51 protein-coding genes and 1 tRNA gene (1 of these 52 running past the window's edge) are annotated in these 57,671 nt (G+C 53.4%); 28 read left to right on the top strand and 24 right to left on the bottom strand.

Features of this window, described 5'->3' with window-relative positions:
- Nucleotides 1–274: 274 nt before the first annotated feature.
- Nucleotides 275–988, top strand: coding sequence for a transporter substrate-binding domain-containing protein (locus GO013_RS08740; protein ID WP_163810215.1), 714 nt, complete (start codon nucleotides 275–277; stop codon nucleotides 986–988).
- Nucleotides 989–1,045: 57 nt separating this feature from the next.
- Here the strand turns inward: GO013_RS08740 and polA are convergent, their stop codons facing one another.
- Genes polA through cbiR form a run of 4 tightly spaced genes read right to left on the bottom strand, consistent with a single transcriptional unit; the run spans nucleotide 1,046 to nucleotide 6,061 of the window.
- Nucleotides 1,046–3,709, bottom strand: a complete 2,664-nt coding sequence (polA, locus tag GO013_RS08745; RefSeq protein WP_163810217.1) for a DNA polymerase I — start codon at nucleotides 3,707–3,709, stop codon at nucleotides 1,046–1,048.
- 20 nt (nucleotides 3,710–3,729) lie between these two features.
- Complete coding sequence (locus tag GO013_RS08750; protein WP_163810219.1) at nucleotides 3,730–4,725, bottom strand: DHH family phosphoesterase; 996 nt, start codon at nucleotides 4,723–4,725, stop codon at nucleotides 3,730–3,732.
- Nucleotides 4,726–4,730: 5 nt separating this feature from the next.
- Nucleotides 4,731–5,240: a bifunctional adenosylcobinamide kinase/adenosylcobinamide-phosphate guanylyltransferase gene (locus GO013_RS08755; protein ID WP_163810221.1), complete on the bottom strand. Its 510-nt coding sequence runs from the start codon at nucleotides 5,238–5,240 to the stop codon at nucleotides 4,731–4,733.
- Entirely contained in the window at nucleotides 5,237–6,061 is an 825-nt protein-coding gene (gene cbiR / locus GO013_RS08760; RefSeq protein WP_203529476.1) for a cobamide remodeling phosphodiesterase CbiR, read from the bottom strand. The genes GO013_RS08755 and cbiR overlap by 4 nt, the downstream gene beginning before the upstream one ends.
- Nucleotides 6,062–6,134: 73 nt before the next feature.
- On the opposite strand from cbiR, the gene GO013_RS17000 reads away from it, so the two are divergent.
- The gene (locus GO013_RS17000) at nucleotides 6,135–6,278 is read left to right on the top strand and encodes a hypothetical protein (protein ID WP_203529477.1); all 144 of its coding nucleotides are present in this window, start codon (nucleotides 6,135–6,137) and stop codon (nucleotides 6,276–6,278) included.
- Here GO013_RS17000 and GO013_RS08765 read toward each other — a convergent pair.
- On the bottom strand, nucleotides 6,275–9,376 hold the full coding sequence (locus GO013_RS08765) for a UvrD-helicase domain-containing protein (protein WP_163810223.1): 3,102 nt from the start codon (nucleotides 9,374–9,376) through the stop codon (nucleotides 6,275–6,277). The two genes, GO013_RS17000 and GO013_RS08765, sit on opposite strands and share 4 nt — an antisense overlap.
- Before the next feature lie 160 nt (nucleotides 9,377–9,536).
- Between GO013_RS08765 and GO013_RS08770 the strand changes: the two genes are divergently transcribed.
- The 3 genes from GO013_RS08770 (at nucleotide 9,537) to GO013_RS08780 (ending at nucleotide 14,260) form a co-directional block, all read left to right on the top strand.
- Entirely contained in the window at nucleotides 9,537–9,950 is a 414-nt protein-coding gene (locus GO013_RS08770; RefSeq protein ID WP_343219555.1) for a MarR family transcriptional regulator, read from the top strand.
- Nucleotides 9,951–10,016: 66 nt separating this feature from the next.
- On the top strand, nucleotides 10,017–11,087 hold the full coding sequence (locus GO013_RS08775) for an efflux RND transporter periplasmic adaptor subunit (protein WP_239057805.1): 1,071 nt from the start codon (nucleotides 10,017–10,019) through the stop codon (nucleotides 11,085–11,087).
- 8 nt (nucleotides 11,088–11,095) lie between these two features.
- A complete protein-coding gene (locus tag GO013_RS08780; RefSeq protein WP_163810227.1) occupies nucleotides 11,096–14,260 on the top strand; it encodes an efflux RND transporter permease subunit in 3,165 nt (1,054 codons plus the stop codon).
- A gap of 854 nt (nucleotides 14,261–15,114) precedes the next feature.
- Here GO013_RS08780 and GO013_RS08785 read toward each other — a convergent pair.
- The 6 genes from GO013_RS08785 to GO013_RS08810 form a co-directional block, all read right to left on the bottom strand.
- Nucleotides 15,115–15,411, bottom strand: coding sequence for a late competence development ComFB family protein (locus GO013_RS08785; RefSeq protein WP_163810229.1), 297 nt, complete (start codon nucleotides 15,409–15,411; stop codon nucleotides 15,115–15,117).
- A gap of 251 nt (nucleotides 15,412–15,662) precedes the next feature.
- Nucleotides 15,663–16,838: a pyridoxal phosphate-dependent aminotransferase gene (locus GO013_RS08790; protein ID WP_163810230.1), complete on the bottom strand. Its 1,176-nt coding sequence runs from the start codon at nucleotides 16,836–16,838 to the stop codon at nucleotides 15,663–15,665.
- A gap of 88 nt (nucleotides 16,839–16,926) precedes the next feature.
- Nucleotides 16,927–17,355, bottom strand: a complete 429-nt coding sequence (locus GO013_RS08795; protein WP_163810232.1) for a peptidylprolyl isomerase — start codon at nucleotides 17,353–17,355, stop codon at nucleotides 16,927–16,929.
- A gap of 66 nt (nucleotides 17,356–17,421) precedes the next feature.
- On the bottom strand, nucleotides 17,422–18,411 hold the full coding sequence (gene trpS, locus GO013_RS08800; RefSeq protein ID WP_163810233.1) for a tryptophan--tRNA ligase: 990 nt from the start codon (nucleotides 18,409–18,411) through the stop codon (nucleotides 17,422–17,424).
- Between the two features lie 25 nt (nucleotides 18,412–18,436).
- Complete coding sequence (locus tag GO013_RS08805; RefSeq protein WP_163810235.1) at nucleotides 18,437–19,078, bottom strand: site-2 protease family protein; 642 nt, start codon at nucleotides 19,076–19,078, stop codon at nucleotides 18,437–18,439.
- Nucleotides 19,079–19,227: 149 nt separating this feature from the next.
- Complete coding sequence (locus GO013_RS08810) at nucleotides 19,228–19,599, bottom strand: response regulator (protein ID WP_163810237.1); 372 nt, start codon at nucleotides 19,597–19,599, stop codon at nucleotides 19,228–19,230.
- Nucleotides 19,600–19,837: 238 nt separating this feature from the next.
- Here GO013_RS08810 and GO013_RS08815 point away from each other — a divergent pair, with 238 nt between their 5' ends.
- The 4 genes from GO013_RS08815 to lepB are packed head-to-tail and all read left to right on the top strand — an operon-like array spanning nucleotide 19,838 to nucleotide 22,880.
- A complete protein-coding gene (locus GO013_RS08815; protein ID WP_163810239.1) occupies nucleotides 19,838–20,035 on the top strand; it encodes a MoaD/ThiS family protein in 198 nt (65 codons plus the stop codon).
- Nucleotides 20,036–20,048: 13 nt separating this feature from the next.
- Nucleotides 20,049–20,972, top strand: coding sequence for a TIGR00269 family protein (locus GO013_RS08820; protein ID WP_163810241.1), 924 nt, complete (start codon nucleotides 20,049–20,051; stop codon nucleotides 20,970–20,972).
- A 2-nt stretch (nucleotides 20,973–20,974) separates the two neighbouring features.
- Nucleotides 20,975–21,994, top strand: coding sequence for a glycosyltransferase family 2 protein (locus tag GO013_RS08825; protein WP_163810244.1), 1,020 nt, complete (start codon nucleotides 20,975–20,977; stop codon nucleotides 21,992–21,994).
- A gap of 37 nt (nucleotides 21,995–22,031) precedes the next feature.
- On the top strand, nucleotides 22,032–22,880 hold the full coding sequence (gene lepB / locus GO013_RS08830; RefSeq protein WP_163810246.1) for a signal peptidase I: 849 nt from the start codon (nucleotides 22,032–22,034) through the stop codon (nucleotides 22,878–22,880).
- Between the two features lies 1 nt (nucleotide 22,881).
- Here lepB and GO013_RS08835 read toward each other — a convergent pair whose 3' ends face one another.
- From GO013_RS08835 to GO013_RS08850, 4 genes are all read right to left on the bottom strand, one after another.
- Nucleotides 22,882–23,910, bottom strand: coding sequence for a hypothetical protein (locus GO013_RS08835; protein WP_163810248.1), 1,029 nt, complete (start codon nucleotides 23,908–23,910; stop codon nucleotides 22,882–22,884).
- Nucleotides 23,911–23,997: 87 nt separating this feature from the next.
- The gene (gene mltG, locus GO013_RS08840; RefSeq protein WP_163810250.1) at nucleotides 23,998–25,062 is read right to left on the bottom strand and encodes an endolytic transglycosylase MltG; all 1,065 of its coding nucleotides are present in this window, start codon (nucleotides 25,060–25,062) and stop codon (nucleotides 23,998–24,000) included.
- A complete protein-coding gene (ruvX, locus tag GO013_RS08845; protein ID WP_163810252.1) occupies nucleotides 25,038–25,451 on the bottom strand; it encodes a Holliday junction resolvase RuvX in 414 nt (137 codons plus the stop codon). The genes mltG and ruvX overlap by 25 nt, the downstream gene beginning before the upstream one ends.
- 274 nt (nucleotides 25,452–25,725) lie before the next feature.
- The gene (locus GO013_RS08850) at nucleotides 25,726–29,253 is read right to left on the bottom strand and encodes an FAD-binding oxidoreductase (protein ID WP_163810254.1); all 3,528 of its coding nucleotides are present in this window, start codon (nucleotides 29,251–29,253) and stop codon (nucleotides 25,726–25,728) included.
- Between the two features lie 201 nt (nucleotides 29,254–29,454).
- Between GO013_RS08850 and GO013_RS08855 the strand changes: the two genes are divergently transcribed.
- Nucleotides 29,455–30,594, top strand: a complete 1,140-nt coding sequence (locus tag GO013_RS08855) for an aminotransferase class V-fold PLP-dependent enzyme (RefSeq protein WP_163810255.1) — start codon at nucleotides 29,455–29,457, stop codon at nucleotides 30,592–30,594.
- Between the two features lie 530 nt (nucleotides 30,595–31,124).
- Here GO013_RS08855 and GO013_RS08860 read toward each other — a convergent pair.
- From GO013_RS08860 to GO013_RS08875, 4 genes are all read right to left on the bottom strand, one after another.
- Entirely contained in the window at nucleotides 31,125–31,283 is a 159-nt protein-coding gene (locus tag GO013_RS08860) for a YqaE/Pmp3 family membrane protein (RefSeq protein ID WP_163810257.1), read from the bottom strand.
- A gap of 75 nt (nucleotides 31,284–31,358) precedes the next feature.
- A complete protein-coding gene (locus tag GO013_RS08865) occupies nucleotides 31,359–32,099 on the bottom strand; it encodes a DUF3298 and DUF4163 domain-containing protein (RefSeq protein WP_163810259.1) in 741 nt (246 codons plus the stop codon).
- A 10-nt stretch (nucleotides 32,100–32,109) separates the two neighbouring features.
- Nucleotides 32,110–34,434 (bottom strand): carbamoyltransferase HypF, encoded by a 2,325-nt coding sequence (hypF, locus tag GO013_RS08870; protein WP_163810261.1) that lies wholly within the window; start codon nucleotides 34,432–34,434, stop codon nucleotides 32,110–32,112.
- A 40-nt stretch (nucleotides 34,435–34,474) separates the two neighbouring features.
- Nucleotides 34,475–35,485, bottom strand: a complete 1,011-nt coding sequence (locus GO013_RS08875) for a DUF362 domain-containing protein (protein ID WP_239057806.1) — start codon at nucleotides 35,483–35,485, stop codon at nucleotides 34,475–34,477.
- On the opposite strand from GO013_RS08875, the gene GO013_RS08880 reads away from it, so the two are divergent.
- The 4 genes from GO013_RS08880 to GO013_RS08895 all read left to right on the top strand — a co-directional run bounded on the left by GO013_RS08880 (nucleotide 35,480) and on the right by GO013_RS08895 (nucleotide 38,119).
- On the top strand, nucleotides 35,480–36,964 hold the full coding sequence (locus GO013_RS08880) for an ATP-binding cassette domain-containing protein (RefSeq protein ID WP_163810263.1): 1,485 nt from the start codon (nucleotides 35,480–35,482) through the stop codon (nucleotides 36,962–36,964). The genes GO013_RS08875 and GO013_RS08880 overlap by 6 nt on opposite strands.
- A 246-nt stretch (nucleotides 36,965–37,210) precedes the next feature.
- The gene (locus GO013_RS08885; protein WP_163810265.1) at nucleotides 37,211–37,477 is read left to right on the top strand and encodes an RNA-binding protein; all 267 of its coding nucleotides are present in this window, start codon (nucleotides 37,211–37,213) and stop codon (nucleotides 37,475–37,477) included.
- A 114-nt stretch (nucleotides 37,478–37,591) separates the two neighbouring features.
- Entirely contained in the window at nucleotides 37,592–37,798 is a 207-nt protein-coding gene (locus GO013_RS08890; RefSeq protein ID WP_163810267.1) for a hypothetical protein, read from the top strand.
- 90 nt (nucleotides 37,799–37,888) lie between these two features.
- Nucleotides 37,889–38,119: a cold shock domain-containing protein gene (locus GO013_RS08895; protein WP_343219556.1), complete on the top strand. Its 231-nt coding sequence runs from the start codon at nucleotides 37,889–37,891 to the stop codon at nucleotides 38,117–38,119.
- Between the two features lies 1 nt (nucleotide 38,120).
- On the opposite strand, the gene GO013_RS08900 is transcribed toward GO013_RS08895, so the two are convergent.
- Entirely contained in the window at nucleotides 38,121–40,079 is a 1,959-nt protein-coding gene (locus GO013_RS08900; RefSeq protein WP_163810269.1) for a molybdopterin biosynthesis protein, read from the bottom strand.
- A 181-nt stretch (nucleotides 40,080–40,260) separates the two neighbouring features.
- On the bottom strand, nucleotides 40,261–41,463 hold the full coding sequence (locus GO013_RS08905) for an aminopeptidase (protein WP_163810271.1): 1,203 nt from the start codon (nucleotides 41,461–41,463) through the stop codon (nucleotides 40,261–40,263).
- Between the two features lie 281 nt (nucleotides 41,464–41,744).
- Between GO013_RS08905 and GO013_RS08910 the strand changes: the two genes are divergently transcribed.
- The 14 genes from GO013_RS08910 (at nucleotide 41,745) to GO013_RS08975 (ending at nucleotide 54,803) form a co-directional block, all read left to right on the top strand.
- Entirely contained in the window at nucleotides 41,745–41,933 is a 189-nt protein-coding gene (locus GO013_RS08910; protein ID WP_128330002.1) for a ferredoxin, read from the top strand.
- Nucleotides 41,934–42,175: 242 nt separating this feature from the next.
- Nucleotides 42,176–42,997: a YkgJ family cysteine cluster protein gene (locus tag GO013_RS08915; protein ID WP_163810273.1), complete on the top strand. Its 822-nt coding sequence runs from the start codon at nucleotides 42,176–42,178 to the stop codon at nucleotides 42,995–42,997.
- On the top strand, nucleotides 42,997–43,362 hold the full coding sequence (locus tag GO013_RS08920; RefSeq protein WP_163810275.1) for a hypothetical protein: 366 nt from the start codon (nucleotides 42,997–42,999) through the stop codon (nucleotides 43,360–43,362). Before GO013_RS08915 ends, GO013_RS08920 begins: the two co-directional genes overlap by 1 nt.
- Before the next feature lie 15 nt (nucleotides 43,363–43,377).
- Entirely contained in the window at nucleotides 43,378–44,001 is a 624-nt protein-coding gene (locus GO013_RS08925) for a tetratricopeptide repeat protein (RefSeq protein ID WP_163810277.1), read from the top strand.
- 89 nt (nucleotides 44,002–44,090) lie between these two features.
- The gene (locus GO013_RS08930; protein ID WP_163810280.1) at nucleotides 44,091–44,780 is read left to right on the top strand and encodes a DVU0298 family protein; all 690 of its coding nucleotides are present in this window, start codon (nucleotides 44,091–44,093) and stop codon (nucleotides 44,778–44,780) included.
- 309 nt (nucleotides 44,781–45,089) lie between these two features.
- A tRNA-Val gene (locus GO013_RS08935) sits at nucleotides 45,090–45,164 on the top strand.
- Nucleotides 45,165–45,247: 83 nt separating this feature from the next.
- Nucleotides 45,248–47,185 carry a threonine--tRNA ligase gene (thrS, locus tag GO013_RS08940; RefSeq protein ID WP_163810281.1) on the top strand — a complete coding sequence of 646 codons (1,938 nt, stop codon included), beginning with the start codon at nucleotides 45,248–45,250 and terminating at the stop codon, nucleotides 47,183–47,185.
- Complete coding sequence (gene infC / locus GO013_RS08945) at nucleotides 47,169–47,714, top strand: translation initiation factor IF-3 (protein WP_163810448.1); 546 nt, start codon at nucleotides 47,169–47,171, stop codon at nucleotides 47,712–47,714. Before thrS ends, infC begins: the two co-directional genes overlap by 17 nt.
- Before the next feature lie 41 nt (nucleotides 47,715–47,755).
- The gene (gene rpmI / locus GO013_RS08950; protein WP_163810283.1) at nucleotides 47,756–47,953 is read left to right on the top strand and encodes a 50S ribosomal protein L35; all 198 of its coding nucleotides are present in this window, start codon (nucleotides 47,756–47,758) and stop codon (nucleotides 47,951–47,953) included.
- Between the two features lie 182 nt (nucleotides 47,954–48,135).
- A complete protein-coding gene (gene rplT / locus GO013_RS08955; RefSeq protein WP_163810285.1) occupies nucleotides 48,136–48,489 on the top strand; it encodes a 50S ribosomal protein L20 in 354 nt (117 codons plus the stop codon).
- 3 nt (nucleotides 48,490–48,492) lie between these two features.
- Complete coding sequence (gene pheS, locus GO013_RS08960; protein ID WP_163810287.1) at nucleotides 48,493–49,545, top strand: phenylalanine--tRNA ligase subunit alpha; 1,053 nt, start codon at nucleotides 48,493–48,495, stop codon at nucleotides 49,543–49,545.
- Nucleotides 49,546–49,758: 213 nt separating this feature from the next.
- Nucleotides 49,759–52,158, top strand: coding sequence for a phenylalanine--tRNA ligase subunit beta (pheT, locus tag GO013_RS08965; RefSeq protein WP_163810289.1), 2,400 nt, complete (start codon nucleotides 49,759–49,761; stop codon nucleotides 52,156–52,158).
- Between the two features lie 168 nt (nucleotides 52,159–52,326).
- Nucleotides 52,327–52,635 carry a MerR family transcriptional regulator gene (locus GO013_RS08970; protein WP_163810291.1) on the top strand — a complete coding sequence of 103 codons (309 nt, stop codon included), beginning with the start codon at nucleotides 52,327–52,329 and terminating at the stop codon, nucleotides 52,633–52,635.
- A 26-nt stretch (nucleotides 52,636–52,661) separates the two neighbouring features.
- A complete protein-coding gene (locus GO013_RS08975; RefSeq protein ID WP_163810293.1) occupies nucleotides 52,662–54,803 on the top strand; it encodes an AsmA family protein in 2,142 nt (713 codons plus the stop codon).
- 44 nt (nucleotides 54,804–54,847) lie between these two features.
- On the opposite strand, the gene GO013_RS08980 is transcribed toward GO013_RS08975, so the two are convergent.
- The 3 genes in view from GO013_RS08980 to fliG are tightly spaced (at most 3 nt apart) and all read right to left on the bottom strand, a layout consistent with a single transcriptional unit that may run on beyond the window.
- Complete coding sequence (locus GO013_RS08980) at nucleotides 54,848–56,158, bottom strand: FliI/YscN family ATPase (protein WP_163810295.1); 1,311 nt, start codon at nucleotides 56,156–56,158, stop codon at nucleotides 54,848–54,850.
- A gap of 3 nt (nucleotides 56,159–56,161) precedes the next feature.
- A complete protein-coding gene (locus GO013_RS08985; protein WP_163810297.1) occupies nucleotides 56,162–56,917 on the bottom strand; it encodes a FliH/SctL family protein in 756 nt (251 codons plus the stop codon).
- Nucleotides 56,904–57,671 carry the 3' portion of a flagellar motor switch protein FliG gene (gene fliG, locus GO013_RS08990; protein WP_163810299.1) on the bottom strand. Its footprint extends 231 nt past the window's final position, so the window shows 768 of its 999 coding nt (coding positions 232–999); its start codon lies off the right edge, out of view; it ends in the stop codon at nucleotides 56,904–56,906. The genes GO013_RS08985 and fliG overlap by 14 nt, the downstream gene beginning before the upstream one ends.

Raw genomic sequence — 57,671 nt, forward strand, 5'->3', positions numbered from 1 at the left:
ATGATATTTTAATCCTAGCCATGTCGGCCTCCTTTGAGCTTCACTTTTACTGGTACTGTTACCAGATTAAGCCTTGGAGTGCCGACATGGTATTTTTGTGGCGTTATTATTCAGTCGAGCGTGTTGACTGTTGTTTTCACTTTGCTAAATTAAGAGTATGGCACATGAGATATCCATTCATAAATTGTACAAATCACGTTTTTGCTGGCTCCTGGCCGTGCTCGTTTTCGGGGGCGTGCTGTGGGGGAGGACGGCCCTGGCGAATTCGCCGAAGTTGCATATTGATTATCCTGAATATTGGCCGTTTTTCACGCACAAGACCGGTGGTGGGGTCGAAGGCATTTTTGGTGATATCATTACCGAGGCTCTGTCGCGGATGGGGATTGGCACAATCTGGCATGAATATCCGTGGGGGCGTTGCCAGATGAATGTGAAATGCGGTCAGGCAACGGCCATGGTTTCAGTGCCGACAGAGGAACGAATGACGTACACTGTCACCCACAAGCATCCATTTTATGTAAAAGAGCTGACGGTTTTTACCTATGCAGATCATCCGAAGATGGCTGAGATCGAGGCCATTACCTCACTGGACGATATTTTAAAAAATGATTTGTCGGTCGTGACATATGTCGGCAATGGCTGGAGTGATGTTTACTTCGAGTCGCAAGGGATAACGACCCACCAAACGCCCCAGTTGAAAAATGTCTGGCGGATGCTGGCCAATAAACGTGCTGACATTGCTGTGGAATGGCCAGGGGCGGCATGGGCGCACATCATTGACGGCAAGGTGAGTGGTTCAATCGTGCAGACTAAAGTCGTACTGACGTCAATGCCATTTCATCTCCTGCTTCGTAAAGGATGTGTGTATTGCGACCGGCTGGATGAATTTGACGCGGTGATCCAACAGATGAAGCAGGAAGGGGTGATTGATAAAATCGTCCGAAGGTATGCGCAATTGGCACCGGAGACGTGCATTCTTGATGAATGAAAGGCCGCCCGACAGAGTGTCAGGCGGTCTTTTTTATCTCATGGGTTGCGAGTGCGTCTAATGCGCTTCGGCCCAGTTTTTTCCAATTCCCATATCGACCTTGAGCGGGACATCCAGTTGTGCGATGTCCTGCATGATTTGTGTGAGACGCTGCCCCGCGGCTTCAATGGTTTCCTTCGGGGCCTCGATGATAAGTTCATCATGCACCTGAAGAATGAGCTTGGCTCCGAGTTCTTGTAGTTCCTTGTCCGTCTGGGCCGCGAGCATGGCCATTTTGATGATGTCGGCGGCTGATCCCTGAATGACCGTGTTCACGGCCTGGCGTTTGGCCTGGGACGCGAGTTGGTTGTTTCGGGAATGCAGTTCCGGCAACAGACGGCGCCGTCCGGCAAGCGTGGTGACGAAGCCGTGTTTTTGGGCGTCTTCAACGATGGTGTCGTAGTACGTCTTGAGTGTGGCCATTTTTTCGAAATACTTTTCCGTGAATTCCTTGGCCTCGGTCTGTTTGATCTTGAGTTCTCGGGCCAGTTTCTGAACACCCATACCGTAGATCAGACCGAAGTTGATGGTTTTTGCGCCACGCCGTTCTTCTGATGTGACATCCTCAACGGTTTTGTCGTTGAGCAGGGCTGCGGTCCGTGAGTGAATGTCCTCATCATGACGGAACGCGACGATCAAAGCCGGATCTTTGGAAAAATGTGCCAGAACTCTCAGCTCGATTTGTGAGTAATCAGCAGCAGCCAACAGATTGCCCGGGGCCGCGTTGAAACAGGCGCGCATCCGAGGTCCATGCACCCCGCGAATGGGGATGTTTTGCAGGTTGGGCTGCGAACTGGAGAGTCGGCCTGTGGCGGTGGACAATTGATTGAAATGGGTGTGCAACCGGGAGGTTGAATCCACCAGTTTCGGCAATGGTTCCAGATAGGTGGAACGCAGTTTTTCCAGCATGCGATATTCGAGCACCGCTTCCACGATGGGGTGTTGATCCCGAATCTTTTCCAGGACCTGGTTGGCGGTGGATCGGAGTCCGGTGCTGGTTTTCGAACCAGCTTTGATCCCGAGGGTGTCGAACAGCACCACGGCCAGTTGTTGGCTGGAGCGGATGTTGAATTCCTCTCCGGCGTGGCCGATAATGGTTCGGGTCAGCTCGGCCAGTTGCGCACTGACATCATCGAGAAATCCTTTGAATGCGTCAAGGTCAACCGAGATCCCGTTTTTTTCCATGGCAACCAGAACCGGGATGAGCGGTATTTCCAGCGTGTGCATGAGTGGACCGAGTTCAGCGGTTTCCACCTGTCCTTGAACGCCTTGCATGTAGGCCAGTGCGGCCAATCCCTGGGATTGCGAATGCAGTCCCTTGGCTGATTGGACAAATTCCGGTCGTCTATCCTGATACATGGATTGTTTGAGTCGGGTCCAGGTGTAGTTTCGGGATTCCGGGTCGAGAAGATAGGCCGCCAGACTGAGGTCAAACCATTGGCTTGCCAGAATGTATTCCCATGCCGAATCCGCCCGCAGTAAATCCTGCACTGAGGGGGTGGCGATCACTGAAGCGTCCGCAAGTGCGCGAACCAGATCGGCGACATCGCCGGTATAGCGATATTCTGTTCCTTCCATGCCGATGAAGAAGCCGTTTTTTGTGAAAACGAGGCCCACGTCTTCGCCTGCCAGATTTGGTAGTTCAGCGATGGATGGTGCTTCATTCACGGCCAGAGGTTCTTCGACCTGCGGTGTGGCTGGAGTTTCGCCGAACAAGGATAACATGCCGTCGCCCTGTGCCTGTGCAGGTTGCGCGGATTGCGCAGTGACTTGCGGTGTGCTTGCTTCTTTTTGGGTTGCCATCTTTTTGGGCAAGTCCCGTTGCAAACCGCGCAGTTCGTACTCTTCGAGAAAGGCGTTGAGTGCGTCCACGTCCATGTCCTGCACCAGAAAATCGTCAATGGGATTGTCACAACAATCCGTTTTCATGCGGGTCAAGTCGCGGAACATGAAGACTTTTTCGAGTTCCGGTTCAACCTTGGCGCGGAGTTTTTCCGGGAGTTTGTCGATATTGTCACGCATTTCTTCCAGCGTGGGACCGGTCGCTGCAAAAATTTTGCGCGCTGTAACTGGTCCGACTTTGTGGATGCCGGGGATATTGTCCGCCGAGTCGCCGATGACAGCCTGGAAATCCGGCCATGTCGTGGGTTCCATGCCTTCTTTTTCCCGAAAACTCTCGAGTGTGTAGAAGGTTTGCTTGCGTCCGTGCTGGCTGACCATGGCCACGTTGGTATCAAGGCACTGTTTGATGTCCTTGTCTGAGGCCAGAATGATGACGGGACGATCCTTTTTATAGCGATTCGCCAGAGCGCAGATGCAGTCGTCAGCCTCGACGCCGTGGGAGACAAGAAGCTTGAGACCCAGCAATTGAACACCTTGCTGGACCGGCTCGATCTGATCGGCCAATGCTTCGGGCATGGGCGGTCTGTTTGCCTTGTATTGGTCATACAAGTCATTGCGGAACGTCTTGCCTCGACCGTCCATCATGAATGCGACGTGTTTCGGCTTTTCGTCCTTGAGCAGGTTCATGAGCACCCTGAGCACCGTGTTGATCGCGTTGGTGGGAAAACCATCCGAGCGAGACAGGTCGGCGCGGGCATAAAAGGCCCGATAGAGCAGGGCGGTTCCGTCGATAAGGTAAATGGGGTCCGTATCGAAATTGAGGTGTTCTTTGAGCGACATATATATGGTGTGAGTAAGAGTTATACTTTACGAATCGTGGCCTTGCGACCTTGTCCGATTCGTTTGAGCATGAATATTTCCGGGTCCACGCCGTCCAGTTCCTCGATGGGGACTTCGGCGCGGGCGGCCTGTTTGTGACCTCCGGCAGATCCGAGACCATTCATGAGTTTTTGGGCCATGGTCCCCATATCGCGGCGTTGGCCGTCTCCGCGAAGGATGCAGACGAGTTTGTCTTCCGATGTTCCGGACACGACCACCCAGGGAACATCGTGAACCCGGGTGAAGAAGTCGGCGACAATGACCAGAATATCTGGGTTTTCCACATTACCGCAATAGGAGAACAAGCCTTTTCCCACCCGGCGCAGGTTGTAGAACGCGCGGGAAATGTAGCGCATCCAGTCCAGATGGAATTCACTGCGGCTGATGCGGTTCATCAATTTGGAATCAGCGAATTTTGACAAGAATTTGAAGGCCGCCATGTCTGCGTCGATGAACTTGCGTTCAAAGGTTTTGGTGTCGCAGCGGATACCGTACATCAGGGCCGTGGCCAGGAGTTTGGCCGGGCGGATTTTCATATTGTACAGGTATTCGGTCATCATGGTGCAGACAGAGCCGTATTTGGGCCGGATATCCACATATTCGGCCTCGACCAGATTGTCTTCGGCAATGGGGTGATGATCGATCACCACAGAAAAATCGAATTGCTTGAATTCGGGATTGTGGTGGGGCTGCGAGTCTACCAGCGCGAATTTGTCGAACTGGACCGCCAGTGTCGGCGTCAATTTTTGCGTGGGTATGCGGCAATAACGGATCATCGACAGGTTGTCCGGTCGTTTGATCTCGTTGATTTGTGCAATGGCGGTTCGATTGACTCGACGCGCCATGATGCGCCTCAACGCCAGGGCCGATCCCAGTGCGTCCGGGTCGGCATTGATGACGATAAGCCAGTTATCGTCTTTGGTGAAGAGTTCGAGCAAGTGCTCGACCTGTTCATCCAATTGTCGAAAGAGTGCCAAAAAAGCTATCCCCGTTTCAGGGTTAACGGAAGCCCGGCAGCGACCAGAAATGCCTGGTCGGCCTGTTCGGCGATGCTTTTGTTGAGCGCGCCGAGGCTCCGAACAAATGCTCGGACTTCACCGGAAGCCGGTAAAACTCCGAGTCCGGTTTCACAGGAAACCAGTATCAGATTCGTGGAGTCCCAATCCGTGAGAACATCCATGAGTTCCTGTGTTTTTTCGTCTGCACATCCAGCTTCTCGACAGGCGAAAATCCAGTAGTCGAGACTGTCCACAAGCACAGACGGAAAGTGCAATTTAGCCTGTCTCAGCGCTTGAGGCAAGTCCTCGGAAACTTCAATAACTTCAAGGGTTGCGGAACGTTCTCTCCGGTGCTTGGCGATCTGTTCACGAAACGCGAAGTCCTTGGCTTTGCCTGTGGCGATGAAAACGCCCGGTTGTTCAGCCTTGGACAGCACGTCGAGTGCAAAGTCGGATTTCCCGGATTTGTTGCCGCCAAGTATCAGCGTTATCATGATTCGTTACTCCAGCAGGATGTCCACTGACCCAAAAGGTCAAGGGAATGAAACAGGCCCTGCTCATTGAACAGTTCCAGTGTGACTGTCGGTCCGGTAAAATTGTTGAGCAGAGTGCGTAACAGGTCGCGTCCACTCTTGTCCATGTTCGAGAGGGGCTGGTGCCGCTGGCGGGTTTCCATGCCGTAGACATGGAGCATCTGTACATGTCGCCACAGGTCGGGCAAATCGAGAATCTTCTCTTGTTCGTAGGCCAGCAGATGACCGATATCGAGACACGCGGAATAGCCGGCTTCCCGGATTTCATCCCAGATGGGTATCAGGCTATATCCCTGGATGTTTTCGATGAGAAAATTCGCAGGATCGACCCCTTTGTCCCGTAACCGTGCGGCTAGCGGGATGAGCATATCCAGTTCGGTGGGGGGATGCAGAACATAGGCATGCGGAGACAGGAAGGCTGCTTTGTCAATCAGTCTGTCCAAGGTGTGCCAGATGGTGTCCAGCCCGGTTGACCAATCGAGATCCAGGGGCAAGTGAACATGCCACGACACCGGCAGTTCAGCCAGGGATGGGGGCAGATCAACGTCCGTATAGGCGAGACAGGCTTCGGCTTCGAAAAAAAGCAGGTCGATTTCCGGGAATCGTCCGGCGAGATACACCGCGTTTTCAGCAGCCCCCGCAGGGATGACAAACGACGGTGCGGCAACGGAATACGGAAATTTCACAGCCCATTTTCGTTCAGCCTCGCTGACGGAATCAGGCCATTGGCGTGCAGGTTTTTCCCCGTTGTCACGGCGATTTTTTTTGAAACTGTCGGGCATTGTTGCTCTCTTGATATCGGGCACAGACCTTGCAAAAATACGGACAAACGCACGAATTGCCGAGGTCAGAGCCATGATACGACTCAAAAACTTCTGCCAGCATATTTTCAACCCGCTGCATCTTTTTTGCCGTCTGCGTCAGGCGGGGCTATCCGTCTTTACCGCACGGCATCTGTGCCGGGTGTATGAACGCGGTTTGTATCGATTCTTTTTTTAATCGAGTAAACCGAGTTGTTTCTCTTTGGTCACCCGTTTGGCGGCCAGAGTGGACTTCGTCAACAGATTGTGTGGCAATTCTCGAAGGTAGCGGGATGCGGGCAAATTCAGCTTCTTGCCGTACAGTTGTCGTTTGTCGGAACGGCTGATGTACAGATGCCGTTTGGCACGGGTCATGCCCACGAACATCAGGCGGCGTTCTTCGTGGAATCGTTGCCCCCGGCCCGGAGTGAGTGTCACCTTGGCCGTCAGCAGATTCATTCCGGCAAAGGGAAGGATACCTTCTTCGCACGCAGGCATGAAGACGGCATCGAATTCCAATCCCTTGGATGCATGAAGGGTCATGATTTGCACTTTTTCCGCTGATTTTCTGACCAGTTCCAGCTCTGTCTGGAGGCTGACCCAGTTGACCAATCCTTGCCACCCACCACGTTGATTGAATTCCTTTTTCAGTTCCTTGAACTGTCTGCTTTCCCAGAAGAATTGATCGAATGGCGGTGTTTCGTTCAAAAAGGCGGCCAGTGCGACCGGGCCTTTGGCCAGAATATGATCCGGGACATCGAGCACATCTTCCGAATCAGATAGTGTCATGCCCAGAAATTGTTGGGCGGCCTTGAGAATGCTGGCGACTCGTGGTTCCTGCCAGAATCCTTCCAGTTCCGGGGTGGAGACGGGAATACCCGCGCGTTTCAGGATCTTTTCAAGAATGGGAATAAGGGCCTTGAACCGGACAAGGACTGCGATATCTCCCGGAGCGAGTGTGCCGCATTCTCCATGATCCGCGATGGAATGACTGGTCGCGCCGATGAGTGCCTTGATGCGGTCACTGATCCACGAGGCTTCCCGTATTCCATCCGGTCCTTCAAAAAGGTGAATCGTTGCGGCAATATCTTGATTGGCGTGCAACTTGGGTGCATCCGGGAACAGGGATGCCGCAGTGTCAAGAATGGCCTGTCCGGATCGGTAGTTTTCCAACAGGGTGATGGACTCCATCTTGGGCCACAATTCAGTGAGTCGTTTTTCCACATCCTGTGTGGCTCCCCGGAATCCGTAGATGGATTGATTGGGGTCGCCGATGCAGAAGACGCCTTCACCGGATGGACCGGCAACGCCTTTGATGACAGCGAGTTGCAGCGGAGTGAGGTCCTGGACTTCGTCCACCAAAACATGGGTATACGGCATTTTGAACGTCGGTGCGCCGGATTGTTCCAGCATGAATTCGAGCAGATCGGTATAATCGACCAAATCCCAATGATTTTTCTGGTTGCCGTAATTAATATGTGCTTCGGCCAGATCCTCGGGTAGTTCTTCCAGTCGTTCGCGGGCCAAGGTGTACTTGTTCCAGTAGTGGTCGAGATTTTTACCGGCGAATTCCGGGTTGACTTCGGCGAACAGTTTTTTGGCCGCAGCTTCCGGAACCACGATTGGTGTGTCGGAATAGGCATGTCGCCAATAGTCGAAGCACAAGGAGTGCAGGGTGCCGGCCTGGGGCGTGTCCGTGCTGTCTCCTCGCAGATGTTTCATGCGGTCCCGCAGCTCTTGTGCGGCCCGGCGCGTGAAGGTCAGGGCGAGTATGCGTTTCGGGGGAACCCCGTCGGCAATGAGTCGATCAATGCGGCCCATCAGCGTCTGCGTCTTGCCGGTGCCGGGACCGGCCATGACCAGGACGGCTTCCGGACCTGCGTCAATGGCGACCTGTTGTTCTTTGTTATATTTCATCTGAGGGACGGAGGTCTTTTTGCGGAGTACAACCTTGGTCGGTTTGGCCCGTTCGCCCACATCCTGATGTGTGTCCTGCACGGCCATGGACACCAGGGTCCCGCCGTTTTTGATTTCATCGCGTTCTTTTTCGGAAAAGACGGTAATGGTGCCGTATTCGCCGTCAAATCCAGCTTTGCGGATGACAAGTCCTTCCCGCATACGGGATAGTCCTTCGCCCAGATGCGGAGCAAATTTGTTGAGGTCTTCTGCCGGAGCGCGTTGGAGGATATCCAGCTCGTTGCCAAAGGCCTTGAGCAGTTTCATGTAGAGCAGGTTGACTTTTTTTGACTTCGGTCCGACTCCCACGACTTCGGAGAGGATTTCCTTGAGCGGAATCATGGATACGAAATTCGCTGCACCAGCGGGTTTGACCGGCTCTTCACGGTCAGCCAGAGAAAGGATGCGGTTATACACGCCTACGGTAACGGGCTTGCCGCAGACCGGGCAGATGCCATCGCGGGCAATGGTCTCGTGCGGGTCCATGGACACGCCGCATTTACGGTGCCCGTCCATGTGATATTTCCCTTCTTCCGGGAAAAATTCCACCGTACCGAGAAATTTGTGGCCCAGACCTTCGCTTCGCAGTGCGCGATAAATGCCTTCATAGGAGATTTCACCACGGAACAGATTGGCTTCGCGTCCCAATTTTTCGCCGGAATGGGCATCCGAGTTGGAAATGAGTTTGATGCGGTCGAGTTCCGACCAGGTCCAGTTCATTTCCGGGTCAGAAGACAACCCGGTTTCCATGGCGAAGATTTCATCGGCATAGTCGCCGAAACATTCGCGGATGGAATCAAACCCGGACCGAGACCCGAAGAGTGAGAACCATGGGGTCCAGATATGCGCCGGGACCAGAAAGGCCATGGGATGGGTTTCCAATACCATGTCAATGAGGTCGCGGCTATCAAGGCCAAGAATGGGACGGCCATCGGATGCGAGGTTGCCGACTTCGCCCAGCTTTTCGTTGAACCGTTTCACGGATTCAATGTCCGGCATGTACACGAGATTGTGGACCTTGCGGACTTTGCCGCCGCGTTTGTAAATGGAACTGATCTCGGTCTGGAGCATGAAGCGGACACGGCCGGGAATTTCTCCTCCAAAAGTCGGAATTTCCGATTCAAGCCCATCGGATTCCTTGAGGGTGAAGAGTCCCTTTCCATTGTCCTGGAGCTGATCTTCGATTTCGGCCAGCCATTCGGGGTGCGTGAAATCTCCGGTACCCAGGACGGTCAGTCCTTTGAGGCGCCCCCAAGCTGCCAGGCTCCGGATGGTCAAGTTCTTGCTCGTAGCGCGAGAAAAACGGGAGTGGATGTGCAAGTCTGCGGTGAATCTTTCCATGGACGGAACAGTATAACCATACGATCTTTATTGCAACAGAAGTCAGTGGGAAAAATGGGTTGACCCTGTATTTTGTTGCAGTTACAACTTTCAAATGCCTTTACACGAATTAAACCCGCAGGGGTCTCTTGGTTTTTTGACATGGAAGGTTTCGAGAATCGTGACAAATGATTTGTCTGCCAGATTCGCCGAAGCCGGGCTTGATATCACTGTCGAACAATGGCGTGCTTTGATTCCTGCATACAAACGGGACGGCTTGACTCAAGGCGAATTGTGCGAAGTCATGTCTCAGGAAAAAACTGGTGTCAGCCGGTTGGTGTCTGCGCTGGAAAAACGTGGTTTGTTGCGTCGGGAATCGAGCAAGGCTGATCGTCGGGTTAAGTTCCTGTACATCACCGAAGCCGGTCGGACTTTGATCGAATCTTCATTTGAGCCGGTGGTGCATGTCCTTGCGCAGACCGTGAAAGATGTGGATCCCGCCGAGCTTGCCATTTGCCAGAAGGTCTTGTGGCAGATCATTACATCTCCAGAACGAGAGGAGAAGCTGTTGCAAAATGTTGAATGTAGTTCTTGACGACTGCGTGTTGTCGAGGTTTCCCATAGGTGTTTGTAAAAATATAGTATGATGAATGGGGTATTCATGAAAAAGATATTTTTATTTCTTATTTGTTGTGGACTTGCCGTGTTGCTTGCCACGCCGGTTCTGGCCCAGAAATCAGGAGAAAGGCCTCCTTCTCCTGTCGTAATCGACAAGGTGACAACAGGAGATATGGCGCCGCAAACCGAATATATCGGGACCGTCTTTTTTACGGAAATTTCCAATGTGGCCGCCGAAGTTGACGGCAAGCTGGTTGGGTTGAAGGTTCGGGAAGGGCAGCGGATCAAGAAGAATGATCCGCTTGTGGTTTTGTCTTCCGAGATTCTGAGCCGTACCATTGCCAATGGAAATGCATTGATGGAGCAGGCAAAGGCCGAGTATGAGCTGGCCAAACGGGAAAATGTTCGGACAACCAAGTTGTACGAAAGCGCGACCGTTGCCGAGGGTGAATACGATACCAAGCGGCTGACTGCCGTGTCCGCCGAAAAGAAGATGATCGCGGCAAAAGCGATTTTGAATCGACTGTATACCGAGCGGGATAAAAAGACGATTCGTGCGCCATATGATGGAATTGTCCTTGAACGAAAAGCGTTTCGGGGAGAATGGGTCTCCAAAGGTTCGGTCGTGGCCGTGGTGGCGCGTGACGATGAATTCGATGTGGTCGTCAATGCCCCGCGTGAAGCATTCGGTGTTGTCAGCCCAGGTCTTAAGGTCATTGTCCACACTGCGGGTAAGGAACTGACGGGCACGGTGTTCGCCACCATTCCAAAAGGAGATATCACCACCCGGACGTTCCCGGTCAAGATTCGGGTCAAAAATGATGGCTCGCTGGCCGAGGGCATGGAAGCTCGTGTGACACTGCCTAAAGGCGTTGGCGGCAAGACGTTGATCGTGCCACGCGATGCAATTATTTCCGCTCGTGGGCAGTTGGTCGTCTGGTGCGTCATTGACAGCAAGGCTGTGCCCATGCCTGTTTACGTGGTCGGGTACCGCGGTTTGAGTGCTGGCGTGAAATCCAAGACACTCAAGGAAGGCATGGATGTCGTGGTCAAGGGCAATGAGCGGCTTCAACCGCAGCAGCCTGTCGCCGCTCAACCCATGAAGCAGCAATAGGGGGCGTTATGGATATTGTCGGAACCGCCATACGAAAACCCGTTGCTGTCCTGGTTGGTGTCATTCTGGTGACCATGTTCGGCGTGGTCGCATTGTTAAGCCTGCCGTATCAATTGTCGCCGGACGTCACCGAACCCGTCATCACCGTGACGACCTCCTGGACCGGAGCTACGCCCTATGAAATGGAGCGTGATGTCATTGAAGAGCAGGAAAAGGTGCTCAAAGGCATTCCTGGTCTGACCAAGATGGAGAGTTCCAACTATAACTCCTTGTCTGAATTGACGCTCAAATTCGAGATCGGGACCGAAATCGATCGTGCGCTTTTGCGTGTGTCCAACAAACTCGATGAAGTTCCGGATTATCCTGATGACGTTGATCGACCGATTATTTCTGCCACGGGTGCGTCCACCTCGCCCGTGATCTGGATGTTGCTCAAGGGATTGCCCGGCAACGATGCGGACGTCACGACATACATGACATTTTTTGAGAATGAGATTCGGCAGTATATCGAACGTGTGCCCGGTGTGGCTGATCTGTTCATGGGCGGTGGTCGTGAAGACGAAATGCATATCGTCGTGGACCCGACCAAGTTGGCTTCGTATAACTTGACGGTCACGGAACTCATGACTGTGTTGCAGAAGGAAAATGTGTCTGTGGCCGCCGGAACACTCGGGGTCGGACGGCGCGATTTCCGTATCCGCACACCAGCCGAATTCAAATCCATTGATGATATCAAATCCGTTGTCATTACTTCTTCCGGGCAGTTTCGTGTGACGCTCGGAGACGTTGCCACGGTGTCCCGAGGCAATGAAAAGCCGGTCACGGTCATGTTGCAACGGCATGCTTCCGGTATTGCCGTTGGCGTCAAGCCCGAACCCGGAACGAATATTCTGGACATGACCAATGCGGTGGAAGCAGTTGTTCAGGACTTGAACGCGAACGTGTTGGCCGAAAAAGATATTGTTCTCGATTGGGTCTATGACCAGCGGCCATACATTGAAGGTGCCATTGATCTGGTGCAGCGGAATATTCTCATCGGATCTGCGATGGCCATTCTGGTCTTGTTCATTTACCTGCAATCGTTCAGTTCCACGATTATCGTGGCTGTGTCCATTCCCGTGTCCATCATTGGTGCATTCATCATGTTTGCTGCGGCGGGACGTAGTCTGAATATTGTCTCCATGGCCGGAATCTCTTTTGCCGTCGGGATGCTCGTGGACAACGCCATTGTTGTTCTTGAAAATATCGACCGACACCGACATATGGGCAAAACAGCTTTCAGGGCGGCCTATGATGGTGCCAGTGAAGTCTGGGGCGCGGTTTTGGCCTCGACATTGACCACGGTTGCTGTCTTCCTTCCCGTTGTTTTCATGGAGCAGGAAGCCGGACAGTTGTTCAAGGATATCGCCATTGCCGTGACCTGCGCCATCGTGCTGTCACTCTTTGTCTCTGTGTTGGTCATTCCCATGTTGGCCAATCGGTTTTATGCCATTGCCGAAAAGAAGAAGGCCAAAAACAGTGGCGGGCCGCGAAAGCCTGCTGGCCTATCCATTGCCAAGCGTGTGCTTGCTCCGTTGACCAAGTTTGGAAGTCTGGGGGCGGGTTTCATCACCATGCTGTTGCGCTTGTCCCTCAAAAATTGGGTCAGTCGGCTTGTAACAGTCGTTGGTTTGACCATGGTCTCAGTGCTGATCGTGTGGACCATGTTCCCGAAGATGGAATATCTGCCGCAGGGCAACCGGAACTTTATCTTGTCCATTTTGATTCCACCGCCAGGTCTTTCCTATGAGGAACGAGCCGAGATTGGTTCCTACATCTTTGAAGAGGTGGAGCCGCATTTCGACAAACGTATCGGGGATGTCCCGGGTATCGAAAGTCTGTTCTTCGTGTCGCATCCCACGATCCACCTTTTTGGAGCCATTTCTAACGAGGAGCAGAATGCCGCCCAATTGATCCCGTATTTCATGCGGTTGATCAACTCGATTCCCGGCATGTTCGGGGTTGCCCTGCAAGCTTCGATCTTCGAGCAGGGGCTTGGTGAAGGACGGGTTATCAATGTCGATTTCTCCGGTGACGATCTGGAACAGCTTGTGGCCGCTGCCGGGACTATGTTTGGCATGACTTCCAAAGCCATTCAAGGTGCCCAGATTCGACCGATTCCTTCGTTGGAATTGCTCTATCCCGAGGTTCGTTTTCATCCGTATCGGGATCGGGTGCGTGCCGCTGGCCTGACCGCCTCTGATCTGGGCATGGCTGTGGACGTGATTCTCGATGGACGAAAAATTGGTGATTACAAGGAAGAGGGCAAAAAAAAGATTGATCTGATTCTCAAAGCGGCCAGTAAAGATGTCAGGACACCCGAAGAACTCTATTCCCAATTGGTGGCGACACCAAAGGGCTGGGCGGTCCCGCTTTCATCACTCGCATCCATGGAAAATACCTATGGTGTAAACCAGATTCGACATCTCGAACGACGGCGGACCATCACCCTCCAGGTGACGCCGCCGCCGGATATGCCGTTGCAGTCGGCCATGGAACTTATTCAGGAAAAGCTTCTTCCTGCCGTTGAAAAGACCGGTGTCATGCACGGCGTGCAGGCCAAGTTATCCGGTGCGGCCGATAAGCTCACCGTGACCCGTGATGCCTTGCAGTGGAACTTCATTCTCGCAATCATCATCACGTATCTGCTCATGGCTGCCTTGTTCGAGAACTTTATTTATCCGTTTATCATCCTGTTTACGGTGCCGCTTGCCGGGGCCGGCGGATTCCTCGGATTGTGGTTGGAGAACATTCTCATCGGTCCACAGGCCCTTGATATTCTGACCATGCTCGGATTTGTCATTCTCATTGGTGTTGTTGTCAACAACGCCATTCTCATCGTGCACCAGTCGCTTAACAATATTCGTGAGCACGGTATGGAGCACAAAGAAGCTGTCATCGAAGCCACGCGAACTCGATTGCGGCCAATCTACATGTCCGCGACAACCTCGATTTTTGGTATGCTTCCGCTTGCCGTGGCCCCCGGGCCTGGTTCGGAGCTTTATCGAGGACTTGGGTCCGTCGTACTCGGCGGATTGGCTTTGTCCACGGTCTTTACCGTGTTCGTCATTCCCGCATTGCTCATGTTTGTGATCGGAATGGAAGAAGTCGGCAGCAGAAAAGGAATGGAATAATCAGGTGCCTTCGGCAGGACCCTTCGGGGATTTTGCCGGAGGTCCATTTCATGGAGACCAGGACGCCGTCCTGGACCTGCCAAAGGCCGAGGGCCTTTGGAATCCCATGTCGCCTGTCGGCGAGGGGTGCACGAATGCGTGAGGCTGGGCCATGGAATGGCCGCGACAAAAAAGCGCGGGAGACTTTCTTTGATCGGAAAGTTCTCCCGCGCTTTTTTGCCGCGGCCGGTTGCCGACGTTGCCTGTTTTGGAAGTCGAACGCACAGGAAATGATGGCAGCGTGTTGAGAGATGAATTCATGAAGAGTTCTTTTTAATGGTCCCGTCCTTTTTCGCAAAGTATATATGAAAAGTTTGGAGGCAATGTAGAAAGTACTTATCGGTGGTCTTTTTCGGCAGGACCCTTCGGGGAATGCTGCCAAAGGCCTATTTCATGGAGATCAGGACGCCGTCCTGGACCTGCCAAAGGCCGAGGGCCTTTGGAATCCCATGTCGCCTGTCGGCGAGGGGTGCACGAATGCGTGAGGTTGGGCCATGGAATGGCCGCGACAAAAAAGCGCGGGAGACTTTCTTTGATCGGAAAGTTCTCCCGCGCTTTTTTGTCGCGGCCGGTTGCCGACGCTGCCTGTTTTGGAAGTCGAGCGCACAGGAAATGATGGCAGCGTGTTGGGGAATTCATTCAAGAAGAGCCTCTTTATTGACTATCCCTTGCGCGAAGCGCACCCAAAAAGTTTAGGAAAAGAGAGGGATTGGGGGTCTGGGGGAAAGGGGGAGAAAGAACCCTTTTCAAAGGGTTTTTCTCCCCCTTTCCCCCAGCCGCCGGAGGCATCTTCCCTTCCTGTCCCTCCCTTTCCCCTAGCGACTTGCTCGGGTGGGGTTTTCGAGGACTCTTTCGACGGCGATACGGATTTTCGAATTGATTTCGAAATCGGATAATCGGTTGGAGAGAACAATGGAACCTGACTGAGCGTATCCGGCGGGAATGAGATTGAGCGTGAGCGCGTAGATATCCTGGATATCGAGATCTTCGAAAATGAAATCCTGATAATAGTCATTGAGCAGTTGCGGAATGAGTTCAGCGACGCGTTTTTCGTTCCGATTGACGATTTTCGAAACATCGACATTGTGTATGTATACTGGTTCTTGCTGCATGATCGATCCTATGGACAAAAGTGAAATACCTGTTTGGGATGAGCATACCCATGTTTTTGGGGTGGTGCAATCGTGAGCTGAGAGAGCGGCCAGTCGTTGATTTGTGCAGCGAAAAGAGGTGGGGGGGGGCGATGGAGCGGAGAGGAAAGTGGAAAGAGGGTGAGTCGGGAGTAGCTGCGGGGTAAATAAAAGATCGGGACATGGTGGCATGTCCCGATCGAGGATTGAGCGTGTGGTGATGCGGAGATGAACTATTCGAACTCTTTCAGATAGCGTTCGAGCCGATTCATGGCTTCCTTGATGTTGTCCATCGAGGTCGCATAGGAGAACCGGATGTACCCTTCCGCTCCTTCGCCGAAATCGATTCCGGGTGTGACGCCGATTTTCGCTTTTTCGAGAATGTCGTAGGCGAGTTTGAGGGAACTGCCGCCGAATTTTGCGGCCAGATGGCGCATGTTGACCAGGACGTAGAACGCGCCGGTGGGGATGTTCTTGATGGTGAATCCCATGGCGGTGAGTCGGTCGAGAATGTACAGACGGCGTTTGTCGTAGGTCGCTTTCATGCGTTCGACATCGTCACCGGCTTCCTTGAGCGCGGCTAGACCTCCCCATTGCGCCATGCTGTTGGCGGAGATGAAGAAGTTTTGACAGGCGGTTTGCAGCGTGCGCATGAACTGGGGCGGGGCGATGAGATATCCCAGTCGCCAGCCGGTCATGGCATAGAGCTTTGAAAATCCGTTCAGGACAAACGCTCGGTCGGAGAATTCGAGAATTGAATGCCCGGTTTCTCCGTAGACCAGCCCTTGGTAAATTTCGTCGGACACGATCCAGAGTCCGTATTCTTCGGCCAACGCCGCAATGGCCTGCATCCGCTCCTTTGAAAGGAGGGTGCCTGTGGGATTCGCGGGTGAATTGATGAGGATCGCTTTGATGTTGTCGTTGGCCTCAAGCGCCTTGCGAATGGCGGACACGCGGTATTGGAAACCGTCGTCTTCGGAGACCGTGATCTTGATTTGTTCGGCACCGGCAAAGGTGATGAAATTGTCGTAACACGCGTAGCATGGATCGCTGGTGATGATCTGGTCTCCGGGTTCGAGCAGGGTGGAGAACAGGGTCAGCATCGCCGGGCTGGTGCCCTGCGTCACGATGATGTTCGCGGGATCGATGGTGACATTGTAGTGTTTCGCGTGATCTTCGCAGATGGCCTCTCGGAGTTCGAGGAGACCGAGTGAGTGGGTGTAGTGCGTCTGGCTGTTTTCGAGAGCCTTGCAGGAAGCGCGTTTGACACAGTCGGGTGTGTCAAAATCGGGTTCGCCCACTTCCATGTGAATGATGGATTCGCCATTGCGCTCCATGGCCTGGGCAGCCTCAAGGATTTCCATGACCAGAAAAGGGGTCAGGTCGCAACAGCGTTTTGAAATGCTCATGTGATTTTTCCGCCTGTTAAAAGGAAACCCCCGCCCCTGCCGTATTCAGCAAGAAGCGGGGGCAATTATTTAATGAATGTGTCGTTCTTTACGCAACGTCCACAAGCTCAATGTCGAATATGAGTGTTTGTCCCGCCAAGGGGTGGTTGCCGTCCAATGTGACGAGTTCCTCGTCAAACGAGGTGACGCGAACATACGCTGGCTGATCGTCTTCGGTGCGAATTTCCAGCATGATGCCTTCTTCCAACTCGACGTTGGGGGGCATTTGGTCCTTGCGGACCTGGAAGACCAGCTCCTCATTGGGATTGCCGTAGCCTTCTTCCGGGGGAATCTCCACGGTCATGGTGTCACCGACGTTTTTGCCAATGACGGCTTTTTCGAAACCGGCGATGACCATGCCCTCGCCGAGTTTGAACTCAAGAGGCTCGCGGCCTTCACTGGAATCAAATTGGCTTCCATCAGCTTTGAGTGTGCCGGTGTAGTGGACTTTGATAGTGCTGCCTTTTTGGGCTGCCATAGTGTCTCCTGCGTGTTGTGTGGTCCCGAAAGAGTACGGGATTTTTTTTCTATATAATGTTTTTGTCTAGAAGTCGAAATTCATGACTTGACGAACTTCTGCCATGGTTTGCTGTGCGTAGGCGCGGGCTTTTTCGTTGCCGGCGTACAAAATTTCCTGAACCATCGCGTCAGTACAGGCTGCGCGGCGTTCGTGCAAGGGCGTCAGAAATTCTTCCATGGATTTCATGAGCAGTTTCTTGCAGTCCACACATCCCCATGAGGCGTTTCGGCAGCCTTCCTGAATCTCGGGCAGCTTGGCCGGGTCGGTCATGAGTTCGTGGTACGGGTACAGGTTGCAGATATTCGGATCGCCCGGATCGGACTTGCGAAGCCGGTTCTCATCGGTCTTCATGCCGCGCAGTTTTGGCATGATTTCGTCAATCGGCTCTGAGAGCATGATCGAGTTGCCGTAACTTTTGGACATCTTGCGACCATCGAGACCGGGCAATTTGCATTCCTTGGTGAGCATGTCCGCCGGTTCCGGGAAAAGGTCAGTCTTGTTCAAATGATTGAAACGACGGGCGATTTCGCGGGTCAGCTCCAGGTGTGGCAACTGATCCTTGCCCACGGGCACGGCGCACGGCTTGTACATGAGAATGTCTGCGGTCATGAGCACGGGGTAGCCGAGAAAACCGAAGGTGTTCAATTCCTTTTGGGCCAATTCGGTTTTCTGTTCTTTGTATGTGGGACACCGTTCCAGCCAGCCAAGCGGGGTGGTCATGCCCAGAAGCAGGTTGAGTTCCGCGTGTTCCTTGACCATGGACTGCTGGAAAATACTACATTTTTCCGGGTCCAGGCCTGCGGCGACCCAGTCTTTGACCAGGCCGGGAACAAAACCTTTGGTTCTGGTGGGATCGGCGTATTCGCTGGTCAGGGCGTGCCAGTCAGCGACAAAGTAATAACAGTCATATTCTTCCTGGAGTTTGACCCAGTTGGCGATAACGCCGAAATAGTGACCAAGATGAAGGGGACCGGTGGGTCTCATGCCGGAAACGATGCGTTTTCTTTCGCTCATGATGAATTTGCTAGTGTCTAAAGGGTTACATGGGGATGCCGAGCAGGCTGGCCATGAAATGAACCACGGGCAGGATCAGCTCGCCAACCAGTGAAAAACCGGTGAAGCGCCCCAACAGGATGATGCCAATGAGGATGACGAAGCCATAGCGGCTCAGCGACATGAACGTATAGGCTGCTTTCGGAGGGAGAAAGTACGCGACAACGTTGCTGCCGTCCAGCGGCGGAATGGGCAGCAGGTTGAAAACGCCGAGAATGAGATTGACGAAGACGCCGTAGTACGCCACGGCATAGAATGCGCTCCGTCCATCAAGGTTGAAGGCAACCATGATATGAAATGCTAGGGCAAAGAGCGCGGCCAGCAGAAAATTGACGCCGGGTCCGGCCATGGCCGTGAGCATCATGCCTTGCCGGGGTTTGGCGAAATATCCGGCATTGACGGGAACGGGACGCGCCCACCCGAATTGGACAAAGAAAAAGGCCAGTGTTCCAATGGGGTCCAGATGCTTGAGCGGATTGAGTGTCAAACGCCCTTGGGATTTGGCCGTGGGATCACCGAGCAAATACGCCACGAATCCATGGGCTACCTCATGGCAAACCAATGCGATAAGCAGGCCCGGAGCCATGATGAGATAGAGCTGGATGTCTTGTGCGGTAATATCAAACATGCGATGCGGCTACCATGTATGGGGGCATAACGGCAAGAGGAATGTCTCGTCACGGGACCAGAATTCAGGGGTGTTGTCCAGAGAAAGCACCCACCGTCAAATTTCGGGAGGGTGCTTTCATTGGAGAAAGGCTGGTCATACGATTCGCGTTACATGCCGGACTTGTTCAGGGCCATGCGGACCTTGTCCTTGAGTTCTGAGAGGTCAACAGATTTGACGACATAATAATCGGCTGCAATGGATTTGAGGTCATGCTGGAAAGAATCGTATGCCGTTGAAAGAATGACTGGAATTTGCAGATCCTTGGTTCTGATTTCCTGCAAAAGATCAAGCCCGGAACGGCTGACACCGAGTTTGATATCCAGAATGACGATGGTCGGGTTTTCTCGTGTCATGACATCGAGGATATCCTCTTCACCATCTGAGGTGGCGACCGTATATCCTTCTGCTTCGAGTTCCTCCCGATAGAGCATACGGATATGTTTTTCATCATCGACAACGAGAATCTTCGGTTGGCTCATGAAATCCTCCTTGGGATCATTCCCTTATGGGTAATATACGCGAATCTTCGCTTTTGGGTCAACAAAGGTTTCGTGTTTTCATCCAGATTCTAACATATCGTCGCGTTTTGTCGATGGTGGTGAATATTTCCGTCTTTTTCCCACAGAGACACGAGGGTTGAACAGGATCTGCTTCCCCTGTAGTGTCCGGACACGCCGCTGGCCATCAAAGCGACTGGCGGAAAAAAAGGAGAAGTTGATGATTACAGTGAATCTTGAACCGGACGGAGAGCAGATCGAGATGCACAATACGCGCTCGGTCATTGCTGTGCTGAATACATTGAAGCTCCGTTCAACCATGGTCATCGTCGTGCGCGACGGTGAATTGCTCACAGCGGATCGGATGTTGAAAAATGGCGATACGCTGATGGTTCGTAAAGTAACGTCCGCAGGATAAGGGAGGATACACCATGAAATGTATTCGTTGTAAAAAGACCGCCTGTGTCGCGTTGCCCAGTCACCATTCCGGATTTTGCAAGGACTGTTTCCCGCTTTTTTTCACCAAACAGGTGGAAACAGCCATTCGTCGGGAAAAGATGTTTACCCATGACGAACGAATTCTTGTGGCCTTGTCCGGCGGCAAGGATTCGTTGGCCCTGATGCTCGAATTGAAATTGCAAGGCTATGATGTCACGGGGTTGCATATCGATCTTGGCATTCCAAAATCTTCGGAAAAGGCCCGGAAGAAAGTCGAGGATTTTTGCTCGTTGCATGATTTGAATCTGCGCGTGTTTGAAATGGAAAAATGGGGATTGCCCATTCCGGATATCAAGCAATACGTCAAACGGCCCGTGTGCTCGGTGTGCGGCAAGATGAAACGGCATCATTTCAATCGTATTGCTGTTGAAGAGGGCTTTGATGTCCTGGCCACCGGCCACAATCTGGATGATGAAGTGGCTCGTCTTTTTGCCAATACCTTGCGGTGGGATACCGCGTATCTGTCCGATCAGGGACCGGTGTTGCCCGCCAGCGATGGTTTTGTGCGCAAGGTCAAGCCGTTGTTCCGATTGAGTGAATTCGAGACCGCCAATTACGCTTTTCTCAAGGGGATCGAAATTCATTCCGATCCGTGTCCGTATGCGTCGGGTGCGAGTTTTACCAATCATAAGGAAATGTGGGGAGAACTGGAATATCGAAGCCCAGGCCAGAAATTCCAGTTCTATCAATCCTTTCTCAAGAAAGGAAAGCCCGCTTTTGCCAATCTGGAAAAAGAGGTCGGCGTGGAATTGCATCCCTGTGAGGAATGTGGGTCGCCCACCAGTGCCGGAGTGTGTTCGGTCTGTCGCATTCGTGCGGCGGTTCAGGCGAGCAAGGTGGAAGCAGGCGTCGCATAATCATGTCCATCCCAGCGATATCCGTCACCATGCCCTGCTACAATTGCGGGGAGACCGTGAGCACGGCTCTTGAGAGCCTGCTGCGGCAGACCATGACGGATTTCGAAGTGGTGACCGTGGATGACGGCAGTACTGATTCAACAGCGGGAATCCTGGCGGACTATGCGCGTCGGGATTCCCGTATTCGGATTGTGACCATTCCCCATGGTGGGGTGATTGCTGCGGCCAATGCGGGTATTGAGGCGGCTCGTGGTCGATATATCGCTCGGATGGATGCGGATGATGAATCCTTGCCGGATCGATTGGCTGCCCAGTCTCGATTTCTCGATGCGAACCCGGATGTCGGGCTGGTCGGGTGTCGAATCCAGTTTGGCGGGTGTCGGGAAACGTGTGCCGGGTACGCGCACTATGTGGATTGGACCAATACCGTGCTTTCGCATGACGCGATCAGTGTGCATCGATTCGTCGAATTTCCGGTACCCAACCCATCCATCATGTACCGGCGGGAGTGTATTGCTCGACACGGCATGTACCGCGAGGGTGATTTCCCGGAAGATTATGAGTTGTTTCTTCGGTGGCTGGAAGCGGGCGTTCGCATGGCGAAGGTGGATGCGGAGTTGCTGGTTTGGAATGATCCTCCGACTCGATTGTCCCGGACCCATCCTCGATATGATGTGGATGCGTTTTATCGGATCAAGACAACGTATTTGGCCCGGTGGCTGGCTCGAAACAATCCTTTGCATCCGGTGGTGCATATCTTGGGGTCCGGGCGTGTGACGCGCAAACGGGCCGATCTGTTGCTCAATCATGGTATGGAATTCGCGGCGTATTATGATATTGATCCCCGCAAGATTGGGCATGTGGTGAACGGGGTGCCGGTGATCGATCGGCATGATGTCCCGGAAGCGGGCACCGCTTTTTGTCTGTCCTATGTAGGCAGTCGCGGGGCGCGTGAGGATATCGCCGATTTTCTGCAAGGGCGGGGGTATGTCTTGGGACGGGATTTCATACCTGTGGCTTAATGTTTTCTTCTCTTGATGAATCTGGCATGGTTCCTCCATGACTGATACGAATATTCTCCAAAGTGTGTCTGATTTTAAGCCGAGAAGGCCGTGGCTGGCTGGACTATCGTCATTTATCGTGACGGGTCTTGGTCAGGTCTATAATGGACAGTGGAAAAAAGGGATTGGTTTTCTGCTGGCCGAGTTGGTTTTTTCTTTGGGCATGATGTGGTTCATGGCCGATTTCGTGTCCATGCTGCTCTGTCTTGCTATTGTCCTCGGGTATAAATTTTTTGTGGCTGGTGAAGCCTATGTTTCTGCACAATCCATGCAGGAATATACACCGGGTAAGGGCAATCGGTGGTGGGTCTATGGTCTGTTCATGGTGGTGAACATTGTCTTGGGAATTTTATTGCAACTGTGCCTTTCCCAACCGTACAAGACATATACCGCTGCATCCGGTTCAATGATTCCGGCCTTGTATGAAGGGGATTATTTCATGGCAGAGAATCTGGAGGAGGGCGATGCGCTACGACGGGGGGATGTCGTCATCTTTTCGTATCCAAAAGATGAAAATATCACGTTTATCAAGCGCGTCATCGGGCTTCCGGGGGAGACGCTGGACATTCGGCGGCAACAGGTTTTTATCGACGGGCAACGGCTGGAAGAATCGTATGCGCGTCATACCAAGGACAGTCGGTTGCCGCAGCGGGATGTGTTGCAGCCTGTCACGCTTGGAGCGGATGAGTATTTCGTCATGGGTGACAACCGTGAAGAAAGTTATGACTCTCGGTGGTGGGGAGCGGTCAAACGGGACAAGATTCTCGCCCGGGCCAGATATGTCTATCTCCCGAGTGATAAGGCACCTGAGTCATGGATTGACCGGCTCGGTTTGGACGTTCGTTAGCCTACCAGAATTCCGGGGCGGCGAGCAGTCCGTCGGATTGATTGATGATGAGCGGATGGACTTCGTCGATGCCCAAGGCGTCCATATATCCTAAAACAAGAATCAGATTGGTCAATCGGGTGTCGGCAAAGTCGCTGTCGAACGCCGCGTCCTGTTTGTTGGTCCAATGGGTGAGGGCTGTGGCAACATCGTCTCTGGTAAAGACGGTGTCGCGTTTGCCGATGAGTTCGGGAATGCCGTAATAGTGGACACCGCCAATACCCGCTACCAACATGTTTGAATGTCGCAATCGAGATATGATAAGCGGTGGAACGGATGTGGTCGCGTGGGTCTTGATGTGTGCGAGGGCCAATTGGACCTCTTTGGCATTGACCGGATTGGGCGTTGAGACCATGGAAATATCTTTACCCTGAATGGTGCCGATGACGACATTCTTGAAAGATACTGAGGCCATGGGGTCCAGATAGAAAAGCAGTTCGCCTCTCAGGTGGCGGGTCGTCATTTGCATACTGCCACCGCCGATATCCCAGACCAGCAGTCCTTGTGCAGATGATCCTAGAACCTGTTGGACCGCGTGATAGCTCAACATGGCCGCCTGTTGTTCGGAGACGATGCGACAGGGAATGCCGGTTTCTTGTTTGATACGGACAAAGTAGGCCCGCCCATTGTTGGCCGATCGAAAAATGGCACCGCCAGCCGCCGAATAGTCCTGGACATCCAGATCCGCAGCCACGCGTTTGATTGTTTTCAGTGCCGCGATTCCTTCATCCATGATCTCTTGACTGAGGTTGCCGTCGTAGGACCGGGCCATGTCTTCTGCAAAATCCACTTTTTGTGTGACGGTTTCGATAATTTCCACAATGTCGCCCGTGGAGGAATCCACGTCGGCAATGGTACATTTGATGACGGCGGAACCGATGTCGAATGCGGCGCGGCGTTGTACAGACGTGCGATCAGTATGGCCGGGGGTGACCCAGATCAGACCACAAAGGACGCTTGTCAACACGGCAAAACGCAGTGAAAATCGCATATATCTCCCATTCGACATTTTTTCAATTCATGACAACATAGCGGAAAATGGATGTATTCGCAATTTTCGACACGGATCATCCGATTCCTATTCCTGTGTTGATCGATAGGTTTTCTTGTCCCGTTGGAGTTGATATTTCCTGACCGCTGCATTGTGTTCCGACAGGGTCTTGCTGAAGTGGTGCGACCCGTTCCCTTTGGCCACGAAGTAGAGATAGTCATGGTCTTCAGGTTGCGTCGCGGCCAAAAGTGCGTCGAGTCCCGGGGAACAGATCGGTCCCGGAGGAAGTCCGCGGATGACGTAGGTGTTGTACGGATTGGTCCTGTCCCGAATGTGGCTTCGCCGGATATTGCCGTCAAAGTCGGGTCCCAGGCCGTAGATGATGGTCGGGTCCGCCTGGATGAGCATCCGCTTTTTGAGACGGTTATGGAAAACTCCGGAAATTCGCCGCCGTTCCGAGATGTTGCCTGTTTCCTTTTCGATCAGTGATGCAAGGGTGACGATGGTGTTCATCTCCGCGAATTTTGGCAGCCCGTCAGGCCAGACCTTGGCCGCATTCCTGAAGAATTCCTTGAGCATGATTTCAACCATGTATCGAGACTGATCGCCCTTTGGCGGCGTGAGCAGATAGGTCTCGGGGAAAAGATACCCCTCGGCATTGGGAGCCTGAATGCCGTATTTGCGCAGCAGGTCGGGATCGGCCACGGCCTTGGCGAAGTTGTCCACCGTGCCGAGTTTGGCCGCTTCGATCTTTTCGGCAGTCTGCCACCATGTCAGGCCTTCCCGGATGGATGCCTTTTTCATGATTCCGGCAGAGGTGCTGAGTTCATGGAGAATCCGTTCCGGGGTCCAGCCCGTGGACAGCTTGAATTTTCCCGCCCGAAGCGAGGCGGTCTTTCCGTTTCTGCGGGCCAATTCGAGAAAACGGCGGGTATCGGTAATCAGCCCTTTTTCTTTGAGATTGGCGGAAATTGTCGTGAAAATCTGGCCGGGTTCGACGCGAAACAGGATGTCGCGTCCCGGGGATTCCGGTGGGACGGTCAGGAATTGGTTTTCCTGCCACGCCGAGTGTCCAAAGTACCTCCCAGCACCAAGCACTGCCAGGATGAGGACGCACAGGAGCGTTGTTATGATTGTCCGCTTTCGAACCATGAGCGTAGTATGATGACGGCTGCCTGGCTATCCAGGGCCATCTTTCGTTTTTTGCCGCGCAGGCCTGCGGCGTTGAGTTCTTCTTCTGCTTCCGCCGAGCTCAGCCGTTCATCCATCAGATGAATGGGCTGTTCAATCCGTCGTCCAAGGCTTGCGGCAAAATTTCTGGCCTGGCGCGTTGTCAGGGTGTCCTCGCCGTTTAATGCCAGCGGTAGGCCGACCACAACAACGTCAATTGCTTCATTTTGTATGATTTCGAGCAGTTCGTCAAAAAGGGCATTGCGCGACGTGCGGACAATGGTTTTCAAAGGCGAGACCAGTGTGCCGGTTCTGTCGGACACAGACAGTCCCACCCGTTTCAGACCGAAATCGATGCCGAGCGCGCGCATGTCAGTCTGCCTGTTTTGTTTGTGAAAGGATGGTATGAATGTCAGTGCCTCGTGTGTCCGTTTGCATGGTTTCTCCGTTGAAAAGTCCGCCTCAACAAAGCATTTGAGCGGATTCTGGTCAATTGAAAATTTCGGGAATTTTTGGCTGTCCCCGTGCGAAAGGTGCGAGAACGAGACGGTATTATGCCAAGGACAGCGATGAAAAAGGCCCCGAAACAGCGTGGTTTCGGAGCCTTTTGAAGTCGTATTGTTGCTATCGCGACGTCGGCGGCGTTTAGTTTTGCGCGCCTTTGCGTTCAACTTTTTCGAGCAATTCGTCGAGTTCCTTTTTCCATCGTTTGCCTCCCACGGCTTCGGCCAGATACTCCACGGCGTGGAGAACTCGGTTAGGCCGTTTCATCTGGAGCATGGAGCGTTTTATGCCGATCTTGCATGAGGGGCAGCCGACCACGATGGGTTTGTTACGGTCATGGCCAAGGTCGTTGGTGAGCTGATCCTGTTTGCGTTCCCGCAGCCGGTTGTAGATGCCGGGGGAGGTCAGGGCACCAAGACCCGATTCACCACAGCAGCCCGGAGAGAGTGTCACATCCGCGCCGGTCAAGTCGCCCAGAGCCTTCCGGTACATGTCCGGGGCCTTGATCTTGGGTGTATCGACCCATTCGGCGTGACAGGCTGCGTGGTAGACGATGGATTCGGACTGACGGATGGACGGCAGCCGTTCCATGAGAAACTGGACCACATCCATCTGTTTGAGCGGTTCTTCCATCTCGCCGGTGAAATCGTATCCTTCCAGAGATTCGCGACAGGTGCCACATGCCGTGAGCAGGGTCGTGGCCTTGAGACCCGCCTTGCCGGTCTTGACGAACAAGTCGAGGAATTCCTGGATGTTTCGATGTCGGTTGGTCTTGTATGCCTCTTCGCATCCCGAAGCGAGCAGCGGATAGCCGCAACACATGTGATGATCGGGCAGGACCACGTTTACCCCGGATTTGAGGAGCAAATAGACCGACGCCATGCCGATGGAATGGGAAAAGAGCGATCCGCCGCATCCCGGGAAATACAGGACGGTGTTGTCACTCTCGGCTCTGGGATTTTTGAGAACCGAGCCTTTGTCCAGTTCCAATGTTTCGGACAGGTTTTTGAAATCGATATGCGGACTGCGGCTCGTGATGATCGGTGATTCGATCCGGGAGAGCCAGCGTCCGGGGATCATTCCAAGGGTCTTGTCCTGCACGGACTGGCCGATGGACAGGAATTTGGCCACGACCGGCAGGTTGGCCGCCGGGTTTTTGGCCACGTTCCGCAGGACGATCTGTTTGAACTGATGGCCGGATTTGCCCTTTGAATCAAGGAAGGACCGCATAGACAAAGCCGCGCCAGCCGAGTCGATCTTGACGGGACAGGCTGCCTGGCATTTGCCGCAGGCCGTGCAGTGATCCATGAGATTGCGTAGTTCGGCCATGAGTGTGGGAGCTGGTTCGCCGGTCTGGACCTGCGAATAGTAAATGCCCTCGATGAGCGCGCCGAGGCTGATATTCTTGTTGCGCGGGTGGAACAGCAGTCCCTTGGCCGGGAGATACATGGGACAGACCTGTTTGCATTTGCCGCAGCGGGTACAGGTCTGGATGTTTTTCAACAATCCCATCAAGGCTTCCTTGTCCTTGAGTGCCGTGGCGTCTAGGTCCTTGATCAGCCGGTTGAATGAGAAGGTGAACGGCACACTCGGCAGTTCCCGCGCAGTGAGTTTGCCGGGATTGAGAATGGCGTTCGGGTCCACATCTTTTTTGTAGTCGGCCAGTGCCGTGATCTTTTCCTGACTCAGGAAAGCGATCTTGGTGATGCCGATACCGTGTTCGCCAGAGACCTGACCGCCCATCTCCAAAACCTTGCTCATGACCGTGTTTGCGGCTTCGTGGGCCGAGGCGAGCATTTCCGGGTCATTGGAGTTGACCGGCAGGTTGACGTGACAGTTGCCATCACCCGCGTGCATGTGGTTGGCGATGACGATGCGCCGGAGCTGCATGTCTTGCCACATGGCCTTGATTTCACGATCCAGCCGGGGGTAGGAGTCCCGCAATTTGAGGAACAGATACCGGCATTGGGCTTCCTGCTCGGTGTCGGAGAAATCATTGGACGTCACCGTGCCGCTCAGGATGTCGTCGATGCGCCCAAAGGCTTCCCGGATATCCGGGTCGTCGTCATTCACGCCATTCATGGCCCGCACTTTTTCCAGTGTCGTGCGATAGATTTTTGCCAGATAGATGAGGTTGAGGTCTTCCAGAAATTCGGAAAAGTCGGGAATGACATCCGTTGGAATAACGATGTCCTCATTGATTTTGAATCCGGACGTGCGTTTGGAAATGGCCGACAATTTGTGCCGGTCTTCCCAGAACAGTTCGGCTTCCTTGTCGTCACGGGCCGCAAAAATATCCACGCCGTCAAAGGGCTGGACAATGGCCAACACGTTTTGACAGGCAGTATCCAGTGCTTCCTTGTCATCGGAATCGAGCTGAAGGATGAGCACGGAAATGGGGTTGCCTTCATACTGGGTGGATTTGGTTTGGTAGTCGATGGCCTGGACATACTTGGGACCAAATTCTTCCAGCGCGGATATTTTGACCAGATCGCCTTCTTCTCGAATGGAGTTGCGCAGGGCGACCACATCCTTGATGACGAGCATGGCGTTGCGCATGGAGCGACCGAAAAACTCCAGACAGAGCACCCGCGAATGTTTCAGCACCGGGTAACAGACAAACTGGGCCACGGTGATGATACCGTCCGTGCCTTCCTTCTGCACGCCGGGCAGGCCGCCCAAGTACTTGTTGGAGACATCTTTGCCCAGTCCCTTGCCGCGAATTTCGCTGCTGTCGAGCGTCACGGTATCGATCTGGTGTCCGCTGTCGTCGAAAATTTCGAATGTCGCGGTTTCACCTTCATAAATCTTGTGCCGGGGATGGTCCTTGCGGCGAACTTCGATCAGCGAGCCGTCGGGTCTGACGATGCGATAGCTGAGGATGTTGTCGATGGTGGTGCCGTATTCAAAGGCAAACGGGCCACCCGCGTTTTCAGCAACGTTGCCGCCCAGGGATGAACCGGCCTTGGACGCCGGGTCCACGGTGAACAGCAAGTCCTTGTCCGCAGCGGCCTTGATGGCGTTCAGGGTGATGACGCCGGATTCGACCTTCATGGTCTGGTTGTCCGTGTCGATGTCCAGAATCTTCTTGAATCGGGACAGGGACAGAATCACGCAGCGGGCTTCGGCGGGAATGGCTCCGCCGGTCAGGCCAGTGCCGCCACCACGCGGGATGATGCCAAACTGCATTTCATTGGCGAGTCTGACGATACCCTGAATCTGTTCCTCGGTTTCCGGGAACAGAACGAGCATGGGCAGTTCCATCCGAAGGTCGGTGGCATCGGTCGCTGATTCCACGCGGGAATGGGCGTTGCTCCCGATCGTCTCTTCGGGCATGAACTGTTTCAGGCGTTTGATGATTTGATTGCGGAACGCGATTTCCCGGTCATACCGTTCCCAGAAAAGTTCGATTCCTTTTGCCAGAATCGTACTGAATTCTTTATCCAGAGACGGTTTGGACATATTCAATCGGCGGATGACCGATTTTTTGACCAATGCCGCGTCAATGAACGGGTTGTAGCGTACCAAAAATAATTCAGCGGCCAGGTTGGCGGCGAGTTTCTTAACATCCTCGGGCCAGTGCGCGTATTGCTCCATTTCTATGACGCCAAGGGCGCGCGAGATGAGCTGGTCGTCTGAAATCGAAATATGTGGTCCAAGCTGAGCCATGTCTTATTACTCCATAGAAATTGGTGAAGAGAGAGTAAATAAGCGGTTTTTTCTTGAATGGCAAGCTGCGAAACTGCGGGAGAATGCGAAAAAACCGCCATGTGCCGTGGTGCGGTTTCTGGACATTGTCCCGGCTCCGGTATACTGAACGACGACATTTTTTCATCTTTTTTTTCTACAGCTACCGTGTGAGGATACGCCATGAGCCTGTCAAAATTCGCATCACTCAAATTGTTCATTACCGGCCCGACCTATATTCGGGATGAAGTCAAAGCCGCAGCCGCATTGCCGGAATTCGGGCATCGCGATGCCGAAAACGAATTGCGCTTTGGCCCCATCCGTCGCCATCTGCGTACATTGGCCGGCTGTGGTGATGACTACGAGCCAATTCTCGTGCTTGGTTCAGGATCCTCGGCCATGGAAACGTCCATACGTTCTCTGGTTGCTGACGATGAAATCCTGCTCAACGTTTCCGTGGGGGCCTTTGGCGATCATTATCACGCCATCGCTCTCGCCAACGGCAAGCAATCCACCAATCTCAAGTTCGAATATGGACGGCCCATTGATCTGGTCGTTTTGGAGCACAAGCTCAAGGAGCTTCGGCCCGACGTGGTCTCTTTCACCCACAACGAGACATCCACCGGGGTGACCAACGACATGAAGGCCGTCTGTGCGCTGATTCGACAGTACGATGCCATGCCATTGGTTGACGGTGTGTCCATTTTCGGTGGGGCTGACATCGATCTCTCTCATTCCGGGGCCGCCATGTATGTGACAGCCACCCAGAAATCTCTCGCCCTGCCTGCCGGGTTCGGCATCGGATTCGTTTCTCGCGAAGCCGAAGACAAGGCCGCGACACTGACCAACAAGGGCCATGCCCACGACATCACGCGGCAGCTTGTCTGTGCCCGCAAGAATCAGACGTTGACCACTCCCAACGGGGCGCTTGCCAATCAGATGGCCGTTCAGCTTGACTCCATCGTCAACACCGAAGGCATTGAAAACCGGTTTGCCCGGCACATCACAATGCGTGGCATGGTCGAAGAGTGGGTTGCTACGCTCGATGGATTCGAGATGTTTGCACCAAAAGGATTTCGATCCGTTACCATGTCGTCCGTGGTCTGTCCCGAAGGCGTCACCCAGGCACAGCTCAAGGGAACGGTCAAGGAGGCCTTGCGCAGCAAAGGTTATCTCATGGATCCCGGATACAGCAAGCTCAATGCCCAACTCGAAAAACAGGGAATGCGACAGATTATTCGTATCGGGCACATGGGTGATATCACCCCGGACATGCTCGCCGAGTATCTCGTCGATCTCGAAGTGGAATTGAAAAAACTCTGATTCTGTTTGCGTTGTTTTCAGCCATCCAAAAACGTCCCGATCGCTTTTGCGTTCGGGGCGTTTTCTTGTTGTTTGTGACGGTTATTTGTCGAGGGGGAGATGTCTCCGACGGGCCTACCGGCGGTCTCCTTCGGAGAGACCAGGACGCTGTCCTGGACCTGCCAAAGGCCGAGGGCCTTTGGAATCCCATGTCGCCTGTCGGCGAGGGGTGCTCGAATGCGTGCGGTCGGGCCATGGAATGTCCGCGACAAAAAAGCGGGATAGCTTTCTTTTATTGGGAAGCTATCCCGCTTTTTTGTCGCGGACGGTTGCCGACGCTGCCTGTCTGGGTGGGCGAGCGCACTGGGAATGATGGCAGCGTGGTCTTTGTGTTTTGTTTGTAAGAGCCTCTTTGTTGACCACCCCTTGCGCGAAGCGCACCCAAAAAGTTTAGGAAAAGAGGAGGATAGGGGGTCTGGGGGAAAGGGAGAGAAAGAACCCTTTTCAAAGGGTTTGTCTCTCCCTTTCCCCCAGTCGCCGAAGGCATTCCCTTATTTTCTGGAAAGCAACCAGATAACGTGAACCAGTCCCGGGAAGTAGCCGAGGATGGTCAGCAGGAGGTTGACCCAGAATTGGAGTCCGAGGCCAACTTTGAGGAAGGCACCGATGGGTGGAATAAGGACCGAGATGATAATACGGATGATTTCCATGAGAACTCCCGTGAGAAAAAAGGTGATGCGATTCTCTCTGTATTAGCTGTTTTTGTGCCTTGGAGCAATCTTTTGTCACACAGTCGGGCTGTCTTCGGACAGAGAAGAGTCGAGTTCAAGCTGTTGGAGAAGCGAGGGAGCGAGGTCTTCGGTGAGCAGGGAATAGGGGATGGTGACGATCTGTTCGCCGTCGGCAAAGGACGCGACTTGATAGGGCGGGAAGAAAAAGACCAGTCCCTCGGGAGTCAGGATGAAGTGCTTGTAGTTTTCGGGCTTGGGAGCGGTTCCGGCAAGAATGGTCGGCTGATTTTCCGGGCCGAGTGAGCTGATGAGCGTGGCCTGACAGAGCTTCGCGATATTGGGCAGCGCGGATTCGGGATCGGTGAAAAGATCGTTCAATGTGAGCTGATGGCCGTCCACCAGATCGAAAATCCAGGTTTTTGGCCAATGGTTGGCGTGGGCACCGCCGGTGTACACACTGATATCGAGCTTGACCGAGGTGAATCGACGTGAGGCGGCGGGCCAGACACTGGAGTCCATGGCGAGTTCATATTTGTGGGGAAAGATGGACAGATCGTGCCCCGGATCGATCTTTTTGAAATCGAAAAGACGGTTTGCCACCCAGTCGCGAATGACGGCGTTGGCGTTGGGAGCGCAGAGCACGGGATAGGTGGCATCAACGACAAAACCGGCAGTTTCTTCGGCAATGTGAATTTTAGAGAGAACCTGCGGAGCGCATGGGGATTCGGCACAAAGTTGTGCCGGCCAGAAGAGCAGAAGGGCGACCGTGATTGAGACGAGCCGGATGGCGTTCATGGTATCTCCTTTATGCTTTGAGGCACAGTCTCCTTTGGCCCCAGACAGCCTGGCCCAGAGAGATGCACCCGTCGTTTGGCGGAAGCTGGCGGTGGACCAATGGAATCAATCCGGCGGCATCAAGGGCCTGTGGCAGTTCCGTGGCGAGAGTCAGGTTTTGCATGACCCCACCGGACAGCGCGACATGGTGGATATTTAATACCGAGGCAAAGGAGAACGCCATTTTGGTCAACCCGTTGATGAGTCCCCGATGGAACCGACGGGCGATGGTCGGAACGGGGGTGCCCTTTTCCAGATCCTCCACCACACACCGTACCAGAGAAAGCGTGTTCAGGGAAATGGGGGCATCAGATTGGAGGGGACAGGGATAGATACCTGTTTCGGTCATGTCCTGAACCTTTTCGAGGAGAATGGCAGCCTGTCCTTCATAATTGATGGTTTCGATCAGTCCGCAGAGCGCGGCCACTCCGTCAAAAAGGCGGCCACAACTGGAGGTCTTTGGCGTGTTGATGCCTTTTTTGAGAATTTGGGGGAGGAATCGGCTTTGGGCGGCAAAATTGGTGAGCCACGGCCATTGATATTTTCCTGGCTCCTTGATGCCAAGCTCCCAGAGAGCGGCCTGGGCGATGCGCCACGGTTCCCTGACCGCAGCTTCCCCGCCGGGTAACGCGATGTGAGAGAAGTGGGCCAGTCGTTGGTGATCCATTTCTTCTGGGACGACCATGAGACATTCACCGCCCCAGATTGTGCCGTCTTCACCATACCCCGTACCGTCCAGAGCCAGACCAATGGCCGGACCGGTGTGCTTGTTTTCGGCCAGATTGGCATAGATGTGGGCATAGTGGTGTTGGAGCGTCATGACCGGGATGTCCAGGGCCTTGCCAATGTCTTCGGCTAGTGTGGACGTCATGTAATCCGGGTGCAGGTCGCGAACAATGAGTTCCGGTTTGACTTGAAGGATATCCTGGAGGTGTGCCAGAATTTCGGTGTGAAATTCCAGTGTCTCCAGATTGGACATGTTCCCGATGTGCTGACTGGTGAAAGCCTGATCGTCTTTGGTCAGGGTCAGGGTGCATTTCAATTCGGGACCCACGCCGAGAACGGTTGGTCCTTTTTTCGGAATGAATACCGGGGCGGGAACAAAGCCTCGGGCACGGCGCATGAAAATCGGGTCCTGCGTGACGGGATTGACGCGGACCACGGAATCGTCTGTTCGGATGAGGATATCCCGGTTGTGAAAGAGAAAAACGTCTGCAATGTCGCCGAGTCGTTCGAGTGCTTCTTCGTTGTCCAGACAGATCGGCTCGGAACTCATGTTGCCCGAGGTCATGACCAGTGCAGGAATTTCGTGCAGGGTCACGGCGGCAAAATCGTGAAGCAGGATGTGGTGCAGCGGCGTGTAGGGAAGCATGATTCCCACGAAATTTGTGTCCGGGGCAACCTGTTTTGCCAAGGGGAAGGGATGGTGTTTGGCTGCAAGGACAATGGGCCTGTGACGGCCTGTCAGCCATTCCTGGTCCGCAGGCAGCATGTCGGCCAGATGTCGGGCGTGGTCCAATGTCGGCACCATGACAGCCAATGGCTTGTCTGGGCGATGCTTGCGTTCTCGCAGCGTGGTCACTGCGGTGTCGGACATGGCGTTGCAGACCAGATGAAATCCGCCGAGCCCTTTGACCGCAGCGATTTTCCCGTCGCTTAATGCCGTGGCAAGCTGCTTGAGCGCGTCGTCGTTTTTGGCGAGCGTGGTGCCTGAGCCATCCGTGAGCCAGACTGAAGGGCCGCAGTCCGCACAGGCGTTGGGTTGGGCGTGAAACCGGCGGTCCAGCGGATTTTCATATTCCTGCTGACAGTCTGGGCAGAGCGGGAAACAGGCCATGGATGTCTGTGGGCGGTCATAGGGAATGGACCGGGTGATGGTGTAGCGTGGGCCGCAATTGGTGCAGTTGGTGAAAGGGTATCGATAGCGGCGGTTGGTCGGGTCGAGAATGTCGTCGAGACAGTCCTGACAGGTGGCGACATCCGGGCTGATGAGCACGGAATGCCCGACTCCGCCCGTGGATTTGAGGATGATGAAGTCCTCTTCACCGAGGACTACAGGGATGGTTTCCTGCTTGAAAGTGACGATTTTTGCCAATGGTGGCAGCGTATTTTGGAGCGCATGGGAAAAGGCGGTCATCTGTTCGGGGAATCCCTGCACTTCGATGAGCACACCGGCAGAGGAATTGTTGACCGTGCCGGACACAGCCGTGTCTCGTGCTATTCGGTAGACGAACGGGCGAAATCCAACGCCCTGGACCTGTCCGGTAATGGTGAATTTCTGCCGTATGGGAGTCATGGGAAGTGCATACAATCCCTCGGCGTCGAGTGCAAGGGAATCACTGTTTTTTGAGATACTTCAATAAACTTCGGATTCTCCCGCTGATGATTCTGGAGGGTGCAAAGGAGAGTTCCCGGTCCGGGGCCATGGTGAATCCGGTGGGGTCAAAGTCCGAAGGATGGGCCAGCGGAAAATGGAGGGCTTCCAGATGTGCGCCAGGTTTGTTGCGGGAGATGGCTTCGGTCCAGAGCGGGACTTGATCCGGGGTGAGGCCGAGGAGCGAGTAGATGGCGGTGTCCACGGCAATGTCGTCAGGACAGGCAGCAAGGAGGTTGAGCGGGAACAGCTCGCCGTCAATGGGACCATTTTTGTGCATGGCGTGAATTCCATCCACAAGATGGTGGCATTGAGGCAGTGCGGTAGAGACGTCCATGAGCATGGCTTGGAACAAGGCCCGGTCGTGTCCCAATCGATTGTGGGCCAGTGCCTTGCGAAACCCGACCACACAGCCGAAGAGATTCTTGACTGCACAGGACATGACCATTTGGCCATGAACCTTGAGTTTCGGGATGTTGAGGATGCGATCGGCTTCCAGCGCGTTTTGGGATATGCCAATGTGTCCGCCCTGTGTCAGGGGCAGCGGGACCGCCTTTTTCAGTCCGACGACAGAGAGTCCGAGCGGGGCGAGAGCCTGTGCCAGCCCTGAGTTGCGAGCGACGTAGGACGCGGGACCGATGGCCGGGGAATCGGCCACGGTGATATGAGCACCGTGGTCCAGAAGCCAGCCGCAGACGGTCTTGACCACGGCGGGATTGGACGTGCTGTGTCGGGCATTGCGGCCATTGACAAGATTTGGTTTGACCAGAACGCGCTGGCCCGGAGTGACGTGCAGTGCGGACGCTGCAAAGACGTGGTCCACGGCGGTTTCGAGCGTGGCGTGGGCGTATTCCGGGACATGAAGCATGGCAACAGGAAAATTCATGGTGCGAAGTATAGGTGGGGGATCGGGTGTTGACAAGAGAAAGCGGTTGCATCCGAAGCCGGGAAAGGCGAGAATGTTTGAATGCATACATTGATTTCATTGACGGATGTCACCGTCACTCGGGGAGGTCGGACGTTGCTTGGTCCGCTGTCGTGGACGCTCAAGCGGGGAGACCATGTGGCCGTGACCGGGGCCAATGGGGCTGGAAAAACCACTTTTCTCACAGTGGTTCGAGGCGATATTTTGCCTGATTCCGGCGGGAAACGGGTTTATGATTTTGGACAGGGCGCGCAGACGTCTGTTCTGGGCATTCGCCAGCGAATAGCCATGGTCTCGGCGGATATGCAGGATTTTTATGATCTGCATACACCGCATGTGACTGGGCGGAATGTGATTTTGGCCGGATTTTTTGACACTCCTATATTATATGATGAGCCGACATCGGAACAGGAAGACGCTGCGGCCCGGATCGTCGAGGTCTTGGCTCTTCATGAACTGGCGGACAGTCAGGTCGGGACCATGTCCACCGGGCAGTTACGAAAAATTCTTGTGGCACGGGGGCTGGTTTCGCACCCGGATGTCCTCTTGCTGGACGAGTGCCTGGACGGACTGGATGCTCCGTCGAGAAATGAGGTGCTGCGGTTGCTGAATCGTGCGGGAGAGTGGACCACGTTGATTTGTGTGGCGCATCGGGCCGGGGATGTGCCCGAGTGTATCAATCACGCCATGACACTGGATCACGGGCATCTCGTCGCGCAGGGGCGTAGAGAGGATGTGTTGTCGGCATTACAATCTCAGGCCCCGGCTCTTGTTGCTTGTGACATGCCTGCGCCGGTGATTGATTTAAATATGGAGTATCTTTTGCGCATGGAGCATGTGTCTGTGGTTCGGGATGGGATTCGGCAACTTCATTCCATCGATTGGGAGATCCTGCCCGGTGAACAGTGGATGGTGGTCGGCGCAAACGGTGCCGGGAAATCCACGTTGCTCAAGGTGATATTGAGTGAAGTTCCGCCCTATGCCGACGATGAAGAGGGCGTGGGTCACATTCATCGTTTGGGTGGGCTGACTATGGATGAGGCTCGTCCGCTGATTGGGGTGGTCTCACCGGACTTTCAGGCACGATATGCCCGGGAGCTTGGTTGGGAGGTGACGGCTGAAGAAACGGTCATGTCCGGTTATCGTGGAAGCGTCGGCATGTTGGATGAACCCACGAGCCGGGAAAAGCTCGGTGCGGCGCAGTGGCTTGAGATGGTCGGGCTGGCCGGACTGGGGGACCAGCGACTTCGTCATATGTCCTATGGGCAACAGCGAAGGGTCTTTTTGGCTCGGGCCATGGCGCCGGGACCACGGCTGTTGCTGCTGGATGAACCGTTGTCCGGACTGGACAGCGTGTCTCGTGCGTTCATGCGGGAAAGAATCCAGGAAGTGGCGGCATCGGGAACCCCACTTGTTTTGGTGACGCATCATGCCGATGATCGGGTCCCGTGTATCAATAGGATTTTGGAATTGGATAAAGGTCGCGTCAAATTTTGTGGATTGGCTCATAAATATGTAATGGGATAATTGAAGAAGTCAGTTTTTTGGGGTGAAATGCAATAAAAAATAAAAAAAGCTTGACAACTTCTGTTTTTTTACATGAAAGTCTTCGTGAATGTACCAGCGGAGCCCATGGGGGCGCGGTCTAAATGTTGGCCCGTGCTGGTTGGAAATAGAACAGGTATATCGAGAAGCAGTGTGCGCATCGTGTACACTGCTTCTTTTTATGTATCGATGCACGTGCATCATATCACTTTTTTTCAGGAGTTTATTATGTCCAAGAATATCTACGTCGGCAACTTGCCCTGGTCCTCCACCGAAGACGAAGTCCGTGCAGCTTTCGAAGCTTACGGCCAGGTCTCTTCCGTCAAATTGATCGAAGATCGTGAAACCGGCCGTCCTCGTGGCTTCGGTTTTGTCGAGATGGATGACGATTCCAGCGCTCTCGAAGCTATCGAAGCTCTGGACGGCAAGGACTTCGGCGGCCGTAACGTCAAGGTCAACGAAGCCAAGCCCCGCGTGGAGCGTCCTCGCTGGTAGTTTTTAGCTACTCAGCGTAAGATGGCTATGAAAGCCCGTCTCTCTTTCGGGAGGGACGGGTTCTTTTTTCCGATTCTTTCAGGAATCGGGTGTATTTTTAACTCGGAGGTTGCCTTGGCAAAACCCAATTACAAGTTCGCAAAGCGTCAGAAAGAATTGGCGAAGAAAAAGAAGAAAGAAGAGAAGCGACAACGCAAATTGGCCAAGGCACAAGGACTCGGTCAATCGACTGAATATGACGAGACCGATGAAGCGGTGGACAGCGATTCTGACAATGCCGTGACCGGTGAAGTCGAAGCTGACAAGGATACCGCGTCCTAGCTGAATGAAGACCTCTGGGGAAAAGAGTCATTCGGATTGCCAATAGCCCGATCTATGGGTATCTTTCAGTCTCAACTCATGGAGGCTGTCGTGCGATGTGAAGGCAAGGTGACATGGTTTAACGAGCAGAAAGGGTTTGGATTCATTGTTGATGAAAACGGACAGGATTTTTTTGTTCATTATACCGAAATCATGCGTGAAGGGTTTCAAACCCTGGAGCCTGGTGAACGGGTGACCTTTGGTTGTATCGACGAGGAAAACGGTCCCAAGGCGGTTGAAGTCCGTCTGAAAAACGACATTTCCCCGTCGATGTTTTTATAATTTATCCCAATCCCATGCCCGGTTTCATTTCGAGACCGGTCAAATCCGTTTCATAACCGCCGAGGTCCTTGATCTTGGCCTTGACGTCGTCTCTGCGAATCGTGGCGATGAGTGTCTGTATGCGTTCATCTTCAATATATTCTGTTGGAATGACGAGGTCGTAGCGTTCATGTGCCAGCGGGGCAAAGTCGAGGTCCAGTGCCTTGGCTGCGGCAAAGATGCCCAGCCCGCAGGACGCTGCGCCGGTCAGGACGTTGACTGCGACCGCCATGTGCGTGAATTCTTCATTATCATAGCCTTGGACGTCTCGGGGAGCGATTCCCGCCTTTTTCAGATGATGATCCAACAATATTCGGGTTCCAGCCCCGCGTTGACGGTTGATGAAGGTGACGTCTTCACGCATCAGGTCAGTCACGCCCGTGATATCGAGCGGGTTGCCTTTGGCGACGATGAGTCCCTGATGCCGGATGGCGAGATTTATCAGCGTCACATCCAGATCGGGCAGGTATCGATCAATGAACGGAAAGTTGAAGTCGTTTGTTTCAGGATCAAACAGATGTGAGCCGGCAAACAGTGCCGAACCGGCCTTGAGCGCGGTCAGACCGCCCATGGACCCTGCGTGACTCGAAACCAGACGCATGGGCACGGTGGTCAGCCCCATGAGCTCATTGGCCAGTAGATCAAGTGTATTGTCATGACTGCCCACATGGACCAGCACCCGATCGAGGTCTGCCTGTGGAACCAGCAGCTCCGCGTTCAGGGATTCTCCCTGTTCAATGCCTTCCTTTTCTTCTGGTATATAGGCCACGGCCTGAGCCTTGGTCATGGTGGTTATCATGCCTGCGCCGCGAGCGAGTGGGGCGGCGACAACGGTTTCGCCGATACGACCGGCTGCCAGGCGGATGGCTTCACGCATTCCGGGTTTGGATGGTGTTTTTCGGGCCAGGGTGATGTCGGCCATATGCCGTTCCGGCACGGCCTTGCCCATGAGCCAATGAAGGATCGGGGCCAGAATCTTTTCATGACAGACAATGGCGGAGACCGGATATCCCGGTGCGCCCACCAGCAGTCGTCCCGGATACCCACTTCGTTCGTCGGTCATGGCGAGGAGCGTGGGCTTGCCCGGCATGACTGAAATGCCGTGGACAAGCACCGAACCGATGGATTCGAAAACCCGTTTTGAATAGTCCTTGCTGCCCGCACTGGACCCTGCGCCCACGATCACCACATGACAGCCGCTTTTCAGTCTGTCCAGGACTGCGGAGCGGAGGGTGTCCTCATTGTCCGGGACCGGTGCGGACCATGTGGCGTCCAATCCCCATGCGTCGGCATAGGCCTTGAAAACCTGCGAGTTCGACTCGATGACCTGTCCGGCCTGCGGTTCGGGTTTGTCGAGAAAATTCAAGACCTCATCGCCAGTCGGCAGGAAGACCGCCTTGACCTTTTCCCTGACCTCGATTTCATAGATGCCTGCGGAAAGAAGTGCGCCGATATCAGACGGCGTCAGCTCCCGGTTTTGCGGAATCAGTAATTCCGTGGCGACAATGTCTTCACCGATGCGGCGGACGTGCTGCCAGGGAAAGGCCGGGGTGTCGATCAGGACAGTTTCTTCGTCTTTTTGGACCACGTTTTCGATCATGATAACCGCGTTGGTCCCGGCAGGCATGGGGTTGCCGGTGTTGACGAATTGGAATTGGTCCGGGTGCTGCAAGGCCACGGGAGCGTCTTCCCGGGCTGCGAAGGTGGCGTCCGCCTGGATGGCGATGCCGTCCATGGCGGCAGCATGAAAAGTCGGGGACGAGCATTTGGCAAAGATGGGGGCCGTTGTGACCCGCCCAGCCGCTTTATGGGTGGCGAGCCTTTCTGTGCCCATGAGTTGTGTTCGATTGAGAGATTCTTTGGCCAGAGCGACAGCCTGTTCCGGCGCGATGGTCTCCAGATAAATATTCCGTTTCGTCATTCTGATAACTCCTTAGCTTTCGCATGAGATGGGGGTTTCCATCCCGAAAAACCGTGAGAAACCGCGTTGAACCCGTGCGTTTCGGTGACATGTCCGAAACGCACATGGAACAACCGGCGGGGTGGAAATTGTCATAGAGGGCCGTTTTGTCGAGTCCGGCCCTGCGTGAAAGAGCGCGGTGCTAATCGTGCTGGAACTCGCCATTTCGATAGATGACCAGTTCTTCGCCGCCTTTCAAGGTGGCCGTGACGGTTTTTTCTTCGGTATTGACCAAATCCCAGTGCAGGGCGGAGTCGTTGAACCCGAGTTCGGATTTTTTGGCCGCGTCGAGCGTGGATTGATCGCCGGCATAGGTGTCCGCGTATGATGCGCCGACAGCCACATGGCAGTTGCCGTGTTCTCCGCCAAAGTTCTCATCAAAGAGAGTATTGGCCATGAACGCGTTGATTTTTGAGAATCGACGGTCAGTCAGGGAGAATTCGCCAAGTCGGTTGGCTCCTTCATCGAGCGTGAGCTGTTTGGCAACGAAGTCACCGCCGGTTTTGGCCTCGGTTTTGACTGCCACACCGTTTTCAAAGGTAAGTTTGACGCCTTCGACAAAGTTGCCAGATCGGAAAGATGGCTGGTCTGCGTAGTAGACGCCTTCAGTTCCGCGCCAGTCAGGGGAAAGGAAAATTTCAAATGACGGGATGTTGTGTCCTGAAACGCCGAGCCATTGGCGATCCTTTCCAGGCACGACCGTGAGATCGGTGTTGGTTGTTTTGACATTGAGATGTTCGATATCCAGGTTGTTGAGCCATCCTTTGACTTTTTCGGCCTGTTCGAAAATCTCGGCCCATTTGGCCGGTGGGTTTTCCGTGTCCAGAAAACAGGCTTTGAGTACCTGCCTCTTGAATTCGTTCATGGATAAATCTGCGGCTTCGGCAAGGGCCTTGGTCGGATAAATGCACAAGGTCCAGCCGAATTCGCCGGTCTGTTCCCGTTTTTCCATGATATCGCGCATGAATTTTCGCGCCACGGCCGCCTGGCCGATCCGTTTTGGGTCCACGGCCTGAAGGTGGGTCAGGGACGCGGGGGCGATCAGTGAAATCAATCCGTTCAAGTTGCCGATGAATTCGGTGTCGCCAGCCGGGATGGCCGTGAGTTGATTTTCGGTGCCCTTTCCATAAAAAGACACTTCCATGGAAGATGTCATATTTTGGCGCGGGATCGGGTTGATTCCTTTTTCAAGAAGCAGTTCGAACATGACTTCGGCAAGAGGCAGGGCGTCCGCATCGAATCGGAGCAGTACGAAATCACCGGGCTTGTACGGTTTTGTGCGGGCGGTGGACAATCCCCACCACATGGTTTCAGCATATTTTCTCAGCTCTTTTTCTGTAAACATGTATATCCTCGTTCGTTTTTTGAGGGGTGTTTTTGGGAGGGCAGGATAAACAAGTATGGAGCGTATCACAACCTTCTTGAGCCTTGTGCCGAATTGTGCGTTATTTGAAAAGCGGTTTCATGTCTTGACACAGGACCTCCTTGGTTATATCAGCAATTCGTGTCTGGCTTTTTTGGCCGGATTAATTACGAATGAGTGTGCTGATGATTCTTAATATGATTGGCTACACACAAGAACTGGCCCGCACCATGGGCGTCCCAAATTATTTTCTGGAGGAAAAAATGGGCTACACTATCACTATCGACACAGACAAGTGCACCGGCGACGGCGAATGCGTAGACGTTTGCCCCGTTGAAGTTTACGAACTTCAGGACGGCAAAGCCGTTGCAGTCAACGAAGACGAATGTCTTGGCTGTGAGTCCTGCGTTGAGGTTTGCGAATCCGACGCTATCACTGTCGAAGAGAACTAGTCTTTATTGTATCGAATATGGTTTAGGGAGCAGCCATTATGGTGCTGCTCCCTTCCATTTCCTGCTTGTGGCGTGTGCCGCCTTTCATCGCCTCCGGGCGTCTTTTTTTATCTATACAGTGCGTTTGTCGTTTTTCTTGCTGTGAAACGGTTGACGCCTGTCTTTCACGACTTAATTTAACGTGACACCATATCATTCCAACGACGCACCTATGGGTGCGAATTTGACGAGGAGCATCTAGAATGGCGCTTGATTTTACAGAGTATTTTGAAAAGTACGAAGCCATCGTGGCTGAGGTCGATGCCGTTTTCAAGACGTTTGAAAATGAAATGGGCGATCTGGTCAAGTGCGGCAAGGGATGTAGCGACTGTTGTTACGCCCTGTTTGACGTGACATTGGTCGAAGCCATGTATATCAACGCCAAATTCAATGAGAAATTTTCTGGCCTTGAACGATCGCAGATCATGACCCGGGCCGACAAGGCAGATCGGCAGATCCACAAACTCAAGCGGAAGATATACAAGGCGAGCCAGGCAGGACAGGCAACCAACGAAATTTTGCTGGAAGTAGCCAAGGCCCGCGTGCGGTGTCCTTTGCTGAATGATGAAGGGCTGTGTTCGATCTATGAGAACAGGCCCATTACATGTCGTTTATACGGTGTGCCTACCTCCATCGGCGGCCAGGCACATACGTGCAGCATGTCCGGATTCAAGGGTGGCGAGAAATATCCCACCGTGAACATGGATATCATCTTGGACAGACTTCTTTCCATCGGCAAGGAATTGCAGGAAGGCATTGGAAGCCGTTTCGATGAATTGAGTGAAATGCTGCTGCCTTTGTCCATGGCGTTGGTTACCGACTACGATGAGCAGTATCTCGGAGTGGGTGAGGCCGTGAATTTGACCGTTCCCAAAAAACAGGTCGATATTCTGGAACAGACGCCGCCCAAGAAAGTTGTCGAACCCGACGCCCCCAAGCCTGAAGCCTGTGCGACTTGCACGCAATCCGGGGCGGCCTGCGAGTCGTGTGGTGAGATGATCGTGCTTGGTGGAGAGGAAAAGTGATGTCCACGCCAAATCGCTATGAGGACATGTCCGATCAAGACATCGAAGATCGTAAACAGTACATGTACGAAAAGATGTCCAAGCGGCGTCGCAAATTCGTTGATCGCATGGGATATGAAAAATGGGACCCGTTCGCAGCTCCATTCGATCCCATTGATATCCGTCAGGACAAGACCGGCTATACTTCGGCTGAACTTTCCCAGTTGTTCATTCGGGAATCGGGCAAGCACGACAATCAGGAATATATCGACCAGGTGAATGAGTTTAACGTCATGATGGTTATGAATTTTGAAAAAGTTCGTCCTATTTATGATTTTTGTCTCTGGTATGCAGAACATTGCAAAAAACACGGTATGGAACCGTAAGAAGGATACAACGCCATGGAACATTTCGACAATCTTGATGATTATATTGCCGATCTCAAAGCCCAGCTGGAAGCTAATCCTTCCTGCGGCAACACTCATTACAATCTTGGCGTGGCGTATTTGTCGCGTCGGGATTTCATGGAAGCGGAACGCGAATTTCTTGACGCGGTCGCTCACTCCCCTCGTCTGGCCGAAGGTTATGTGCAGCTGGGCGGTATCGCCTTGCAACGCAATGACCTGGAGTCCTGCCTGAACTATAACATTCAGGCCACCCAGCAGCGGCCGTTTTTCGCTGTGCCCTGGGGCAACATCGGATTCATCCTCATGCAGCAGGGTGACTACGACAAGGCGCATAAGGCCCTGAAAAAGGCCCTCAAGTACGATCACAATTTTGCACAGGCCCAAGCCACCATGTCTTCGCTTCATATCGCCATGGGCGATTACGAAGAGGCTGACAAGTTGTTGCGGAAGATTCTGGAAAAGGAACTTCATTTCGGTCCAGCCTGGAACAACAAGGCCATCGTTGACGCCCATTTCGGTAACTGGGAAGACGCAGCCAAGTGTATTGTCAAAGCCGAAGAGTCCGGTTTTGAAGTCCCCGAGGATTTCAAGAAAGAAGTGGAAGAAAATAATAAATAGGAATTATTCCTATTGCTTTCACTGGAAAGGTGATTATATTCAGGGGGTCGTCGATTGGACGATCCCCTTTTTTTCTTTCAGGAGGGCATATGGCAAAGTTTCGCAGCACCAAGAAGGCTGTTCGGGAAATACTCATACAGGATGATTGGCAGACTCGATTGGTTGAACTGGATGTGTTTCGTCCCGGTGATCTGATGTCGCCGTTGTTGAATCTGCGACTTGATCGGGATGAAGCGGTTCGATGGCGGACCGTCCCGGCCTTTGGTCGAGCGATTGCTCGTCTGTCTGAGGAGTCCATGGAAAAGACGCGGACGCTGATGCGGACACTCATGTGGTATATGAATGAAGAGTCCGGCAACCTCGGATGGGGGATTCCGCATTTCATGGCTGAAGCCATGGTCCAGAATGAACGAATCGCCACCGAGTTTCACAAGATCCTCGTGTCATATATCTATTGTGATGAAGCGTGTGATGGTAATTTTCTCGATCACCCTGAATTGCGGCGTGATGTGTACTGGGGGTTGGCCCGGTTGGCCGAAGTTCGTCCTGAGCTGGTTGTCCATGGCGAGCGGTTCCTGATTATCGGCCTGGATGATCCTGATACCTATAATAGGGCCTATGCCGCTTGGGTGCTTGGTTTGATCCGGGCGCAGGATGCGCGACCCCGATTGGAGGCCCTTTCAAGCGATACGTCGGAGATTCGGACATTCATGGATGGACAGTTGGTGGAGACGACTGTCGGCCACATGGCGGACGAAGCCGTGAACAGACTGGATTGAACAGGAAGGCCCGGACTGTGTGAACTGCCCGGGTCGTATTTTTTCGGGTTGCTGAGCAACATGCTGTGTGAAAAATCAGAGGCGGATTTCAGTAATTTCGTCATGTTGTGATGCTTTGGGCCATGAATGAACCGGCAAAGGCGATGATGGCAAAAGCAGCCTGATTGGCGAGAAATGGCGGGAGAAAGCCATTGTTCGTTTCATGGGTGATTGAGTGAAGTGTTTTTTTTGAAAAAAAAGTGAAAAAAAATAATTTCGTGCTTGACAACAACCGACCTCGCAGATAGCTTGCATCTCGCTTCAACGAGAAGGCGCGTAGCTCAGGGGGAGAGCATTTGCTTGACGTGCAAAGGGTCGTGGGTTCAAATCCCTCCGCGCCTACCAGAATATCCCCAAAGGGAGGCTGTCTAGCCTCCCTTTTTTCGTTAACAGGGTCCGGCAATGTTTCCGGACAAGGAGAAGACGTAGTGCAGATCGAAGTCACTGGTAAACCGGTTGAATTGGCTGACGGCGCAACATGTGCCGATGCCCTGGAACAGGGCCTGTCCAAAAAACAATTCAAGAAAGTCGTTGCCGCCAAGTGCGGTGAGGCACTTTTGGATATGTCAACTACCGTGCCGACGACCTGTTCGACCATCGAGCCCGTCTTTGCCGAGAGCGAAGAGGGGCTTGCCATTATCCGTCACTCCGCAGCCCACCTCATGGCCGAGGCCGTCAAAAAGCTGTTTCCTTCAGCCAAGGTGACCATTGGTCCGGCTATTCAAGACGGATTCTATTATGACTTCGACTATGAGCGTCCGTTCACTCCGGAAGATCTGGAGGCGATCGAAAAGGAAATGCTCAGTTCTGTCGGAGCCAACAAGCCATTTGTTCGGTCCACCATGTCAAAGGATGAGGCGAAAAAGTTCTTTTCCGAAAAGGGCGAGGACTACAAGCCTGAAATCATGGACGACTTGGGTGTCGATGAATTTTCCATCTACACGCAGGGCGAGTTCACGGACTTGTGCCGTGGACCTCACGTTGCCCGGACCGGCATGATCAAGGCGTTCAAGCTGTTGTCCGTGGCCGGTGCTTACTGGCGTGGTGACGAGAAGAACAAGCAGCTTCAGCGGATTTACGGTACTGCCTGGCAGGATCCCAAGGCGTTGAAGAAACATCTGTTCCGGCTGGAAGAAGCCAAGAAACGTGATCACCGCAAACTTGGCAAGCAGCTCGATCTTTTTTCATTCAACGATGAAGTTGGTCCCGGTATGCCTCTGTGGCATCCAAAAGGCATGTTGCTGCGGACCATCCTTGAAGATTTCGAGCGCAAGGAACATTTGAAGCGCGGCTATGATCTGGTGCAGGGACCGCTCATTCTCAAACGCGAGATGTGGGAAAAGTCCGGTCACTATGAAAATTACCGCGAAAATATGTATTTTACGGAGATCGACGATCAGGCGTATGGCATCAAGCCCATGAACTGCCTGGCACACATGATGATCTACAAACGGAAAATCATGAGTTATCGCGATCTGCCCCAAAGGTATTTTGAATTGGGCGTTGTCCACCGCCATGAGAAATCCGGCGTGCTGCACGGACTGATGCGAGTCCGGACATTCACGCAGGACGATGCTCACCTGATTTGTCGGCCTGATCAAATCTCCTCAGAAATTTTGGATCTTATCAAATTTTATCAGGACATTTATTCCCTGTTCAACTATGAGTTTGACGTGGAACTGTCCACCCGTCCTGAAAAATCCATCGGGTCCGATGAGGACTGGGACGTTTCGACCGAAGCCTTGCGAGAGGCCTTGAACGAATCGGGTATGGAATACGCCATCAACGAAGGTGACGGCGCATTTTATGGTCCCAAAATTGACTTCCACCTGCGGGACTCCATTGGACGTTCTTGGCAGTGTGGAACAATTCAGGTGGATTTCACCTTGCCAGAGCGCTTTGACATAGTATATGTCGGCGAGGACGGTGAACGACATCGACCGGTCATGATCCATCGAGCCATGCTTGGCTCCATTGAACGGTTCATTGGTGTCTTGACGGAACACTGCGCAGGAGCTTATCCTGTGTGGCTGGCACCGGAACAAGCGCGTCTTTTGAACGTAACAGATGCGCAATTAGATTTTGTGAATAAAGCAAAGGCTTTGTTTGCGGCGAAAGGGATTCGAATTGAATCCGACACCCGCAACGAGAAGCTTGGCTACAAGATTCGGGAAGCTCAAGTTGAGAAAATCCCGTATATGTTGGTAATCGGTGATAAAGAGGTTGAGGCCGGGTGTGTCAATATTCGTTCACGAGACGGAGAAGACCCCGGGATGGTTCCATTGGAGGAGGCTGCGCAGATGATTCTTGATGCTGCGAAAGCGCCTTTCGAAACAGGAGGAATGAGCTATAGCTTTTCGGGGTAACTACCGCCGCGACCAGCGGAAAGACGAGGTCCGGCGAAACGACAGAATTCGTATCCCTAAGGTACGAGTTGTGGATGAAGACGGTGAGCAGTTGGGCGTACTGGCAACTCGCGACGCTTTAGAACGCGCTCGTGAAAAAGGGCTTGATCTGGTGGAGGTCGCGCCGAACGCCGATCCGCCTGTCTGCAAGATCATGGATTATGGTAAATTCAAGTACCAGCAACAGAAAAAGTTGCAGGAAGCGAAGAAGAAACAGACCGTAATCAAGATCAAGGAAGTCAAGTTCCGGCCCAAAACCGATGAGCACGATTACCAGACCAAGCTCAAAAAAATTGTTAAATTCCTTGCTGCAGGTGATCGCTGTAAAGTGACCATTTTCTTCCGGGGACGGGAGATCGTCCACAAGGACCGCGGGCTGATGATGCTTGACCGGGTTGTGGAGGATACGCAGGATATCGCTAAAGTCGAGAGCAAGCCCATGTCAGAAGGACGGACCATGACAATGATGCTTGCTCCCGTGAAAAAATAGAGACTCATAGGGGACTTGTTCCCTTTTAGGAGGATACACCTATGCCTAAGATCAAAACTCGCCGCGCAGCTGCGAAGCGGTTTTCCAAGACCGCTACTGGCAAGTTCAAGCGTCGTCGCAAAAACCTCAGGCACATTCTGACCAAGAAGAATGCCAAGAGGAAGCGTCGTTTGGGCCAGTCCACTACTGTGGACACCGCCAACATGAAGGCTGTACGTCGTCAGTTGCCCAACGGCTAGCAATCCGCCTGATGCGCCTGCTGGCCGCGTTCAAAGAGAGTCGGGGAATGGCCCCGATTCACACGTAGCGTCAGTTCGGCTCAGTCGAGATGCCCGTTGATTGTCCGAAACATTTAAAGCAATCCGCCTCGTCGGGGGAGTCCGTCCGGCCCGGGAGGTAAGTAAGCGATGGAGGTTTTACCATGAGAGTAAAGCGCGGAGTGGCCGCCAAGAGGCGTCACAAAAAATATCTGAAGATGGCCAAGGGCTATCGTGGAGCAGGCAGCCGCCTGTACCGTACCGCTCGTGAGCGTGTCGAAAAAGCTCTGAGCAACGCATACCGCGACCGTAAACGCAAGAAACGCGAATTCCGCAAATTGTGGATCATTCGCATCAATGCCGCCGCCCGTCTCAACGGCCTGTCTTACAGCCGTTTGATGAATGGTCTCAAGCTGGCCGGCATCGAGCTGAACCGTAAGGTTCTGGCTGATATGGCAGTGCGCGATCCTGAAGTGTTCGCCAAAATCGCAGAGGCAGCAAAAGCCAAAGTGAGCTAAATTGTGAGTAATGATTTGAAGTCCTTCCTGGAAGGACTCGACAGCCTGGCCCAGGATTGCGAATCTCGCAAGGGCCAGGCTTGTTCGTTAAAGGAACTGGAGGAACTCCGCATTGAGTTCCTGGGCCGCAAGGGCAAGCTCGCTCAAATCATGGGCCAGCTTGGCAAGCTTGACAATTCGGAAAAACCTCAAGCCGGGCAGAAGGCCAACACGGTCAAACAAGCCATTACCGCTTTGTTTGATGCATGGGAAGCCGACCTTCATTCTGCTGAAGCCTCTGATGTGTTGTCGAAATTTGACCCCTCCATGCCGGGACGCAAGCCGTGGGCAGGATCACTGCATCCGGTGACACTGGTTATGGATGAAGTGTGTTCCGTCCTGACAGGATTGGGCTTTGAACATGCCGCCGGGCCGGAAGTCGAGAATGATTGGCACAATTTCGAGGCACTTAACATGCCTCCCGAGCATCCGGCTCGTGACATGCAGGACACCCTGTATGTTTCGGACAAAATCGTGCTGCGCACGCATACCTCCGGGATGCAGATTCGCTCCATGCTCAAGCAGGAGCCGCCGGTGGCTGTGATCGCTCCGGGCAAGGTCTATCGTCGCGATTCCGACCTCACCCACACACCGATGTTTCATCAGATCGAAGGATTGCTGGTTGACAAGAATGTGTCCATGGCGGATTTGCGTGGCACCTTGACTGTCTTTGTTCGACAGCTTTTCGGGTCACAGACCGATGTCCGTTTTCGTCCGAGCTTTTTCCCCTTTACCGAACCCTCTGCCGAGGTTGATATCTCGTGCGTCATGTGTGGTGGAAAAGGTGAAAAAGACGGCGCTCCCTGCCGGGTGTGCAAAGGCACCGGCTGGGTCGAGATTCTGGGCTGTGGCATGGTTGATCCCAATGTTTTCAAGTCTGTGGGCTATGATCCCGAGATATTTACCGGTTTCGCTTTTGGCGTGGGCATTGAGCGTATCGCCATGTTGAAATACGGTATCGGTGACCTGCGCATGTTCTTTGAAAACGATGTCCGTTTTCTGGAACAATTCGCGTAGATATTTGGAGTGGCGACACGGGGCACAGGCCCTGTGCCGTCCTTTTTTGACATACTGAATCCATGGATTCATTACGATAAACAGACCACTGTCCCAATCTGTTGCCAGTCTTCGCGAGCAATGGAGTGATGGGCTGAGGTCTGGGAGAAAGAGCGATGACGTGCTGCTTGCGGTGCCTTTTTTCCTCTTTTCCCCAGCCGCCGGAGGCATTCAATGTTAGTCAGTCTTAATTGGTTGCGTGAGTTCGTCCCCTATGAGGGCGACATTCAGGTTCTGGGTGACAAGCTCACCATGTTGGGCCTTGAACTGGAAGGGATCACTGATCCATTCGAGAATATCAAGGATATCGTGGTCGGGCATGTCGTGGAGTGTGAAAAGCACCCCGAGGCCGAGAAACTGTCGGTTTGCACTGTGGATGTCGGTGGTCCCGAGACACTGACCATCGTGTGCGGCGCGCCCAACGTCGGCAAGGGGCAGAAAGTCCCTGTTGCCACTGTCGGCACGGTGATGCCTGAGGGAATGAAAATCAAGAAAGCCAAGTTGCGGGGCATCAAGTCGTTTGGCATGATTTGTTCCGAGCGGGAACTTGGATTTTCCGACGACCATGATGGTATCTGGATGTTGGACGATTCCCTGACCGTGGGTGATCACTTGGTGGATGCGCTGAATTTGGAACGGGTTGTCTTTGATTTCGACATCACGCCGAACCGGGCCGATTGTTTGTCCATTCTCGGATTTGCCCGTGAAACCGCACTGGCTTTTGACCTGCCGTTGACCATGCCGGAGTTGAATTTGGTTGAGGCGGGAGGCAACGCCGCTGATGCCGTGAAAATTTTGATCGACGATCCCGCGTTGTGCCCGGCGTATCATGCCCGGATCATTCGTGGTGTCGAGACGCGCAAATCTCCGGACTGGATGCGGTTCAAGCTGCTCGCTTTGGGCCAGCGTCCCATTTCCAATATCGTTGACGTGACCAATTACATCATGTTGGAGCTGGGGCAGCCGCTGCACGCGTTTGATCTGGACACGATCGAAGACGCGACGATTCGCGTCGCTTCGGCAGAAGACGGGATGAAGTTCACCACGCTTGACGAGGTGGAACGGACCTTGACCGCAAATGACCTGTTGATCTGGGATGGCAAGAAGCCTGTTGCCCTGGCCGGTGTCATGGGCGGGATCAATTCCGAGATGCAACCGACTTCCACCAATGTTTTGTTGGAATCCGCTGTCTTCCGTCCCGGAACAGTTCGCAAGACCGCTCGTCGTTTGGCATTGCCGTCTGATGCTTCCTACCGTTTTGAACGGGGTGTGGATCAGCAGTTGACCCGATTCTGTCAGGATCGTGCGGCACAGCTTATGGCCGAGACATCGGGCGGAGCCGTCATGTCCGGCGTTGCGACCAACGAGCCGACCCCGTGGACCGATCGCCAGCATGGCTATCGTCATGCACGGTGCATGTCCCTGCTCGGGTTGGACCTTGAACCGGAATTTGCCAAGAAGGTTTTTGAAGGCGAAGGATGTGTGGTTGACGATTCCAATCCTGAAAACTGGACGGTTTCTTCGCCTTCCTGTCGTCTTGACCTTGAGCGTGAAGTTGACTTGTACGAGGAAGTGGGCCGTGTTTTTGGTCTGGATCAGATTCCCGCAGTACTGCCTCGTGTGGCAAAATCCCTTGAGACTGTTTCCGGTGGGACCGAGTATGCCTTTATCAAGACCATCAAGACGTGGGGTTCCGGCATTGGATTGAATGAAGCCGTGAACTACAGTTTTGTCGGGTCTGATGACCTGGATCGACTTAACCTGCCTGAAGAAGGCCGGGTATTTATCGCCAATCCGCTCAGTGAAGATCAGAATGTCATGCGGACCGATCTGGCTCCCGGGTTGTTGAACACATTGAAAAACAACTTGGCGCAGGGCAACAATCACATTCGTCTTTTTGAAGTGGCCAAAAAATTTGTGACTGACAGCGAATCCGAGACCGAGACGTCGGAACACACCCGTTTGGGCGTGTTGTTGTACGGCCCTCGTCATGCCAATGAATGGCCTTGGGGCGATGCGAACGCAGATTATCTCGATATCAAGGGGCACATGGAGCATCTGGTGGTCAACCACTTGAAATTGGAAGCTCCACAGTTTTCTGTTGTCGAAAACCATGCCTATCTGGAACCGTGTGTGCAAGTGACGGTCAATGATTTGCCGATTGGCCTGATTGGTCGGGTCAAGGAAGATATCGCCGATTACTATCATGCCCGGAAGGAAGTCTGGCTGGCAGACTTTGATCTGGATGAACTGCGGGAGATGACGGAAGCTCAGGCGATTCAGTTTGTACCGCTGCCGGTTTTCCCGCCGAGTCGTCGTGATGTGACGGTTATCGGACCGATGTCGTTGGGTGCCGATGCTATTCAGTCGGTCATTGAAGACGCCGGTGTCAAACTCATGGAGTCGGTCGAACTGGTTGCTGAATATGTGCCGGATGGGCAGGAAGAGGAACGAAATTTGTCTTTCCGTCTGACATACCGTTCGCCGACCAAGACCTTGAAAGACAAGCAGGTGGACAAAGAGCACAAGAAAGTGCTCGCTGCCTTGGAAAAGAGCTTGCCGATTCATTTCTAATTGAAGATTCTCGTGAAAGCCCTGTTCCATCTGTGGAGCAGGGCTTTTTTTACATTCTTCGGACGATACGTGATGCTGAGCATGGATGGTGGGTGCCTTTTTGGGCCTATTTTACCCCATGTTTCTAAACGTATTGATGCGAGCGGGTGGATTTGGTAGAAAAAAAGGATGGAAGACTTGCAGGATTTCAAACGATACAGAATTGGCGAAGCGGCCCGGGAACTTGGCGTCAAGACGTATGTGTTGCGATTCTGGGAAAGTGAGTTCGATGAAATCACCCCCATCAGGACCGAAAGCGGCCAACGTCTGTATACGGAAGAGAATTTAGATGTTATCAGGGAAATCAAACGGTTGCTTTATGATGAAGGGCTGACGATCGATGGGGCCAAACGCAAAATGCACAGCCTTGAACAGAGTGACATCCTGACGGAAATTCGGGATGAGCTTCTTGCCATCAAAAGGATTCTGAACACATAGGCGGCAACGATCAGACTGGAGGCCAAATGAATAAGGCTTTGAAATACAGTGTATTTTCAATTGGTTTGTGTGTCGCTTTATTCCTGATGGCTGCGGTCGTTTTCATTTCAGTTGTCGATCCCAATGACTATAAGGACCGCATTTCGCGGATCGTGTTGGACGAAACCGGGCGCACCCTGACCTTTGAGGGTGATCTCAATCTTTTGGTGTTCCCGAATCTTGGCATCCGAATGACGGATGTGAGTTTGAGCAACACAGCGGATTTCGGTCCTGAACCCATGATCCGGGTCGCCTCAGCCTCAGTGTCTGTCCGAATTGCGCCATTGCTGATGGGCAAGGTCAAATTCGGTCAATTGGTCTTGGACGAGTTGGTGTTGAATATGGGGCGGGCCGCTGATGGGACAACCAATTGGGAAGACCTCGTGGGACGGCAGGTTCCGACTGAATCCAGTGACACGGAAGAGCCGTTTTCGCTCGAGGTGGCCGGGCTTTCCGTGACCAATGGCAGTCTGGTGTGGGATGATCGATATACCGACACGCAGTTTGTGGTGCGCGGGTTGGATGTTTCCACCGGAAAAATCGCGCAAGGGGCGGTGTTTCCCGTTGATGTTTCGTTGAAATTTGCGTGTTCGCGGCCAGATGCACAGGGAACAGTGAAGATTTCCGGAAAATCTTCCATCGATTTCGTCAATCGTGAATACGGTCATCTGGATATGGGCGTACAACTCAGTGCGAAGGGGAAGGCCTTGCCTGGTGGGACACTTGACGCGCGGGCCGAGTTCAATTTTTTGGCTCTTGATTTCAATCGGGAGCGCGCTCAGGTCACTGGGTTGAAAATATCAGCGTATGGCGCAACGGTCCGCGTTGACGGGACATTCGAGGGCATAACGCAGGATATGACCGCTGCGTCTGGCGTTGTGAAGGTCGATCCATTTGATGTGAAAAAGACGCTGGCCGCTCTTGGGAAAAAGCTTTTCCCGATCGTGGACAAAATCGCTTTGACCGATGTGGGCGGGATGGTTGACTTTGCATTTGTTCCTGGGCGTATTGATATCAAAACCCTGAAAGCAACGGTTGATGGCACTCGAATTGTCGGCAACGCACGGATTGAACGTGGCGCAGTGTGGCCAACGTGTTTTATGCGATTGGATGTGGGCACGCTGGATTTGGATAAATATATGCCTGTTCAGGATGAGACGAAGTCTGCAACTGTCGATCTCTCTTCGTCGGGTCATGATGCCGTGATGATTCGACCAGCCCTTCTTCGAAAGCTTGATGTGGATATCGAAGCCAAGGTCGCAAAGTTGAAGCTAGCCGGGGTTTATTTTGAATCTGTGATCGCACATTTGAAAGGTAAGGATGGCGTGGTCCGGCTTTCACCCGCTTCGGCCCAGACATATGGCGGGTCGATCACCTTGGATGGGACGGTTTCGGTTGTCGAAAAAACGCCCAGTGCGGCAGTGACTGTTGCGGTCGATTCCGTGGATATCGGCGCACTCAGTCGGGATGCGGATGAAGGTTCTCAACTAGCCGGTATCGCGGATTTCAATGCGGACCTGACATGGCGTGGTGAGCGGGTCACGGATATGCGACGGACGGTGAATGGGACCGTTGGATTTTTTTTGAAGGACGGGGTGTTTCCCGGAGTGAATATGGTGAGAATGGCCCGTGAAACCCATGATCGGAAGTCGCAGGGAGGGCGGGTTGAAGCCGCTGCAACCGATTCGACCCGATTCGGGACAATCAAGGGGACGGGCGTCTTGACCAATGGTGTCTTGGTCAATGAAGATCTCGAAGTCGTGGCTCCCGGACTGCGTGCGAATGGGCACGGTGCGGTTTCGCTGGTGACGCATGAAATTGATTATATCGTCAAGGCAAAGCTGGTCCCCCAGGCCACGGGGCAGGGCGGGAAAGGTTCGGATGACCTTTTCGGTGTTCTTGTCCCCATCCATGTCACTGGAACGGTGGAGAATCCGCACTATTGGGTGTCGGTGACGGAATACGTCAAGGCCTTGGGCGGAACAGTTATCGGTGTGGTGGGCAGTGTGCTTGGCGGGGTGACCAGTGCCATCAAAGAGGTCGGATCTGCCTTGGATGAAACATGTTGTGAAGATGAGTCCACTTCGGAAAAATCTCCGCGTAGGAAAAAATTCTTGGGTATTTTTTAGGCTGCATCTGTGCGTGTGAGAAAAAGAGTCAATCTATCAGGCGATTAGTGATTGGTTCCGACCAGTTCGTGCATTCCCTTAAATGCGCCGTTCAGCGTTTCTTTTTCTGTGGTCTGTTGCCGGAGGAACTGATTGATGGGACCGATCATGGCGATGGCGGTATCCACTTCCGGGTTGGCCCCTTTTTGATACGCTCCGATATTGACCATATCTTCCACTTTCTTGAAGGTCGCCATGTGCCGCAGCAGGGTGCGACCATCTGTTTGTACTTCTTTTGAGGTGATGTCGCTTCGCAGACGACTGACAGATTTGAGGACGTCGATGGCCGGGTAATGGCCAAGATCGGCCAGTTCCCGGGTCAACACGATGTGCCCGTCAAGGATGGATCGTGTGGAGTCGGCAATGGGTTCGGTGAAGTCGTCACCGTCAACGAGCACGGTGTAGATGCCGGTAATTGACCCTTTTCGATTTTTACCGGCTCGTTCCAGAAGTTGCGGTAATTGAGCGAAAACACTGGGAGTATATCCACCTCGGGTCGGCGGTTCTCCAGCGGCCAGTCCCACCTCGCGGGCAGCCATGGCGAAACGGGTCACCGAGTCCATCATGAGGAGGACATCATTTCCCTGATCTCGAAAATATTCTGCCACGGCAGTGGCTGCGTAGGCCGCTCGCATTCGGATCAGCGGGCTTTTGTCCGAGGTCGCCACGATCAGCACACTTCGGGCCATGCCTTCGGGACCGAGGTCGCGTTCCATGAATTCCACGACTTCCCTACCACGTTCGCCCACCAGCGCGATGACATTGATATCCGCCTTTGTGGACCGTGCCATCATGCCGAGTGTAGTGGATTTACCCACGCCGGACCCTGCCATGATGCCGACACGCTGGCCTTTGCCCAGTGTCAGCAAGGCGTTGACAGAGCGGATGCCGACATCCAGCGGTTCATTGATTCGAGGGCGTTCCAACGGGTTCGGTGGTTCGTTGTGCAACGGGGCGTATGTTTCCGCATCGATAATTCCAAGGCCGTCCATGGGGGTGCCAAAAGCGTCAATGGCTCGTCCGAGCAACGCAGTACCCACAGGAATATGGGGTGGTGTGGCCGCGTTCTGGATCAGGGAACCGGGACCGATGCCCCGCATGTCCGAGTAGGGCATGAACAGGCAGGCTCCATCGCGAAATCCCACAACTTCCGCCGGGATAGGCCGACTTTCGGGCGGGAGAAGATAACAGACCGACCCAAGGGGGGCCTTGATTCCGTGCCCCTCAGCGATGAGACCCACAACCTTGGTCACCTTGCCGAATGTTTGACAGGGGTCGAGTTTTTCGAGCAATCCGAATCTGGAATGATTGGTCATGAATCAGCCTTCGGTGTCGTTGGCCGTGACCTGTTCGGCCAATTGGGCGAAAAGGGGTTCAACATTGGCCCAACGAGTATCGATGGTGTTGTCCACCTTTCCATTGGCACCTTCGACGACAACTCCTCCTGACTGGATGGACGGATCTCCTTTGGTGGTCCAATATTTCAGGGCTGGATTGCGGTCCTGAATGGTCTTGAGATATTCGTCCAACCCTTCGATATCATCAGGATGACACCTGACAGTAATTTGACGCTGAGAGTCAATGCGTTCCAACGCCTCACCCATTAATGCTTCCAGTGAAGCCTGTCGCTTCTGGTCCAGTTCGATTTTGAGCGTTTTTTCGACCGTCAGCGAAATGAGCTTGACGATGTCTTGACGGCGGTCTTCGAAAATTGTGGTACCTTGTGCGCCGAGTTGCGCAAGCAGGGCTTCTCCCTGCGTCGAGATGGCCTCAATGTGTCGAGCTACATCTTCCTGAGCCTGGGCAAGACCTTCGGCATACCCTTCATGTCGGGATGTCGCCCGGAGGGCTTCGGCTTCCAACTCTGCAAGCATCTTGATTTTTTTGGCCTCTTCCATGGCCTTTTTCTTGACGCGCTGCATGTACTCGATGTTGGTCGCTTCATCCCAGAGCAATTGCCGTTTGCCTTCCAGCTCCTGAATCGTTACTTCATTCGGCCCGGGAGTATCAATGCCGACAAGGACCTTGCCGGTCAAATTTGGCCTGTTGTGATTGGCGTTATTAGATAAAGACATCACTTCCACCTCGACTGATGGCTATTTTGCCCTCGTCCTCCAAACGGCGGACGGTTTTGACGATTGATTGCTGGGCTGCTTCGACTTCAGACAGCTTCTTGGGCGGCATGATTTCCAAGTCTTCCTTGATCATTGCCGAAGCACGTTCCGACAGATTCTTGAAGAACTTGTCGCGGAGATCTTGAGAAGCTCCCTTGAGAGCGACGGTGAGATCCTCGTTGGAAACCTCTTTGAGCAGCTCGCGAATGGCGATGTCGTCGATGCCCTTGACGTCCTCGAAAACGAACATGAGATTGCGAATATCTTCGGCCATCTGTGTGGATTCTTCTTCGATTTCCGAGAGCACTTCCTCTTCGGTGTTGCGGTCCACGGCATTGAGAATTTCTGCCACGGAATTGACACCACCGACTTTCTTGCCTTCTTTGCCGCCCATGGCGATCAACTGGCTTTGCAGCACTTTGTCCACTTCCATGAGCATTTCTTCGGCCACGGCTTCGAGTTTTGCCAGACGCATGAGCACTTCGGCTCGAACGCCTGCCGGGAGATTCTGGATCAATTCCGCAGCCTGATCCGGGTGGAGATGGCCGAGAATGAGGGCCAATGTCTGCGGATGCTCGTTGCGTAAGATCTGGGCCAGAATGCGCGGACTGACATTTTCCAATTCCTGGAACGGTGTGGGACCGGTATCCAGATCCAGAGAATCCATGATATATTTGGCAGTTTCCGCATCGAGTGATTTTGTCAGTAATCGTTT

This window comes from Pseudodesulfovibrio sp. JC047 (assembly GCF_010468615.1).
Taxonomy (GTDB): Bacteria; Desulfobacterota; Desulfovibrionia; order Desulfovibrionales; family Desulfovibrionaceae; genus Pseudodesulfovibrio.

Bases quoted from the DNA above. Each gene is read 5' to 3' on its own strand.
- polA (WP_163810217.1), bottom strand. From the start codon at position 3,709: ATGTCGCTCAAAGAACACCTCAATTTCGATACGGACCCCATTTACCTT.
- GO013_RS08755 (WP_163810221.1), bottom strand. From the start codon at position 5,240: ATGATAACGCTGATACTTGGCGGCAACAAATCCGGGAAATCCGACTTT.
- cbiR (WP_203529476.1), bottom strand. From the start codon at position 6,061: ATGCCCGACAGTTTCAAAAAAAATCGCCGTGACAACGGGGAAAAACCT.
- GO013_RS17000 (WP_203529477.1), top strand. From the start codon at position 6,135: ATGATACGACTCAAAAACTTCTGCCAGCATATTTTCAACCCGCTGCAT.
- GO013_RS08765 (WP_163810223.1), bottom strand. From the start codon at position 9,376: ATGGAAAGATTCACCGCAGACTTGCACATCCACTCCCGTTTTTCTCGC.
- GO013_RS08775 (WP_239057805.1), top strand. From the start codon at position 10,017: ATGAAAAAGATATTTTTATTTCTTATTTGTTGTGGACTTGCCGTGTTG.
- GO013_RS08780 (WP_163810227.1), top strand. From the start codon at position 11,096: ATGGATATTGTCGGAACCGCCATACGAAAACCCGTTGCTGTCCTGGTT.
- GO013_RS08785 (WP_163810229.1), bottom strand. From the start codon at position 15,411: ATGCAGCAAGAACCAGTATACATACACAATGTCGATGTTTCGAAAATC.
- GO013_RS08790 (WP_163810230.1), bottom strand. From the start codon at position 16,838: ATGAGCATTTCAAAACGCTGTTGCGACCTGACCCCTTTTCTGGTCATG.
- GO013_RS08795 (WP_163810232.1), bottom strand. From the start codon at position 17,355: ATGGCAGCCCAAAAAGGCAGCACTATCAAAGTCCACTACACCGGCACA.
- trpS (WP_163810233.1), bottom strand. From the start codon at position 18,411: ATGAGCGAAAGAAAACGCATCGTTTCCGGCATGAGACCCACCGGTCCC.
- GO013_RS08805 (WP_163810235.1), bottom strand. From the start codon at position 19,078: ATGTTTGATATTACCGCACAAGACATCCAGCTCTATCTCATCATGGCT.
- GO013_RS08810 (WP_163810237.1), bottom strand. From the start codon at position 19,599: ATGAGCCAACCGAAGATTCTCGTTGTCGATGATGAAAAACATATCCGT.
- GO013_RS08815 (WP_163810239.1), top strand. From the start codon at position 19,838: ATGATTACAGTGAATCTTGAACCGGACGGAGAGCAGATCGAGATGCAC.
- GO013_RS08820 (WP_163810241.1), top strand. From the start codon at position 20,049: ATGAAATGTATTCGTTGTAAAAAGACCGCCTGTGTCGCGTTGCCCAGT.
- GO013_RS08825 (WP_163810244.1), top strand. From the start codon at position 20,975: ATGTCCATCCCAGCGATATCCGTCACCATGCCCTGCTACAATTGCGGG.
- lepB (WP_163810246.1), top strand. From the start codon at position 22,032: ATGACTGATACGAATATTCTCCAAAGTGTGTCTGATTTTAAGCCGAGA.
- GO013_RS08835 (WP_163810248.1), bottom strand. From the start codon at position 23,910: ATGCGATTTTCACTGCGTTTTGCCGTGTTGACAAGCGTCCTTTGTGGT.
- mltG (WP_163810250.1), bottom strand. From the start codon at position 25,062: ATGGTTCGAAAGCGGACAATCATAACAACGCTCCTGTGCGTCCTCATC.
- ruvX (WP_163810252.1), bottom strand. From the start codon at position 25,451: ATGCGCGCGCTCGGCATCGATTTCGGTCTGAAACGGGTGGGACTGTCT.
- GO013_RS08850 (WP_163810254.1), bottom strand. From the start codon at position 29,253: ATGGCTCAGCTTGGACCACATATTTCGATTTCAGACGACCAGCTCATC.
- GO013_RS08855 (WP_163810255.1), top strand. From the start codon at position 29,455: ATGAGCCTGTCAAAATTCGCATCACTCAAATTGTTCATTACCGGCCCG.
- GO013_RS08860 (WP_163810257.1), bottom strand. From the start codon at position 31,283: ATGGAAATCATCCGTATTATCATCTCGGTCCTTATTCCACCCATCGGT.
- GO013_RS08865 (WP_163810259.1), bottom strand. From the start codon at position 32,099: ATGAACGCCATCCGGCTCGTCTCAATCACGGTCGCCCTTCTGCTCTTC.
- hypF (WP_163810261.1), bottom strand. From the start codon at position 34,434: ATGACTCCCATACGGCAGAAATTCACCATTACCGGACAGGTCCAGGGC.
- GO013_RS08880 (WP_163810263.1), top strand. From the start codon at position 35,480: ATGCATACATTGATTTCATTGACGGATGTCACCGTCACTCGGGGAGGT.
- GO013_RS08875 (WP_239057806.1), bottom strand. From the start codon at position 35,485: ATGCATTCAAACATTCTCGCCTTTCCCGGCTTCGGATGCAACCGCTTT.
- GO013_RS08885 (WP_163810265.1), top strand. From the start codon at position 37,211: ATGTCCAAGAATATCTACGTCGGCAACTTGCCCTGGTCCTCCACCGAA.
- GO013_RS08900 (WP_163810269.1), bottom strand. From the start codon at position 40,079: ATGACGAAACGGAATATTTATCTGGAGACCATCGCGCCGGAACAGGCT.
- GO013_RS08905 (WP_163810271.1), bottom strand. From the start codon at position 41,463: ATGTTTACAGAAAAAGAGCTGAGAAAATATGCTGAAACCATGTGGTGG.
- GO013_RS08910 (WP_128330002.1), top strand. From the start codon at position 41,745: ATGGGCTACACTATCACTATCGACACAGACAAGTGCACCGGCGACGGC.
- GO013_RS08915 (WP_163810273.1), top strand. From the start codon at position 42,176: ATGGCGCTTGATTTTACAGAGTATTTTGAAAAGTACGAAGCCATCGTG.
- GO013_RS08920 (WP_163810275.1), top strand. From the start codon at position 42,997: ATGTCCACGCCAAATCGCTATGAGGACATGTCCGATCAAGACATCGAA.
- GO013_RS08925 (WP_163810277.1), top strand. From the start codon at position 43,378: ATGGAACATTTCGACAATCTTGATGATTATATTGCCGATCTCAAAGCC.
- GO013_RS08930 (WP_163810280.1), top strand. From the start codon at position 44,091: ATGGCAAAGTTTCGCAGCACCAAGAAGGCTGTTCGGGAAATACTCATA.
- rpmI (WP_163810283.1), top strand. From the start codon at position 47,756: ATGCCTAAGATCAAAACTCGCCGCGCAGCTGCGAAGCGGTTTTCCAAG.
- rplT (WP_163810285.1), top strand. From the start codon at position 48,136: ATGAGAGTAAAGCGCGGAGTGGCCGCCAAGAGGCGTCACAAAAAATAT.
- pheT (WP_163810289.1), top strand. From the start codon at position 49,759: ATGTTAGTCAGTCTTAATTGGTTGCGTGAGTTCGTCCCCTATGAGGGC.
- GO013_RS08970 (WP_163810291.1), top strand. From the start codon at position 52,327: ATGGAAGACTTGCAGGATTTCAAACGATACAGAATTGGCGAAGCGGCC.
- GO013_RS08975 (WP_163810293.1), top strand. From the start codon at position 52,662: ATGAATAAGGCTTTGAAATACAGTGTATTTTCAATTGGTTTGTGTGTC.
- GO013_RS08980 (WP_163810295.1), bottom strand. From the start codon at position 56,158: ATGACCAATCATTCCAGATTCGGATTGCTCGAAAAACTCGACCCCTGT.
- GO013_RS08985 (WP_163810297.1), bottom strand. From the start codon at position 56,917: ATGTCTTTATCTAATAACGCCAATCACAACAGGCCAAATTTGACCGGC.